We start from the raw sequence: 42,561 nt of genomic DNA on the forward strand, positions 1-42,561 counted from the left end.
GCCGAACAGGCCGAACAATCGAAAAACCCACACCTGTCTCAGACAGGTTGACAACTTCCGTGCGACGTGTGCATATGACTCAAGCGTGTGCATGTGTAGAAATTCTCAGATTTCTCTAGTTGAGCGGAACAGACTCAACTCTTTGTGCGTTACACCTTCTGAACGGGCACAATGAGGCCCGTACCTACTTGTTCTAGACCCAGAAGGAAGGTGCACGAGTGGACAGTTTCAACCCCACCACCAAGTCGCAGGCGGCTTTGTCGTCGGCGATCCAAGCGGCGGCCGCAGCCGGTAACCCGGACGTTCGGCCTGCTCACGTACTCGTCGCGCTGCTCGATCAATCTGACGGGATCGCTTCGCCGCTGCTCAAGGCGGTCGGCGTTGATCCTGCTCAGACCCGTGCAGCAGCGCAACAGCTCGTCGATCGGATGCCCAAGGCGTCCGGTGCGAGCTCGACCCCGCAGCTCAGTCGGGAGTCGATCACGGCGATCTCCGCAGCGCAGCAACTGGCCGGTGAACTCGACGACGAGTTCGTCTCGACCGAGCATCTCGTTGTCGGTCTGGCGACCGGCGACTCCGACGTCGCGAAGTTGTTGGCTGATGTCGGTGCTACTCCCCAGGCCCTGCGGGAGGCGTTCGTCGCCGTCCGCGGTAGCGCTCGCGTGACCTCGGCCGACCCGGAGAACACCTATCAGGCGTTGGAGAAGTACTCCACCGACCTGACCGCTGCCGCCCGCGAAGGCAAGCTCGATCCGGTCATCGGCCGCGACACCGAGATCCGTCGCGTCGTCCAGGTGCTCAGTCGTCGAACGAAGAACAACCCGGTGCTCATCGGTGAGCCCGGCGTCGGCAAGACCGCCATCGTCGAAGGGCTGGCCCAGCGGATCATCGCGGGCGATGTCCCCGAGAGCCTGCGCGGAAAGACCGTCGTCTCCCTCGACATGGGATCGATGGTCGCCGGTGCGAAGTACCGCGGTGAGTTCGAGGAGCGGCTCAAGGCCGTCCTCGAGGAGATCAAAGGCTCTGCCGGGCAGGTCATCACGTTCATCGACGAGCTGCACACCATCGTGGGTGCCGGCGCGACCGGTGATTCGGCGATGGATGCCGGCAACATGATCAAGCCGATGCTCGCCCGTGGTGAGCTGCGGCTGGTCGGTGCCACGACCCTCAGTGAGTATCGCCAGTACATCGAGAAGGATGCGGCTCTCGAACGTCGGTTCCAGCAGGTGTACGTCGGTGAGCCGTCGGTCGAAGACGCTGTCGGGATCCTGCGTGGCCTCAAGGATCGTTACGAGGTCCATCACGGCGTCCGCATCACGGACTCCGCGCTGGTGGCTGCCGCGACCCTGAGTGACCGTTACATCACGTCTCGGTTCCTCCCTGACAAGGCCATCGACCTGGTCGATGAGGCCGCGTCGCGGCTCCGTATGGAGATCGATTCGCGTCCAGTCGAAGTCGACGAGGTCGAACGTATCGTTCGCCGACTCGAGGTCGAAGAGGTCGCCTTGGAAAAGGAGACCGACGAGGCATCGAAGGTCCGCCTCGACAAGCTCCGCTCGGAGCTCGCCGACCAGCGAGAGAAGCTGAACGAGCTCTCGGCTCGCTGGCAGTCCGAGAAGAACGCCATCAACTCGGTGCGCGACCTCAAGGAACGTCTGGAACACCTCCGTGGTGAGTCCGAACGCGCAGAACGCGACGGTGATCTCGGTCGTGCCGCCGAGTTGCGTTACGGCCAGATCCCCACGCTGGAAAAGGAACTCGAGGTGGCTGCGGCCAAGTCGGGTGCCACCGGTGGCGGCGATGTGATGCTGCAGGAAGAGGTCGGACCCGACGACGTGGCCCAGGTGGTCTCGTCGTGGACCGGCATTCCATCGGGACGCATGCTCGAGGGTGAAACCGCGAAGCTGCTCCGGATGGAAGACGAACTCGGCTCCCGCGTCATCGGTCAAAAGCTAGCCGTGCAAGCGGTGTCGGATGCGGTGCGTCGCGCCCGGGCCGGTGTTGCCGACCCGAACCGGCCACTGGGATCGTTCCTGTTCCTCGGCCCGACCGGTGTCGGTAAGACGGAGCTGGCCAAGGCTCTTGCAGAGTTCTTGTTCGACGACGAGCACGCCATGGTTCGCATCGACATGAGCGAGTACGGCGAGAAGCACAGCGTCGCACGGCTCGTGGGTGCACCTCCGGGCTACGTCGGATACGAATCCGGCGGCCAGCTGACCGAGGCCGTACGGCGTCGCCCTTACACGGTGGTGCTGTTCGACGAGGTCGAGAAGGCACACCCGGACGTCTTCGACATCCTGCTCCAGGTCCTCGACGAGGGTCGGCTGACCGATGGTCAGGGCCGGACGGTGGACTTCCGTAACACCATCCTGATCCTCACCTCCAACCTCGGTGCCGGAGGTGACAAGGACCAGGTCATGAACGCGGTCCGGATGGCCTTCAAGCCGGAGTTCATCAACCGCCTCGACGATGTCGTGGTGTTCGATGCGCTCACTCCGGACGAGCTGGTGTCGATCGTCGACATCCAGATCGGTCAGCTGGGCAAGCGCCTCGCGCAGCGTCGACTGACTCTCGATGTGTCCGACGACGCCAAGAAGTGGCTCGCCACACGTGGTTTCGACGCGCTGTATGGCGCCCGGCCATTGCGGCGCCTCGTCCAGCAGGCCATCGGCGACCAGCTCGCCCGAGCTCTGCTGGCAGGCAAGATCACCGACGGCGACACGGTCGCGGTGACCACGAGCGACGACGGCGAAACACTTGTCGTTGGATAACTGCTGAGAAATAACTGCTGAAACAAGAACCCCGGCACCTCATCGGTGCCGGGGTTCTTGCTGCGCGGGTGAAGTCGCTCAACCTTTGATGAGTCCGACAGCCACCATTGAATTGACGACGCTCGCCGCGACAGTCCGAGCGACCGCGACACCGACAGCATCGGCGCCCCATTCGCCACGCTCGAGTTCCTTGCCACGCGTGTACACATCACCCGACCACGGGATGTCGCGATAGAAGGTGGGGAGCGTGCCGCTCGCCGACAGCAATGCTCCGAGCGCTGCGATCCGGGGCTGCGGGCTCACTCCATCGACAAAGACCGCCCGAACCTGCGCCAACAAGTCACTGCGTCGTCTCCCGTCGCCCTCGCGCAACGACGTTGTGGTGAACAGCCGCAACCTCTTCTTGCGTTCGGCAACGATGTACCCGCGTTCGACCAACCGGTCGAGGACGATCGGTCGCAGCGTCGGACCGATGGACGCCAGGAGGGTCTGCGGGTCCCGCGGCTTCTCCGCGATTCGGTTCCACGCCGACCTGAGCAGCGGGTCTGTCGGAGGGGTGTCCTCGACAGCGCTGACGAGACTCCCACGCAGGCCACCCCGGTTCTCGATGGCGATCTGATTGGTGAAGGCGAGTTCGGTCAGAACCGCACCACCGAGAACATAGAACAGGGTGCCTTCGCCGGCGATCGTCCCGGATCGGGGGTCGAACAGCAGCAACAGGAGGTCTTCGGCGATCAGCGGATCCTTGGACGAATTCGGCGTGCTCATCAAGCGTTCGGCGCTTGGTTGTATTCGTCATCGGTGACCGGGGACAGCCACTCGACAGCGGCGTTGTCGTCGTCGGCCTCGTTGATGGCCAGGTGCACCATCAGCCTCGTCGGTGCGGCGCCATGCCAATGCTCTTCGTCGGCCTCGAACAACACCCGGTCACCGGGCCTGATGACCTCGACGGGTCCACCCCGGCGCTGGCACAACCCGACTCCTTCTGTCACGAACACGGATTGACTGAGCGCGTGACGGTGCCAATGTGTGCGGGCGCCGGGCATGAAGTGAACGAGATTGGCTGACACCCGTGACGGCGCCGGAGCGGCTGCCACCGCGTCGATGTACACGTCCCCGGTGAACCAGTCCTGCGGGCCTTTGGCGGTGTCGATCGAGCTGCGAACTATGTGCATGCTCTCCATTGTCCTCGCGTTCGAGGGTGTTCAACGCACGAAGTCGACCTGCACCTCGGTGACCCAGTCCGCCTGATCGTCGGACATCTCCAGATAGATCTCCCGGGCCTGACCGTTCAGGGCGAAACCTTGCTCGGACACCCAGCGGTTGAGCTCCTGATACGTCGAGTCGATGGAGTCCATCGAACCCCGATGGATCATCGATGCGACCTCACCGCCGGGGATGTCGAAGGTGTCGAGCCCGGTCACCGGTCCGGACGCCACGGGGAAGGTCGCATGCACCCAGACCGCGTCCTCGGATTGCTCGGGTGCGGGGGAGTAGAAGGCCACGCTGGGGCCGACCGGGGTGACTGCGGTGGCCCCGAAGGCGGCCATGATCTGCGGGTAGAGCGACTGGATGACGGGTCCGATGTCGTCGCTGGTCTGGCTGGAAGCAAGGGCTCGTAGCCCGACGTTCTTGATCGGGTCGACGGTTTTCGTCAGAACGGTGGGTGCGGACATGTCTGTCTCCATTTCGATGAGTCGGAGTCTCGCTTCCACCTGGGCGAGCCGGTACTGGTCGTGGCGGATCTGGGACTGGATCTCCGCGTGGCGCAGGCGCAACATCGCTCGCAGATCTGACCCGGTGAGTTCGTCGTCTACGATCCGCCGCACCTCTTCGAGGCGCAGGCCCAGGTCTTTGAGTGCGACGACGCGGTTGAGCCGCTGCAGCTGGGACACCTCGTAGTACCGGTAACCCGTATGAGGGTCCGTGCGCTGGGGTGTCAGCAGTCCGATCGAGTCATAGTGCCGCAACATCCGGACCGATACCCGGCCCAGTTTGGCGAAATCTCCGATGGTGATCATTGCGCTCTCTATGTTGCGGTCTCACACAGTGTCAGGGTCAAGCGTGCCGCATCCGAATGTGGTCGACAAGGGCACGCTCGACCGAAACAAAGGCCCGGTCAACGGCTTTAAGAGCCCGGTCGGCGTCTGGAAGGGCACGGTCGGCGGGGTAGGGCCGGGAGCGCCAAAAACCGGGCCGCACCATCAAGGTGCGACCCGGTTCTCCGGCCGAAATGATCAGGCAGCTACATGGGCTGCGTTCTGGGTTTCGTCACCGAGTGCGTGACGATTCATCCGGATCATGAACACGGTGACCGCCAGGGCCAGGGCCATGAAGCCGGCGCCCCAGTAGAACGCCACGTCGTAGCTGTGGATACTGGCCGCCATGAACGCCGCGGGATCGGCCGGTACCGGCGTGCCGTCCGCACCTGCGGTCATCGCACTACCCGAGCTGTTCGAGAAGACCTGCGCGACAATCGTGCTCAGCAGCGCAACACCCACCGAGCCGCCGACCTGCTGTGCGGTGTTGACCAGCGCGCTGGCGACTCCGGAGTCCTTCTCGTCGATCTGGTGCAGAGCGACTGCCTGCATGGAGACGAACACCAGACCCATGCCGAGGGCGATCAGGAGTTCACTGGGCAAGACGTGGGCGAGCCACGTCGAATCCGAATCCAGTTGTGCGAGGTACAGATATCCGAGGACGCCAGAAATGGTGCCGGCAATCATCAGGGGTCGCGGACCGAAGCGCGGCAGGAGTGAACTGGCCGACGCGGCTGAGACGATCAGCGCAATGGGGAACGGCAGGAACAGGATTCCGGCCCGTAGCGGCGTCTCGCCCAGGGTGTTCTGGAAGTAGTAGCTCAGGAACAGGAACATCGCGAACATGGCGGTCGGGATGATGAAGGCCACCAGGTAGGCGCCACCGCGGTTCAGCTCACCGGGTATCCGCAATGGGAGAAGTGGGTGCGTGGTTCGCAGCTCGATCGCGACGAATGCTGCCAGTAGTGTTGCGCCGGCAACGAACAGCATGATGGTCGATGCCGCGCCCCAACCTGATTCGGCGGCTTTGGTGAAGGCATAGACAATGCTGATCAGGCCCAGCGTGACGGTGACGGCGCCGGGGATGTCGTAACCGCCGGTTCGTTTGGTCGGTATGTCCTTGATCACGAGCCACAGGCCACCGATGGCAGCGATGATCGCGATCGGGGTGTTGACCAGCAGGGTCCAACGCCAGGACATGTACTCGGTGAGCGCGCCGCCGGCGATCAATCCGATCGCCGCGCCGCCACCCGAAACTGCTGCGTAGACGGCAAAGGCGCGCGCCCGCTCACGATGCTCGGTGAACGTGACGGTGATCAGGGAGAGCGCGGCAGGCGCGAGCATCGCTGCGAACACGCCTTGGAGAGCGCGACCTGCGAAGAACGACATCTGGTCCCAGGCGAACCCGGCCATGGCGGAGGACGCCGCGAAGCCGGCGAGGCCGATCAGGAACATGCGGCGCCGGCCCAGGTAGTCGGCCATGCGTCCACCGAGAAGCAGTAGCCCGCCGAACAGCAGCGTGTAGGCGGTGAGCGCCCACTGCCTGTTGGCGTCGGAGATGTCCAGGTCGACCTGGGCGTAAGGAAGGGCGATGGTGATGATGCTGGCGTCGAGAACCACCATGAGCTGGGCGAGGGCGATGATCCCCAGTGCCCACCAACGGCGTGAGTCGCCGGTCGATGTCGGTGCGGTGTCGCGATCAGGTGAGTCCTGCGCGATGACGGTTTGGGGTGAAGCCACGAGATCCTCAAATCTGGAAGAGGGTGGATAACGAATCGATCTGTCACCGATAGTGGCAGAGTCAGACAGAAGTCGTCAAGCGACAAAATGCTGATTCGGACATTTGGCGCAGAGGGCAGCTATTTGGTCGAAGCGGAGTTATCATGTGGACGTGAGCATCGCGGAAATCGGAACAGGCCAGGTCAAGGCAGGTCTCCGTGAACGGAAGAAGCTTCAGACGCGCGACCGGCTGATCGCCGCCGCGCTGGAGCTGTGTGACCAGCAAGGCTTCGACGCAACGACCGTCGAGCAGATCTCGGATGCCGCCGACATCTCTCCGCGAACGTTCAATCGCTACTTCGCCACCAAAGAGGACGTCGTTCTCGCCCCGATCGAGGACATGATCGCCTCGATGGCGAACTCCCTCGAGGCGCAGCCGCACACCGACAACCACATCGAGGCGCTGGTCAATGCCCAAGTCCAGATCTTCGGTGGCCGGTGTCCGACCGGAAGTGTCGATCTCACCCGATTCGAGACGATGAATCGCATCATCCAGAATGCCCCGTCGGTGAATGCCCGCAGTATCGAATTGGGCGACAAGAAAATGCGGAGCATCACCGACCTGGTAGCCAAGCGGATGGGCGAGTCCGCAGACGACCCGGCGGTGCGGGTGACGGTCTCGGTCTACATGGCCCTGATGCACATCTCGATGGATACGTGGCGATGTGACCAGGACGGGTCGGTCCCCGCCGACACCGCCGTTGCCGCCGACACCCTCAGGGCGACGTACGAGACATTCCGCGAGATCGCCAAGACCGTCTGAGGTCGCAGTTCAGTTGTTGTCGTCGTACTTGTTCTTGGAGTTCGTTCGCCAGTCGGAGAACTTGCGGTTGACGCTCTCTGCCACATCCGAGGCAGCTTGACCGACGCCGTCGACCACCCCTCCGAGCCCGTCGCGGATCCCCTTGATCAACGGATCTTCGGACTCGTCGAAGTTGTCGCGGTACGCCTTTCGCGCCGCGCCGATATCGTCGGCGACCTTGGCGCTGTCGTCGTCCTCACGCCGCGGGTAGAGGCCGGCTACGATCTTTCCGTAACCACCGCGATCCACCCAGCGGTTGAGCTCTGCAGCTCGTAGCACCGAGAACGGGTGCGATTGCATCTCCAGGTTCAGCAACTTGAGGACGCCGTCGCGCAGGTCGCCGGTCCGCTCGTACTCCTTCGCCTGGGCGATGAACGCCTGGGTGTCCATCTGGTCGAGGTGTTTGCCGCCCGCCAGTTTCAGTTCCACGCGCAGTGCCACATCGAGGTCTTGGCTGCAGAGCAGTCCGGCGCGGTCGCCCGACAGCTCGGACTTGCGTTGCCACTCCATCAGTGCGGCGACGATCGCTCGCAACGCCCATCCGCCGAGCGGGATGAACCCGATCGACGCGGCGATCCGGGTCAGGTGCATCAACATCGTTCGGTACACCGCGTGCCCCGACAGTGCGTGTCCGAGTTCGTGCCCGATGACAAAGCGCAGCTCGTCGTGGTCCATCAGTTCGTACATGCCGGAGGTGACGACGATGAAGGGCTTGTCCATCCCGATGCAGACGGCGTTCACCAGCGGCGATTGGGAGATGTAGAGCTCAGGCTTGACCGGCGCGTCGAGGGTTCTCACGCACTCGTCGAGCAGAGCGTCGAGATCGGCGAATTGCCTGGGGCCCACCCGCGCAGAACTGGCGAGGTACAGCAGCCGGTGCTGACGTTCGCGGAGCAGCCCCGACAACGTCTTGAGGACCTGGTCGAAACCCTTGAGTCTGCGCAGGGCGGTCAGCGCGGTGCGATCGGCGGGGTGTTCCCACGCCCGCGAACTTATGCCCGGAAACGGGGCGCGCACGGATACGGGTACCTGGGTCATCGTCGCTGGTCCTCCCTGTGCCGGATGAGACTGGTGCCCGGCAACCCGATCAACCGTAGCGAAACCCGCGTTCACAGACCGCGAATGTAGTTCTTTCAGACGACCGAGCCGACGCCACCGACAGGCGTCCCCCTGGCCGGTGGGAGGTGTCGGTTCCCTGGGTTAGTTTAGGACCGTGGGGACACAGCGATGGCGGGCCGATCAGGTGTTGGCGCTGGCACCTGATGCGGGGTCCCAGGCAGCTGGTCGCAAGCTGGCCATCCCGACGCCGTGGTCGTCGACAGGCGCCGCGGACAACGTGGTGTGGGGACTGTGTACGGGCAGCGGCAGGAACCCTTATCAAACGATCGTCGACCTCAGCGGCCCCGCGTACAGGTGTTCGTGCCCGTCTCGGAAGTTCCCGTGCAAGCACGCACTCGGTCTGCTTCTGCTCTGGGCGGCCGGCGGCGTACCCGATGCCCCGGCAATCGCCGATTTCGCGAGGCCGTGGATCGACGAGCGCGCCGCGAAGGCTGCGGCTGCCCCGGTCGCCACCGAACGCGCCGAACCCAAGGATCCCGAGCGCGCGGCCCGAACCGCGGAGCAACGGGCGGTTCGGGTCGCAGGCGGACTCGACGAGTTCGAGATGTGGCTCTCCGACCAGGTTCGCGGCGGACTCGCAGGTGCGGAGGCCGACCCTTATCGCCGATTCGACCCGGTGGCCGCGCGACTCGTCGACGCCCAGGTGCCCGGGCTGGCCCGCCGGGTCCGGGAACTTCCCGCGCTGGTCACCGGAGCCCGGTGGCCGCAGCGGCTCCTCCGCGAACTGGCGATGCTCAGGCTGCTCGCTCGCGCACATCGGCGTATCGACGAACTCGACCCGGCGATGGCCGCCAATGTCCGCAGGCATCTGGGGTATCCGGTAGCGAAGGCCGATGTGCTGGCAACCGAGCCGGTGCTCGACACCTGGCAGATCGTCGCGGTGCGCGATCGCGACGACGAACAGCTGATCACCCGCCGGGTCTGGTTGTGGGGTCACACCACGGGCAGATGCGCGGTGGTGCTGTCGTTCTCGCCCAACGTTGCCGGCCTCGACGGCCGTTTGATCGCCGGGATGTCGTTTGCCGGGCCGGTGCACTTCTACCCGGGCACGCCCCCACTGCGTGCACTCGTACCCGACGGCGATCTGGGATTGCGAGCGGCGTCACCGGGAGCTGTGGCCGGGACAACGGTGCAGGCTGCTCTGGGCCGGCGTGCCGAAGCGATCGCCGAAGACCCTTGGCTGCTGAGCTTCCCGGTCGTCATCGCCGGTAGGCCGGCACTGGCACAGGGGCGCCGACTGCTCGTCGACGACGACGGTGTGTCGATCGACCTCGACACCACCGACGACCGCTGGTTCGCACTGCTGGCCGTATCGGGCGGACGTCGGGTGAAGGTGTTCGGTGAGCTCGGAACCGAGGGGTTGGACCCGGTTGCCACCGAAGCTCCCCAGGCGCAACGGATCGACGCAGCGTGAGCGGCTGGGACGAACTGGTCTCCGCTGCGACCGTCGGCGTCGGGGGCAAGGCCATCGATGTCCATGACCTCGACCCTGCGATCGCCGCTGCGGCCTCCCTGGTCGACCCCAAAGACCCAGTGGCAGCGGTTCTTTCGATCGCTGCGCTGGACACCATCGCCACGCGCGCGGGCGTGTTGGCCGGCCCAACGGCCCAGGTTCTGCCTCCCGCGCCGGACGATTTTGGCCGCGTAATGAGCGACCGCCTCACCGGGTTACTCGGGCAGGCGCTCGACTCCGGTGACGAGATGGCCACATGGGCGATAGAGGCGATGGCGGCCCGAGACCTGCGAGTTCCGGCGGAACTGATTCCGATGCTGTTGCAGCGCACCAAGCGTCAGGTCAGGATCCGGCCCGCCGTGGCGGTTCTGGTGGGCGCGCGGGGTCGGTGGCTCGTCGAGGTCAGCGACATCGCAGCAGTGTTGCCGCCCAAAGATCTCGGCATGCAACCCGAGGACGTCGATGCCGACGAGATCTGGTCATACGGCAGCACGCCCGCCCGCGTACAGGTGCTTCGTCGATGGCGATCTGAAGATGGCGCTGGAGCTCTGCAACGCCTGCAAGCGGTCTGGGCGACCGAACCCGGCGACGTACGGGCCGCACTGCTGGGGGCACTCGAGGTCGGACCGTCGCCGGCCGACGAGGCGTTCCTCGACCAGGCCCTCGACGATCGCAAAGGGTCGGTACGCGCCGCGGCAGCGCGACTGCTCAGCGACATCCCTGACTCCGGACTGCAGCAACGGATGATCGAACGGGCGCGGCATGTCCTGATCGCCTCCGGTCGCGGACGGCGACGTCGCCTGTCGCTGGTGTTGCCGGAGCGGGCTGACGAATCCGCTCGACGCGACGGCATCGATCCGACACCCCCGCGGGGCACCGGGCCGGGTGCATGGCTCGCCCGCCAGATCCTGCAGAACACGCCTCTGACGCTGTGGGAGAGCATGTTCGGTGAGCCGGCACAGATGCTGGTCGAGGCGGTGTCCGAGGATGATGCGGACACCGTGCTGGGTGCCTGGGGCGATGCCGCCGTCGCGCAGCGCAACGCGACGTGGGCAGGCGCCCTGTATCGGGCGCCGGGAGCCGATCCCGCGCTGATCGGAATCTTGGCTGAACCGAAGAGAAGCGAGGCGACGGTGTGGTGGCTCCGCAACCGTCGGCCGCCCGGAAACGTGTTGGCTCATGTTTCGGCGCCCTGGACCGATGAGGTGGCCGCGACAGCACTGAATGCGGTGTTACGCGAGTCGATCTCGCCGTCGTCGACCCCGCTCTGGAACTGGCGTGCCCTGGTCGATCAGCTACGCCTCGGGCTGCCCGTCGGGCCCGGGTATCGCTGGATCGAACAGATCGAGACGGTGCGTGACCGGATGAAAGGTGGCTGGCCGCAGTTGCTCGAACCACTCAAGTGGGCGCTGATCCTGCGCACCGCGATCACCGAGGAGATGCATGACGAATCCTGAACCGGACATCCTGCGCCCACATGCGGAGCAGCTGTACGCAGGTGAACTGGCAGCGCTCGCCGCAACAGACGACCGGTCCCGGCCGCAGCAGTGGAACCTGTCTCCGTCAGCGGTGGTGACGTACCTCCTCGGCGGGACGTTGAGCGATGGAACGGTCATCTCTCCCAAGTACATCGGTCCGAGGCGGCTGATGGAGGTCGCGGTCGCCACTCTCGCCACGGACCGGGCATTGCTGCTACTCGGCGTCCCCGGTACCGCGAAGACGTGGGTGTCCGAGCACCTCAGCGCGGCGATCAGCGGCCGCTCGACCCTGCTGATCCAGGGCACCGCGGGTACTCCTGAAGAGGCGATCCGCTATGGCTGGAACTACGCCCGGCTCCTCTCCGAGGGTCCGAGCGAGCAGGCGCTGGTGCCCTCTCCGGTGATGACCGCGATGAGCGAGGGCAAGATCGCCCGGATCGAAGAACTCACCCGCATCCCCTCCGACGTCCAGGACGCGCTGATCACGGTGCTGTCGGAGAAATCGCTGCCGATCCCCGAACTGGGCACCGAAGTGCAGGCCGCCAAGGGGTTCTCGGTGATCGCCACGGCGAACAATCGCGACCGCGGTGTCAACGAACTGTCGTCGGCATTGCGCCGGCGTTTCAACACCGTGGTGCTGCCGTTGCCGGCCACCGCCGACGAAGAGGTCTCGATCGTCACCCAGCGGGTGCAGGCACTCGGCCAGACGTTGGATCTGCCCGAGATCCCGAGCGCGTCGGAGGAGATCCGCCGCGTGGTCACGGTGTTCCGCGAATTGCGCTCGGGACTCACCGCCGACGGCCGCACCCGTGTGAAACAACCGTCGGGCACCTTGTCGACCGCTGAGGCGATCTCGGTGGTCACGCACGGGGTGGTGATGTCTGCGCACTTCGGTGACGGAGTCCTTCGGCCGTCCGACACCGCCGCGGGCATTCTCGGTGCCGTGGTCAAGGATCCGATCGCGGACGCCGTGGTGTGGACCGAATACCTGGAAGCGGTTGTGCGCGAGCGTAAGGACTGGGCCGACTTCTACCGGGCGTGCCGCGAGGTGGAACATTGACGGAGGTGTCCGTCCTGGGCGTACGGCATCACGGTCCGGGTTCGGCTCGCGGCGTCCTCGCCGAACTGGACCGGATCGATCCCGACATCATCCTGATCGAGGGTCCGGCGGATGCAGATCCGCTCGTCGGATTCGTGGGTGCAGCGGACATGACGCCGCCGGTCGCGATCCTCGCGTATGCCGTCGATCGTCCGGCTGTCGCAGCATTTTGGCCGTTCGCGGCCTTCTCTCCGGAGTGGCAGGCCATGCGATGGGCAAACGAATCGGATGTACCGGTGCGATTCTGCGATCTGCCCGCCGCCATGGTGCTCGCCCATGGTCTTCGCGGCGACCAGGATGCGACGGAGACCTCGGACGAGGACCCGACCCTCGACCTCGCCGAGCCCGACGGACTCGATGCGAGCGCACCTGTGCGGACCGATCCCATCGGCGTGCTCGCCGATGCCGCCGGCTATGACGATCCCGAACGCTGGTGGGACGATGTCATCGAAACTCGTTCCGACGGGGGAGGGTTCGAGGCCATCGCGGAGGCCATGGCCGCCCTGCGAGACGAGCTGCCACCGGTAGGTGATCAGGGCGATCGGCTCCACGAGCAGCGCCGCGAAGCGCAGATGCGGCAGGTGCTCCGAAAGGCGATCAAAGAACCCGGCGTGGAGCGGGTCGTGGTGGTCTGTGGCGCCTGGCATGCGCCGGCGCTGATGGGCAAGCTGCCGCCTGCGACGGGTGATGCCAAGCTACTGCGCGGCACACCCAAGGTCCGGGTGAAGCTTGCCTGGGTGCCGTGGACCCATTCGCGGCTGGCGTTCGCATCCGGATACGGCGCGGGGGTCCTCTCGCCAGGCTGGTACCACCATCTGTTCACGCAGCCGCAGGAGGTGATCACCCGTTGGCTGATCAAGGTTGCGCGCCTGTTGCGGGACAAAGACATTGCGATCTCCTCGGCGCACGTCATCGAGAGCGCGCGGTTGGCCGAAGCGCTCGCGACGTTGCGGCACCGTCCGCTGCCCGGGCTCGCCGAGGTCACCGAGGCCACCGAGGCGGTGATGTGCGACGGCGACGACTCCGTCATGGCGCTGATCAACGACGAGCTGGTGATCGGCGAACTACTCGGGTCCACGCCCGCCGACGCCCCGACAGTTCCACTCGAGGCAGATCTACGGGCAAGTGCGCGTTCGGCGCGGCTGAAGATCGACCCCATGGTCCGGCAACTCGTCCTGGATCTCCGCAAGCCCTCAGATCTGTCGAAATCAGTGCTGCTGCACCGCCTCGCATCGCTCGACATCGACTGGGGTGTGCCGGAGGATGTCACCGGGTCGGGCACCTTCAAGGAGGGCTGGCGTCTCGCGTGGAAGCCGGACTTCGCGATAGACATCGTCGTCGCGGCGGTGTGGGGCACCACCGTCGAGGCCGCAGCGACCAGCAGACTGATCGACCGCGCGACGACGGCAACGCGGCTGGCCCAGGTGACTGCGGTCCTCGAACAGGCACTGCTGGCCGACCTTCCGGACGCCGTCAGCCGGGTGCTCGGCGCTTTGCGCGATCGCGCGGCCATCGACCGCGACGTCGAGCACCTGATGAACGCGTTGCCTGCACTGTCGCGGGCGTTGCGCTACGGCGATGTTCGCGGCACCGATACCCGGGCGCTGGCCGAGGTCACCACGTCCCTGCTCGTCCGGGTGTGCGCCGGACTGCCCGCTGCCGTGACCGGGCTGGGCGCTGAGGCTGCCGCGGAGTTCCGGAAGCTGATCGATCAGGTGCAGGAGGTGACCGACCTCCTCGAGCAGGTCGGGATCGCCGGGGAGGAAGCAGCGACCTGGCGTGAAGTGCTGCGCGCACTGGCCGACCGGAGGGATCTGCACGGCGCCCTGGTCGGCCGAATCGTCCGCATCCTGCTGGACTCGCGCGAGATCGACGCCGATGATGCCGCCACCAGGTTGCACCGGGCGCTGTCGGTCGGCGCGGTCCCCGCCGACAAGGCGGCGTGGATCGACGGCTTCATCGGCGGGGGTGGGCTGCTGCTGGTCCACGACCGATCACTGCTCGCCGTCATCGACCACTGGCTCGCAGGTCTACCCGACGAGCAGTTCACCGAGTTGGTCCCGCTGTTGCGCCGCACCTTCAGCTTGTTCGAGGCGGGCATCCGCCGCAATATCGCGGAGTCGGTGAAGGGGATCGGAGGCGGGGTGATCGCGGTGGCAGCGCCTTCGCAGATCGATGCAGAACGCGCCGCGCCGGCCGTCGCCGTGGTCGCGAGTCTGCTCGGACTGCTGCCCGCAGCGGAGGGGAGTGCTGATGCCTGAACAACCCGAACCGGACCCGGTGGAGGACGCGCGGCTGCGACGGTGGCGGATGGTCGTCGGGACGCAGGCCGACGATGCGCTCGGCAGACCCGGCGGCGGGCAGATGCAGGAGATGGACCGCTCACTCGCTGCGCTGTACGAGGCGCCCAGTGGTCGCCGGGGCGGGCTGGGTGGCTCGGCGCCGTCGGTGGCCCGGTGGCTCGGCGACATCCGAAAGTATTTCCCGTCCAACGTCGTCCAGGTGATGCAACGCGACGCCGTGGACCGCCTGGGGATCGCCGCACTGCTCGCCGAACCCGAGCTGATGGACACCGTCGAGGCGAACATCGACATGGTCAGCACCCTGATCAGTCTGGGCAAGGCGATCCCCGAGACCTCACGAGCATCGGCCCGGACTCTCGTTCGCAAGGTCGTCGACGACGTGGAACGCCGGATCGCCGATCAGACCAGGGCGGCAATCACCGGCGCCCTCAATCGTGCCGCGACAACCCATCGGCCCAGACCTGCCGACATCGACTGGAATCGGACGATCGCCAAGAATCTCAAACACTATCTGCCCGAATACCGGACGATCGTCCCGCAGCAGCTGGTGGGGCACGGTCGTCGCTCGCAGCAGCTGGGTCGCGACGTCGTGGTGGCGATCGACCAGTCCGGGTCGATGGCGGCGTCGATCGTCTACGCCTCCATCTTCGGTTCGGTACTGGCCTCGATGCGCTCCATCCGCACGTCCCTGGTGCTCTTCGACACCGAAGTCGTCGATCTGACAGATGAATTGGACGATCCGGTGGACGTCCTGTTCGGTGCGACGCTCGGCGGTGGCACGGATATCAACCAGGCGATCGCCTACTGCCAGGGCCTGATCACCCGGCCGACCGAGTCGATCTTCGTCCTGATCTCCGACCTCTACGAAGGTGGTCTCCGCGACAAGATGCTGGCGCGGGTCGCCGCGATGACCGATGCCGGTATCACCGTCGTGGTGCTGCTGGCGTTGTCCGACGAGGGAGCGCCCGCCTTCGACCGTGATATCGCACTGGCGTTGGCCGACATGGGTATACCGGCGTTCGCCTGTACGCCCGACGCCTTTCCGGAACTGCTGGCGGTGGCGATCGGGCGCGGCGACATCACGGCCTGGGCGGCCTCGAAAGAACTCGAACAGCGCGGGATGTGAACGTCAGGCGGGGATCTTCTCGGCCGCCGGCGCGATGAGGTCCAGCGCGAAAGGCACCGACAGAACCGTCGGGTTACTCAGCGCCGAGGCGTTGTTGTTGTTCACGAACACGGTGGCGCCACTCTTGACGGCGGTACGGTTCGCCCAGCCCGGCAGGGCGTCGAAAGCCGCCGGATCGCCGCCGAGTGGCCACAGCACCAACAGATCCGAGTCCAGCAGATCGGTACGCTCAGCTGAGACCAGAACTCGACTCTGTCCTTCCGCCACTTCCTTGATCTTGGGATCGAGCACAAACCCCATGGAAGTCATCAGCTTGGTGGTCGGGTCGTTCTCGTCCGCGATCAGACCGATCTGACCTTCTGCGTTCAACTGCCCGAACGAGAATGTCTTGCCCTGCGCGTTCGGGTGCGCAGTCTTGAAGTCGGTGAGCTGTTGCTCGGCGTCGTCGACCAGAGACTGTGCCTGATCCTGCTTCCCGAAGATCTTTCCTGCTGTCAGGGTCACGTCCTGCCACGAATCCATGACCGCGTCCTTCTGCATGACCGGGATCACCGGCGCAACCTGGCGCAGGCGCTTGTATTCGTCTTCGCTGCCCAGATATCCGGCCAGAATGATGTCCGGCTCGATGGCCGCGAGCTGGGGAACACTGATCGATTCGGCGCCCAGGTACGGGATGACCTCGGACTCGTGAGCCGGTGTCCACTCGAACTTGTTGTTCTCTCCCGAGTAGCCCTCGGTGACATATTCGGCCTTGATCGGCACGTCCAGGGCAACCAGTGCATCGGTCCAGCTGCCCAGCATGGTGACCACCACCTTCGGCTCGGAGTCGATGGTGGTGGAACCGAACTCGTGCTCGATGGTGATCGACTCGAAGCCACTGCTGTCGGACTTGTCGTCGTCCGGGGAGCTGCAGCCCGCGACCACGAGCGCCATCGCCACCAACGCGGTTCCCGCCGTACCGAACCGGCGTGAAAACTTTCCCAATGCCTTACCCCTTCGTGCGTACCGCGTCGTTGCGGTTAGGGCAGCCTAACCAATGAGGCGGTGGAGGTAAAGCTGGGTCTGTCCCCACCTACGTGGTGGCGCTGCTCTCTGACGCTGCGGGTGAGGCGTCGGTGTTCCCGTACTTCTTCTGGCGCCAGACGCCGATGCCGACAATGACCACGGCGGAGATGGTCGACAGCAGAATTGCGTCTTGCTGATTCGAGTCGAAGGCCATCAGGACCAGGACCGCGATGATGAAGACGATCACCGCAACCGTGAGGAAGGGGAACAGCCACATCGTGACCGCAGGCGTCTCTTTGCGCGCTCGCATAGACCGGCCGAGGACGAATTGGCTCACGGCGATCGAGAGATAGACGAACAATGCGACGGCGCCGCTCGTCGCGAGCAGGTAGCCAAAGATCTTGTCCGGCAGGACGTAGTTGCCGATGACCGCGAGGAACCCCAGAGCCATCGACGCGATGACCGACACCCACGGCACGCCGTTCGCGGTCAGCTTCTTGACTGCCGCCGGAGCCTCGCCGCGGTCGCCGAGCGAGAACAGCATCCGGGAGGCGGTGTAGAGCGCGGAATTCAGGCACGACGCGACCGCGGTGAGCACCACGATGTCCATGATCTGCGCCGAGGCCGGAATGCCGATGGCCTCCAACACTGTTTGGTACGAGCCATCGTCGAGCTGGTTGTACGGAACCAGGGCCACGATGACGAAGATCGAGCCGATGTAGAAGATGCTGATGCGCCAGATCACCGAGTTGACTGCCTTGCGAATCCCTTTCTCGGGGTCGGGCGACTCCGCTGCGGCGATGGTGACGATCTCGGTGCCCATGAACGAGAACATCGTCACCAGCATGGCGGAGATGATCGCGGCGTACCCGTTGGCGAAGAATCCGTCGGGTTCCCACAGGTGACTCACGCCGCTGGTCTCCGACCCCGGGAACAAACCGAGGATGGCGAGCACGCCGATCGTGATGAAGGCAACGATGGCAACGACTTTGATGAGGGCGAACCAGAATTCGAACTCGCCGTAGTTCCCGACGCTGACGAGATTGGTGGCGGTCAGGAGCAGGGTCACCGCGAGGGCCCAGATCCATTGGTCGCCGCCGATCAGTTTGCTGAAGATCTCTGCGGCCGCCGTGGCCTCCACCGGGATCACGAGGACCCAGAACCACCAATAGAGCCAGCCGACGGAGAATCCCGCCCAGCGTCCGAGCGCGCGGTGCGAATAGACGGAGAACGATCCGGTGTCCGGATTGGCGGTCGCCATCTCGCCGAGCATGCGCATCACCAGGATCACCAGGGTGCCCGCGAGCGCGTACGAGATGAGGACGGCGGGGCCGGCTTCTTCGATGGCGTTGGCGGAACCGACGAACAGCCCGGCGCCGATCACTCCGGCGATGGAGATCATGGTGATGTGCCGCGGTTTGAGTGAGGTCCCGAGCTGTCCCGGCGCCCCGCTCGTGCTGCCGGCTTGCTGATCTTCGGTTGTCATGGTCCGACCTCCGGTTTGTTCCCTGCAAGGTTGTCCCCGGCGAGGCGGGGAATCAAACAACGGACATTAGCTCATCTAGAACAATTTGTTGCGCTATGCGAACATCAACGCATGGACAGCAACATCCTGTCTCTGGTTCCGGAGCCCGAGACTCCTGGCGCAACGACCGGCATAGGTATGGTCTGCCCCTTCGACATGGCTCTGGACAGGGAGCTCTGGCGCTGGATGCCGTGGTCGGTGTCGCTGTATTTCACCCGCACCCCGATGCCGTCATCGTCGGTGGTGGATGTGGACATGGTCAGTGCACTCGGCGAACACTCGCAGATTCGGGAGGCCGTCCGCAGCGTCCTCGGGGTGCGGCCTGCAGCCGTGGGGTACGCCTGCGCATCGGGAAGTTTCGTGCACGGTCTCGCGGGTGCGGCGGCGCTGTCGGACTGCATGCGCGACGCGGGCGCCCCGGCGGCGATCACGACGTCCGAGGCGCTGCTGCGGGCCCTGGACGTGCTCGATCTCGGGCGCATCGCCGTCGCGACCCCGTATGTGGCGTCACTGACCGATCTGCTCTGCGACTTCCTCGCCGAAGCGGGCCGCACCGTGGTCTCGCAGGCGGGCCTGGGGTACGACCACGACATCTGGACGATCCCCTACAGCGCCACCGCGGACCTGATCCGCGCCTCCGACAGCCCGGACGCCGACGCGATCTTCGTATCCTGCACCAACCTGCCGACCTACGACATCCTCTCCACGCTCGAGGCCGAACTCGGCAAGCCGGTGCTGTCGGCGAACCAGGTGACTGCGTGGGCGACGTTGCAGGAGGCCGGCGTCGTCGACCACGCCGCCGAACCCTGCGCGGTGCAGTCGCTCTTCGGCCGCGTCGCGTGAGTAGTGTTCAGCCCATGACCGCACCGTTTGGGCAGGCCGGAACTGCGAAGTACGTGCAACTCACCACGTTCCGAAAGGACGGCACCCCGGTTGCGACACCGCTGTGGGCGGCCTTGGACGGTGACAAGCTGTTGATGTGGACGGTGACGGACTCCTGGAAGGTCAAGCGGATCCGCCGAAACCCGGAGGTGCTGGTTCAGGCCTGCGATGCGCGTGGCAAGAAGGCCTTCGGTGACGTCGTCAGGGGCACTGCCGAGATCCAGGACGCTGACGGCACCGCCCACACGCGAAAGGCCATTGCGAAGAAGTACGGGATCCTGGGCTGGATCACCGTCAAGGGCAGTCAATTGCGACGTGGCGATGGCGGCACCGTCGGCCTCTCGATCACCGCAACCGGGTAGTCAGCCTCGGAAGACAGTGCCCAAGATGTCGCTCCGGATGGGTGTACCGGCGAGCTTCAGTCCGTACCAGACCGTCACCTGATTGGCGGTCAGCACCGGCTTGCCCAGAGCGTCCTCGAGCTCGGGGAGCCAGGCGATGGTGTGCAGTGCCGTGTCAGGGATCAGGACGGCTTGCGCGTCGGGAGAGTCGTTGCTCTTGGCCAGCTCCAGCACCGCATCATGGTCGAGGCGGCCTGCCATCGCCGCAGTGGGGATGTCGTGGGACACCAGTTCGGTGACCGTGATCCCTGCCTTACCGAGGAAGGCCGCGAAGTGCGACGAGACGACCTCGGGATACGTCGCGGCGACCGCCACCCGATCCAAGGCCAGTTCCTGGCAGGCGGCGGCGAACGCGATCGACGTCGAAGCGGCCGGTATACCCACTTCGTCGGTGATCTCGGCAACCTGCTGGTGGGCACCATCCCATCCGAAGACGAAGCTGCCGGACGTGCAGGCCCACATCACCACGTCCGGGGAGAACGCGGCGACTTCGCGGGCGCCTTCGATCAGCCGGTCGCTGCTGCCCAGGTCGAGCAGGGCGCCCACCTCATGCGCGTCGACGCCGACGGTCGTGAGTATGACGGGCAGCGAAACCTCTTGGCCCAGTATTCGTTCCATGAGCGGGTAGTCGTCTTCGGCGGCGCTGCCCGGGTACAGGATCCCAATGGTGACCGACATCGTCGTCCTCTCTGCTCGGTCCTCGACCTGCCGTCGGATCTGGACAGGGCTGGTCTGTCCACTTCGAGACCGGTACATTACGGTAAATTGTCAACAATCTACCAAGAGGTTCGCCGGATGCGGAGGTGAGGACGGACGTGGAATCGCGACAGAACTGGGGCATTCGCAGCCACGGCGCCTCCGAACTGACCACGCACTACCGCAGCGGTGAGCTCTCGCCGCTGACCGTTGTCGAGGAAACACTTGACGCAATTGTTCGGTACAACCCGGACCTGAACGCATTTACGCAGGTCCACGGTGATTCCGCGAGGCGAGAGGCACTCGAATCGCAGGAGCGGTACCGGAGGGGGGCGCCGCTCAGTGCGCTCGACGGCGTACCGGTCACCATCAAGGACCTCCTGCTGACGGCGGGCAGGCCGACACTGCGCGGATCCGAATTGATCGATCCGGATCAGCCGTGGCCAGAGGATTCTCCGGCTGTCGCGCGCCTGCACGAAGCGGGTGCGGTGACGCTCGGGAAGGTCACCACCCCGGAGTTCGGCTGGAAGGGCGTCACCGACAGCCCGGCGTTCGGCGTGACCCGCAATCCGTGGAACACCGAGCGCACATCGGGTGGCTCGAGCGGCGGCAGTGCCGCCGCCGTCGCTGCGGGTCTAGGGGTGCTGTCCGTCGGCACCGACGGTGGCGGGTCCATCCGTATCCCCGCCGCTTTCTGCGGGATCGTGGGCTTCAAGCCCACCTACGGTCGCGTGCCGATCTATCCGGCCAGCCCTTTCGGGACGCTTGCGCACGTGGGCCCGATGGGACGCAGCGTTGCCGACGTCGCAGCGCTGCTCGACGTGATCAGCGGATTCGACGCCAGGGACTGGTCAGCGCTCGCACCTGTTCCGCCGGTGGACCTCGGTACCGGATCGTTGGACGGCCTGCGGATCGCCTTCAGTCCGGACCTCGGGTACGGCACCAACAACCCTGCAGTCGAGCAGAAGGTCAGGGACACGCTGGAGGTGTTCACGGGACTCGGCGCACACGTCGAGGAGATCGACCTGGCGCTGAGCGACCCGGTCTGGGCCTACCACGTGCTGTGGTTTGCCGGGGCAGCCGTGGTCGTCGCCGCACATGGTCCGGGGGCGGCAGCAAAGGTTGATCCCGGACTCATCCGGGCGCTGGACCGGCACAGCGACTTCTCGGCCGGTGATTTCATCGACGCCACCACCCTGCGCATGGACCTCGGACGGCGAATGGGCCTGCTGCACCAGGAGTACGACCTGCTCATCACGCCCGCGATGCCCGATGTCGCGTTTGAGGCGGGCGTCGATGTGCCCGCGGGCTCAGGCGATCCGGACTGGACGAGTTGGACCCCGTACAGCTATCCCTTCAACCTGACCCAACAGCCGACGATCACGGTGCCATGCGGATTCGTCGAAGGGTTGCCCGTCGGCGTCCAGATCGTCGGACCTCGACATGCTGACGAGCGAGTCCTGCAGGCAGCACATGCATTTGAACGTCACGCCGCTGTGAACTCGAGTGCACCGAAAGGTGGGGGACATGAGTAGATATCTACGGATCACCCTGGAGAAGCGTTCGGTGACCGCAGTGGCCCGGTTGCTCGACGACGAGGCGCCGCGTACTGCGGAGGCGGTGTGGCAGGCCTTGCCGCAGGGCGGGCAGGTGTATCACGGGAAGTTCGCGCGCAACGAAATCTACACACTGGTCCCGGCTTTCGCCGGCACCGAGCCGGGACCGGAGAACACCACCGTCACCCCGATCCCGGGAGACCTGTGCTACTTCACGTTCGACGGAACTCTCGAAAACACCGCCTACGGGTACGAAAATGATAGTGCGGCAAGGGATCACACTTTGTTGATCGATCTCGCGGTGTTTTACGGCCGGAACAATTTGCTCATCAACGGTGACGTGGGGTGGGTGCCTGGCAACGTCTTCGCGACGATCGAGGAGGGCCTGGGGGAGTTCGCCGCAGCCTGCAACGATGTGTGGATGGGCGGGGCGCGCGGTGAGACGCTCACGTATCAGAGGGTGGAGTGAGCAGTGACCGAACCGATGAAGGCTCATGACACCGCACGAAAACGCGCGGCGAGGTCCAGGGTCCTCGAACCACTCGTGCAGGAGTCGACGCCGGCGATCATCGCGAGGCAGCTACGCGCGGCCATCGCCGGAGGCGACTTCGCTCCGGGGTCGCAGCTCACCGAATCGGGACTGGCGGCCGATCTCGGGGTCAGTCGGGGCCCCCTGCGGGAGGCCATGCAGCGCCTGACCCAGGAGGGATTGCTGGTCAGCTACCGGAATCGCGGCCTGTTCGTCATCACGATGGACGACGACGACATCCGGGACATGTATGTCGCCCGAACAGCAATCGAGCGCGCGGCACTCGAGCAGGTGATCCTGCGCAGCCCGGACGAGGCAGTGGATGTGCTCGGCGGGTGTGTCGAGGAGATGGAACGGTACGCCGATGAACCGAACGGTCCACAGATAGCCGACGCTGACATGGGCTTTCATCATGCGCTCGTCGAATTGGCGGGAAGTCCGCGTCTCTCGCGGTTGCACGAGACGATCCTGGTGGAGACCCGCATGTGCCTCGGTGCGATGCGCGGGACGTATGCTTCCTCGGAGGAACGCATCGGGGAACATCGACGACTGGTCGAAGCGATCGCAGTACGCGACATCAAAGCCGCGGATGAGATCATGATCGACCACATGCGCGATGGCTTGCGCCGCATCATCGCGGAACCGGGGGCGGTATCGCAATTCGCCGGTGCGGCGATGGCTCCGAGCTCTAACGTACCCATAAACCGTCCGGCAGCGGACTCGAAGCGCACCGGACCGAAAACCTGACCTGCAGCATCCGCGGGCCGCGTACCACCTAGGAGGCAGCAACACAGAACCGAATGGCAACGCCTGCTCTCGAGCATCCGGGAGCAATCGCATTTTGTGGGCCTCGAAGACACCGAGATCGATTGAATGTCTTCAGTTCTGAGGAGGTATCGATGAGCCCAGATATAAAGAAGTCAAGTTCTGCAGTACCACCGGGATTCCCGGATCCGGAATCCCCGGAGGGCAAGAAACTATTACGCAAGGCGATCGGCGCATCCGCCATCGGCAACGCGACGGAGTGGTACGACTATGGCGTCTACGCCGCCACCACCACCTATCTGACCCAGGCATTCTTCCCTGGCGACCTCGGGACCATCGGCACCATGCTCGGCTTTGCGATCTCGTTCGTCCTCCGTCCGATCGGAGGCATGGTCTGGGGTCCGATCGGTGACCGCATCGGTCGAAAAGCTGTGCTCGCCATGACAATCCTGCTGATCTCCGGTGCCACTGCGCTCATCGGTGTCCTTCCGACCGAGGCCGTCGTCGGGGTCTGGGCACCGGTCCTGCTGATCACCTTGCGCGTGGTCCAGGGCTTTTCCACCGGCGGGGAGTACGGTGGCGCGGCCACCTTCATGGCGGAATACGCACCGGACAACAAGCGAGGCAAATACGGGAGCTTCCTCGAATTCGGCACTCTCGCCGGCTTCGTCATGGGCACCGCGTTCGTGCTGGTGCTGGAGCTTTTCCTGACCGATGACCAGATGCAGCAATGGGGTTGGCGTATCCCGTTCCTGTTCGCTCTGCCGTTGGGTCTGATCGGTCTGTATCTGCGGAATCAGATGAACGACACCCCCGTCTTCACCGAGATGGAGCAGAAGGACGAGATCGAGGGATCGGCCTGGCAGGCGTTCAAGGCCCTGCTGACCATGTATTGGCAGCCGATCCTGGTGATGTTCGGACTGGTGATCGCGCTCAACGTCGCCAACTACACGCTGCTGGCGTATCAGCCGACGTATCTCAAGACCACCATCGGGATGACCGAAACCACTGGCACGATGGTGATCCTGATCGGTGAGCTCGCAATGATGGCCTGTATCCCGTTCTTCGGGGCGTGGTCGGACAGGATCGGGCGAAAACCCATGTGGTGGGGCTCGTTGATCGGACTGTTCGTGTTCGCGTTGCCGATGTACTGGCTGATGGGTCAGGGACTGGCGTGGGCGATCGTCGGCTTCGTGGTGCTGGGCTTGCTGTATATCCCACAGCTGTCCACGATTTCAGCGACGTTCCCGGCAATGTTCCCGACACAGGTGCGGTATGCGGGCTTTGCGATCTCGTACAACGTCGCGACTGCGGCGTTCGGTGGCACCGCGCCGTTGATCAACGACGCGGTGACAGCGAACGAGGGCTGGGAGCTGTTCCCGGCCGGCTACATGATGCTGGCGTGTGCCGTCGGCATGATCGCGCTGCCGTTCTTGCGTGAGACGGCGGGCTGTTCGATCCGCGGGACCGAGGTCCCCGGTGAGGAGACAGAAGCCGAGAAGAAGTTGATCAACAGTTAGCTCGATGATGGTTGAAGGGCCCGGTCGCAGTGCGGCCGGGCCCTTTGCCGTCGTCCCGAAACCGGAGGATCTGATACTTCCTCCGACTTCGGTAGGTGCCGCTCGAGTTCTTCCAGTGGATACGGGGCAAGATAGACAAGTGAGCGTTGCGCCGCAGCGCATAGCGAACCGACTGATCGGGAGATTCAATGGAGCCGGCCGTCACGTACGAAATCTTCGACGATGGGCGTATCGCCCGAGTGTCCCTCAATCGCCCCAGGGCGCGGAACGCGCAGAATCGTCGGCTTCTCGTCGAACTCGACGAAGCACTGCGCAAAGCCGAGGCCGACGACACCGTGCGGGTGATCGTCCTGGCCGCCAACGGCCCTAGCTTCTCGGCCGGCCACGACATGGGGTCGGAAGAAGCAGTAGCCGAAGTGACGCCGGGGCCGGACCAACATCCGACGTTTCGCATCGACGGTGGAACACGCGAAGGTGTCGTCGAGAACAGGGCAATTCAGGAGTGGCACTACTACTTCGAGAACACCAAGCGCTGGCGCGAGCTGCGCAAGATCACGATCGCGCAAGTGCACGGGAACGTGATCTCTGCAGGTCTGATGCTCATGTGGGCGTGCGACCTCATCGTCGCGGCCGACGACACGGTGTTCTCCGACGTCGTCGCCGCACGGCTGGGGATGCCCGGTGTCGAATATGTGGCACATCCGTGGGAGTTCGGGCCCCGTAAGGCGAAAGAGTTACTGCTGACGGGTGATTCGATCGACGCAGAGGAAGGTTACCGACTCGGAATGGTGTCGAAGATCTTTCCCCGAGACGAACTGCCAGACAAAACGCTCGAATTCGCGAGGCGTATCGCGTCACGACCCACATTCGCCGCGCTGTTGGTCAAAGACACGATAAACGGCGCCGTCGATGCCATGGGATTTCAAGAATCCCTCAAGCATTCGTACTACATTCATCAGCTTGGCCACGCGCATTGGTCAGCGTTGCACGACGACCGTCTCCCGGTTGCGAAACCGGGCCCCGACATCGATGACTGGCGCACCGCCGGACCGCCGAAGTCGTCGGACAAGTACACGCCCTGAGAATTTTTGGCACGGTCGAAGGAATTTTGGCCCGCTGGAATCGTGCCGATCCGACCGTCGACCGTGCCCGTGCGATTCATGCAGCAGCGCAACCAATTACCCGTGCAAACAACTGGTCGCTCTGTCAGTGGTCGCTGATAACCTTGAATCGAAGGCACTGTGCCCGAGTCGAGTCGGTGCGTGATGCCCCGGATTCTATTGGCTGCCAGTAGCATTCATCCGTTCGGGCCACTTGCGAACATCTGTTCGAACAGTTAGGTTGGTGTTAGTCGATCGACCTGGGGAGGGGTTCGATGAACATCCGCACCACTACTGAAGACATGATCGGGCTGGTGGTACCAGACGATCCCGGTGACCTGGCGTCACTGACGAAAGACCTGATCACCCTGCGCAATGCGACCGAGTCGCAGCTGTCGGTCTGCGCGGCGATGATCGACCGGCTCGGGTTCGCGAAGAAGGCCGGCACCACACCGTCGAAGTGGCTGCAAGACAACGGCGCCGCCCCAGCATCAGCATCGCGCTGGCTACGTATCGGCGCCGGCGTCGCGACGCTCGATCGCACCGCCGGGTACTTCCGGGATGGATTCCTCTCCACCGAGCATGTCGACGCCGTGGTCAAAGGGATCAAGCAGATCAACAACAGGTCGGACGTCGGGATCACCAACGAGGAACGAGTCGTCTTCGAAGGAAAATTGCTGAGTCACGCCATCTCCGGAGCGCGACCCACCGAGATCGAGAAGGTCGCCCAAGGTCTGGGAAACCAGGTCGCCCACGACACCGGCGGACCCACCCCGGCTGAGGATCCCTCACTCAACAAACTCGACTACGCGTTCAGTGAGGGACGGTTGGTGGGTCGGTTCGATGTGGATGCGCAGATCGGGGAGAAGTTCTACGCCGCGCTGGACCTGTGGAGCCGGCCACGCCCAGAGCCTGATGGATCTGATGATGCCCGCGGTGACACCCAGCGCCGCGCTGATGCGTTGCATCAGTTGCTCGATTGCGGCGGTGGCGGCGGCGATGGATTCGTGTCGGCGCCGCGGACCGAGGTGAACGTGTCTGTCCCCGCCGACCACCCCGAGCGGGCGACGCTGGAGTGGATGGGACCGATCACCGAGCACCTCGCGAAATTGCTGGCGTGCGATTCCTCGATGGCATCGGTCATCCTCGACCAGCACGGGGTGCCGATCGACGTCGGACCTTCGAAACGCCTGTTCACCGGCGCTGTCCGCAAAGCGATCATCATCCGCGACCCATTCTGGGTCAAGTGTGGGGCGCTCGTGAGCGCAGGATGGGCCGCGCGGGATGCAGTGAGGAACGAGGGAGCGCAGCGACTGAGAGACGAGGGAAGAGTGCGCATGAAGGCCCATCCCCAGCGAACAATTGATACAGCCTGGGAGATCAGTATGGGGTCCGATGGGCATCCGTGGCTGATTCCGCCGGCCGATATCGACCCGCAACGAAGACCCTTACCCGCCTACAACAGGCGAACCATGACACTCGCAGCCTGATCTACTTTCTGACAACAACTCTCAGACCGCTCGACCCCCCGCGCACCCTAGAACGCTTCGGGACCGCGCACGCAGATTGACAATTCCACAGTGTGAAACGCAAGGTGCTGCCGCCCGGATGGGCCGGGCGGCAGCACCACGGTCTCCGCCCTGTATTCGGACGAACCGCACGAGATACGTCTCGAGTGAGCTGGTCAGGGGCTTCGCTACTCCGTCGGCGCTGGAGCGAATATTCTTGGGAACCCCGGTATTAAGAGCACGGTCAACGCACGGAAGGGCCCGCTCACGGTTTCAACGCACGCCGGCGTTCGGATTGGCACGGTGGGCGGCGTTGATGGCACGGTCGGCGGCATCTTTGGCAGTCAGAGCAGTCGTAAGGCCAAGAGTGCGTACGCCTTCGCGGCGGTGACCAACTCCGCGATCGAGACGGACTCGTCAGGACGATGGGCCTGATCGTTCAGACCGCCCGGGCCGAGAACGATCGCGGGTATGCCGAGATCGCGGTTGATGAATCCGCCGTCGCAGGCTGCTGTCCAGCCGGTGATGGAGGTTGCACCGCCGGCGTCGACCACAGCGGCGGCGGCCCCGGCGGCAAGGGGGTGATCGGGGGCTGTCTCGAAACCGGGCATGGCCATCGTGACCTCGATGTCGACGGTGATGCCGTCGGAGTCGACCCCTGCTTCGGTGATGGCGCCGCGCAACCACCGAGCAACCTCGAACGCGTCTTCGCCGGGCATGAGCCGGCGATCGAAACTGACTGTGGCGGTGGGAGCCACGACAGAGATGCCCTGTCCGCCCTCGATGAGGCCGGTGTTCCAGGTGCCGGTACCCAGCAGACGATCGGGCGTCTCGAGCATGCTGCGCTGGTCCGCACGGACCAGGTCGATGATCGCCGCCGCAGCATCGATGGCGTTGCGACCGTCGGCGGGACGGCCCGAATGAGCTGCACGACCGGTGATCCGAACCTCGATGTACGACGCGCCACGGCAGGCGATGACCGTCTCGAGATCGGTGGGCTCGGCGACCACGCAGCCGGCGAAACGGTGCGACGACGAGCGCGTCACGAAGTCCCGGATACCGATCCCGAGGTCTTCTTCATCGACCGTGCAGGCGAGTTGCACGGGACCGGGCAACTGCACACCGGACCGCGACAATGCGGCCATGGCGATCACAGCCGACGCCAGGCCACCCTTCATGTCGGTGGCGCCGCGACCGTAGATCCGGCCGTCCGACACACTCGCCTCGAACGGGCGCCGGGTCCAGCCGTCACCGGCCGGCACCACGTCAGAGTGTCCGAGAATCATCAGCCCGGGCTCGTCGCCTCCCGGCAATGTGGCCGTGAGGTTCGGCCGGCCCGGGGCGACGTCCCAGGTCTCGACGGTGAAACCCAGAGCCTGGCAGGCCCGGTCGAGCACGGCCACGGTCTGACCTTCGGTGCCGCCGGGGTTCTCGCCGCCGGCGTCGATCAGGGACCGCGTCAGCGAGACCAGATCGGCCTCGTCGACAAGGTCGAGCACGGCAGTTTCGTCCACGACCGTCTCGGTCACGAGGCAGCTAGGGCCAGATCCAGAGCACTCTTGAGGCGGCGGACGCCCTCGTCGATCCGTTCCGGGGTACTGGAGGCGAAGCACAGACGCAGGGCGTTGCGGAAGTGACCGCCGGGCGAGAGCGCTGGGCCGGGGATGAACGCCACCCCCTGCGCGAGGGCGATCTCGAACAGTTCCCGGGTGTCGAGACCTTCGTACTTGCCCTGCAACGTGACCCAGAGGAAGAATCCGCCGTCGGGGTTGGTGCTGGTGTAGTCGTCGCCCAGGTGCGTCTGCAGTGACGTGAGCATTGCATCACGCCGGATCCGGTAGAGCTCGCGGATCGACACCAGGTGGTCGTCGAGTCCGCCGCGGGAGATGTATTCGGCGACGATGTGCTGGTTGGGCACGTTGGTGCAGGTGTCCATGGCCTGCTTGCCGTTGATCAGCAGCTGGCGCAGAGCGGGGTCGGCGTCGATCCAGCCGACGCGCCATCCGGGCGCCAGGATCTTGGAGAAGGTGCGTACCGAGAACAGGAGGGGATCGTCAGGACTCAGTGTCCGGAACGTCGGGATCTCCTCACCCGAGAAGCGCAGCAACGCATAGGGATCGTCGTCGATGATCACCGCGCCCCACTTGTGGGCCAACTCCAACAGCGCTTTCCGGCGCTCCAGGGACAGCGTCACACCGGACGGGTTCTGGAAATTGGGGATGGTGTAGATCGCCTTGGGGGTGCGATGGGTACGCGCCACCAGATCAGGCAGCTGATCCACCATCATGCCCTCGTCGTCGACGGGGACTTCGAGCAGCTGCGCACCGTAGGAGAGCGCCGTGGCGCTGCCGTTGGTGTAGGTGGGGGACTCGGTGATCACCAGGTCGCCCGGGTCGACGAAGAGTTTGCAGGCGAGGTCGAGACCCTGCATGCCGCCGGTGGTGATGACGAGGCGGTCTTCGCTGGCCGGGTCAGGCGTGCCGGCAAGGTATTTGACCAGCAGATCCAGCAGACGCGGCTCGCCCTCCGATGCGCCGTAGGTGAAGGACGTGTGGTCGAGGATGCTGCCGGCGATCTCGCGGAACTCGTCGGCGGGCACGGCCTCATCGGCCGGCGAGCCCATCGCAAATCGCACGATGTCGTGTTTCTGCGCTGCGAGCAGAGAGGTGGACGAGTCGATCATCGAACCGACGAGGTCCTTGGCCCGCCCGGCCAGAGGGAAGGTAGGGGCGTGGTGGGAAAGTTCGGTTGCGGTCATGCGTCGCTCACTTTCTGATCAGGTCGCGGGGGAAGCTGGTGAAGGTCTCGACTCCGGTGGCACTCACCCGAACCGACTCTGACAACTCGAAGCCGTAGCCGTCCATCCACATTCCGCAGACGATGTGGAACGTCATGTTCTCCTCGAGGATCGACTCGTCTTCGGTGCGGATGCTGATGGTGCGCTCACCCCAGTCCGGCGGGTAACCGATTCCGATCGAATAGCCGAGACGCGAATGCTTCTCGAGTCCGTACTTGGCCAGGGTCCAATTCCAGGTAGAGGCGAGTTCACGGGTCGGGACACCGGGGGCGATGGCCTCGAGCACGTTGTTGAGCCCCTCTGCGGTCGCACCGGCGACGTAGTCGACATCCTTGTTCACCGGGCCCAGCGCCACGGTGCGGGCGAGTGGGCAGTGATAGCGATTGTGGGCGCCCGTCAATTCGACGACCACTGCCTCGCCGCTGATGAAGGTGCCCTGGTGCCAGGTCAGATGCGGGGTGTCGGCTGCGGCGCCGGTGGGCATCATCGGGACGATGGCCGGATAGTCACCACCGAACTTGTCGGTGCCGGTGATCTGCGCCTGCGAGATCGCTGCTGCCGCATCACATTGCCGGACCCCGATGTCGATGGTGTCGATGGCCGCGCGCATGGCTTCCGAGCACACCATGCCTGCCTGACGCATCAGCTGGATCTCGGCGTCGGACTTCACCGATCGCACCCAGTTGACCAGCTCGAAGCAGTCGACCAGCTTCCACTCGGGGATGGCGTTGAACAGCGCGCGGTAGGCCTTGGGGGAGAAGAAGTGTGAGTCCATCTCCATCCCGACGGAACCGCCGCGCGATGCCGGCGCGATGAGGTGACGCTGACGCAACGCGAACGCCACCCAGTCGAAAGGGTGTACGTGCGGACGGTGCACGTAGCTCTCCGGGTAACCGACGATCTGCTCGGCCGGCAACCATGTGGTGCGGTGCGCACCGTGCGCGTCCATCTCCCGTGCGAAGAACACCATCTCGCCGTCCATCGGGACGAACAGCATCTGAGGGGTGTAGAACGACCAGGCGTTGTAGCCGATGAGATAGAAGATGTTGGCCGGATCCGTCACGATGATCGCGGACAGGCCCTGCCGATCCATCATCGTCCGGACCTTCGCCAGCCGGGTCTCGTATTCGGCATCGGTGAACAGCTGTGAGCCGAGGTACATGGCTTCTTCACACCTCCTTAGGTCGTATTCGCTTCTGGTACTGGCTTCTAAGTACGGGGGATTGCCAGATACTTCACTTCGAGGAACTCGTCGATGCCGATCTTGCCGCCCTCTCGGCCAAGGCCGGATTGCTTGACGCCACCGAACGGGGCCGCCGGATTGGACACCAGGCCGGTGTTGAGTCCGACCATGCCCACCTCGAGCGCCGACGAGACCCGGAGTCCGCGATCGATGTCCTGGGTGAAGAGATAACCCACCAGGCCCCACGGGGTGTCGTTTGCCAGAGCGATCACCTCGTCTTCATCGTCGAACGGGATGATCGGAGCGACCGGACCGAAGATCTCGGTACCCATCAGATCGGAGTTCGGGTCCACGCCCGACAACACCGTCGGCTGATAGAAGTATCCGGCGTCAAAGGTCGTGTCGCCACCGCAGATCACCGTTGCCCCGCGATCAACCGCATCGGCCACCAACGACTTCACCTTGTCGACGGCCTTCTGCTCGACGAGAGGGCCGACATCGGTTCCGTCGACGGCGCCATCACCGACGTTGAGGGCCTTCATCTTCTCGGCGAGCTTGGCGGCGAACTCACCTGCGACGCTGCGGTGTACGAAGATCCGGTTGGCGGCGGTACAGGCCTCGCCCATGTTGCGCATCTTCGCGACCATGGCCCCGGCGACGGCCTTGTCGATATCGGCGTCGTCGAAGACGAGGAACGGGGCATTGCCACCGAGTTCCATCGAGGTGCGCATCACCGACCGGGACGCCTGCTCGAGCAGGAGTTTGCCGACCTGGGTGGATCCGGTGAAGCTGATCTTGCGGGCCAGGCCGCTGTCCATCCAGGTCTCCACGACCGAGCCGGGATCGTCGGTGGTGACGATGTTGAGGACACCGGGTGGAAGGCCGGCCTCCGTGAGGATGTCTGCCAGCGCGAGAATCGTGAGCGGCGTGAGCTCCGCCGGCTTGAACACCATGGTGCACCCGGCCGCGATCGCGGGCCCGATCTTGCGGGTGCCCATGGCGAGTGGGAAGTTCCATGGCGTGATCAGGATGCAGGGACCGACAGCCTCTTTGGTGACGAGGATGCGGTTCTTACCGTCACCGGTGGTGGTGTGATCGCCGCCGATCCGGACAGCTTCTTCCGAGAACCAGCGGAAGAACTCGGCGGCGTACGCGACCTCGCCCTTGGCTTCGGCCAGCGGCTTGCCCATCTCGGTGGTCATGATGAGCGCGAGGTCGTCCTGGCGTTCCAACAGGAGTTCGTAGGCGCGACGCAGGATCTCACTGCGCTCCCGGGGAGGGGTCGCCGCCCAGTTCTTCTGGTGTGCAGCCGCGGATTCGATCGCTGCGGTGGCGTCGGCCTGACCACCCTTCGCGACGGTGGCGATGACCTCACCGGTCGCCGGATTCTCGACGTCGAACGTCGCGCCGTCTGCTGCCGGGGCCCATTCCCCGTTGATGTAGAGCCCGGTGGGCAGCGCGCCGATGAGGTCGGCGGCCCGGCCCTTGCGATCGGTGACGGTTGACGCTGTCATATCGAACCTCCTTGTGAAGCGGGATCGAGCAGTTCGGCCAGATGGACGGACTGCACATCGGGAATGTTGTCGTCGGTGGCGGTGAGGTGCTGTACCGCCATGGCGCAGCTGAAACCGTCGGTGAGGACGGGGGTGTCGTCGCCGTGCTTGCGCAGCGCGGGGGCCAACGCCTGTTCGGAGACGTCCATGCTGACGTCGTAGTGACCTTTTTCGAATCCGAAATTACCTGCGACACCGCAGCATCCGTCCGCCTGGTGTACAGCGGTGGCGCCGAGTCGCTTCAGGACCGCAGGCTGGGTGGTCGGACCGAACGAGGCGTATTCGTGACAGTGGGTCTGCACCGTGACCTCGGCGGGCAACGGTACGGGGGGCGTCCAGCCGTCGTCGAGGAGATGTCCGACCTCGACGGCGAAGCTACGGACCCGCGCCGCGACCCGGCGGGCGGCATCGGTGTGCACGAGTTCGGGCAGGTCCTTGCGCAGGGCGGCGGCACAGCTGGGCTCGGGCACCACGATCGGGCGGTCGGTGCCGTCGTCGAGGGCAGCAGCCGTTCGGGCCAGCACCTTTCGGGCGTGCCCGAGTTGTCCCGTGGAGATCCAGGTGAGTCCACAGCACTGGTCGGCCTCGCAGCTGATCGTGCGCCCGGCGCTGCCGAGGACGTTGGCGGTGGCGGCTGCGACGTGCGGGCGGAACGCCTTGGTGAAGGAGTCGACGAAGAGCACGGTGTCGGCGGATGGGTCGGCATGCAGTCCGGCCATTCCGGCGCGGACCTGTTTGCGGCGGGCGAACGCGGGCATGGTGCGTCGCGGGTCGATCCCCCCGGCCTTGGCGGCCAGCGTCGACAATCTGCTGGACAACGTCTTGTTGATCAGCGGGGCCAGAGTGCCTGCGACGCTGAGCCAGGCGGGCATCCAGCCCAGCGAGTAGTGCGAGAGCGGGCGGAACCGGCCGCGGTAGTAGTTGGAGAAGAACTCCGACTTGTAGGTGGCCATGTCGACGCCCACCGGGCAATCGGTCGAACAGGCCTTACACGACAGGCACAGGTCGAGGGCTTCGCGCGAATCCTCGTCACGCCAGCCGGATTTGATGTCGGGTGCCGTGCGGACCATCTCCTGCAGCACGCGAGCGCGTCCACGGGTGGAGTCCTTTTCGTCCCGGGTCGCGCGATAGCTCGGGCACATGACCCCGCCGGCGTCGGAACGGCAACGTCCGACACCGATGCAGCCCTGCACGGCGTGGATGAAGGGGTCGAGGCCCGGTTGTCCATCGACGCCTATCCCTGGTGTTCCGAGGTCGAAGCTCGTCTGCCACTGCCGGTTCGGCACGTCCGCGAGCACCAGGTTCTCGTCCAGCGGATCGGGGTCGACGATGCTGCCCGGGTTGAGGATGCCGGCCGGGTCCCAGATCTTCTTGAAATCACCGAAGGCCGAGATCATTTGCGGTGAGTACATCATCGGTAACAACTCCGACCGCGCGCGACCGTCGCCGTGCTCGCCCGACAACGAACCGCCGTGTTTGACCACCAGCGCGGCAGCGTCGGTGCAGAACCGGCGCATCACCGCCCGCCCTGCCGCGCTGCGCAGGTCGAATGTGATGCGCACGTGCATGCAGCCGGCACCGAAGTGGCCGTACATGACCCCGGTCAAGCCGTGCTGCTCGAGGAGTTCGGTGAAGCCTTCGAGGTAGTCGGCGAGGTTCTCCGGCGCGACCGCCGAGTCCTCCCAGCCGGGCCACGACTCGTAGGTGCCGCCGTGTCCGCCTTCTTCGGGTCTGATCTCTTCAGAGCTGACGAGTCGCGACGACAGCCCCGCCCCGTCTTCACGGACGCGCCACAGCGATACCCGTTGGGTGGGATCGGCAACGGTCCGCCCGTCGACGAGGCGGCCATTGGCACGGAGCTTTTCGAGGAGTTGTTCAGCTGCGAGTGCGGGATCGGCAGCACTCTCCTCGTCGAGGTCGATGTAGAGCCAGGCGTTGCCCTCGGGCAGACCAGCGACTGAATCATCGCCGCGCCGGGCTCGCATGGTCTGTACGATCCGTTCGTCGATGCCCTCGATGGCGGACGGGGCGAACTCCAGCAGGGTGGGGACGTCGCGCGCGGCGTCGACGACGTTGCGGTACCCGAGGCAGAGCAGCAAGGCACGGGTGGGGGCGGTGACGAGTCGGACCCTGGCGGAGACCACGATCGCGCAGGTGCCCTCGGTGCCCACCAGCGCACGGGCGACGTCGAAGCCGTTTTCGGGCAACAGCTTTTCGAGATGATATCCGGACACCTGACGCGGGATCTGCTCCATCTCGGTGCGCAGTGCGCCCATGTTCGCCGACGTGAGCCGGCGCATCGCCGCAGTCAGCTCTTCGGCCCGCGCGACGGCAGCACCGTCGGTCGGATCCGTGGCCACGAGTCCATCGCGGAGTGCGGTCAACCGCAGGCCTTCGGCGGTGACCAGATCGAGCGACTCGATGTGATCGGTGGTGCGGCCGTAGCGCACGGAGTGGTTGCCGCACGCGTCGTTGCCGATGGCGCCACCGAGGGTGGCGCGCGACTGACTCGAAGGGTCGGGTGCGAAGGTCAGCGCCCCACCGGTGGCGGCCCGCACCTGGCGCTGCAGTGTCGTCAAGACGATGCCCGACTGGGCCACTGCGGTTCCGCCCTCGGCATCGACCTCGAGCACTTTGTCCATGTATCGCGAGAAATCCAGCACGACCCCGGTGCCGATCGCGTTGCCACCCATACCGGTACCGCCGCCGCGGGCGGTCACGGTGAGACCGTTGCGGTGGCAGTAGGCGACGGCCGATGCCACGTCCTCATCGGTGCGCGGAAACACCACCACCAAGGGTGACAATCGGTAATTCGATGCGTCGTAAGAGTATTCGGTGAGGCGACGCGTCGAGGCGTCGGCGCTCAGTCCGAGCGCCTGAAGATCTGCGCTGATGCGAGTCCCGGTAGGTGCGGGGTCCATGACCCCCGCTATCCGAGGGCCGCGGTCAACGCTGCTTCGAACCTGTTCAGTCCGGTGGCCATCTCTTCTTCGGTGACAACCAGCGCCGGGATGAGTCGCACGACGTTACCCATCGGACCGCACGTGAGGGTGAGCAGCTTCTCCGGGATTGCCGCCTGCTGAACGGCCGCTGCTGCAACCGCATCGGGCTTGCCATCTCCGTCGACGAATTCGATGCCCGCCATCAGACCGAGGCCGCGGACGTTGCCGATCTGCGGGAACTTCGGTGCCAGTTCGGACAATCCGCGCAGCATCTGATCACCGCGGACCTGTGCGTTGTCGACGAGATTCTCTTCTTCGATGACCTTGAGGGTGGCGACACCGGCCGCAGCTGCGACCGCGTTGCCGCCGTATGTGCCGCCCTGGGATCCGGGCCAGGCCTTGGCCATCAACGAGGTCGGCGCGGCGATGGCGGAGATGGGAAAGCCTGAGGCGATGCCCTTGGCCGTGATGAGGATGTCGGGGATCAAGCCCTCGGAATGCTGGTGTCCCCAGAACTTGCCGGTGCGCCCGACGCCCGCCTGCACCTCGTCGAGGATGAGGATGATGCCGTACTTGTCGGCACGCTCCCGGAGGCCCGCGAGGAACGCAGGGGGCGCGGGGATGTAGCCACCGTCGCCGAGCACCGGCTCGATCAGGAAGGCTGCGGTGTCGTTCGGCGCGACGCGGGAGGCGAACAGGTAGTCCAGCTCACGCAGCGCGAACTCGACCGCGGTCGCCTCGTCCCAGCCGTAGCGGTACGCATATGGGAACGGCGCCATGTGGACGCCACCCATGAGGGGCGAGAAGCCTGCCGAGAACTTGGTGCCTGCGGTCGTCAGGGTCGCAGCGGCGACGGTCCGGCCGTGGAACCCGCCCTGGAAGACGACGATGTTGGGGCGCTCGGTGGCCATCCGGGCGAGACGAACCGACGCTTCGACGGCCTCGGATCCCGAGTTGGCGTAGAACACCGAGTCGAGGCCGGTCGGCAGATGCTCGCCGAGTTTGTCCGTGAGTTCGAGCAGCGGCTTGTGCATCACCGTCGTGTACTGCGCGTGGATGATCTTTCCGCACTGCTCCTGCGCGGCTGCGACCACCTTGGGATGGCAGTGGCCGGTGCTGGTGACACCGATACCGGTGGTGAAGTCGAGGTAGTCGACGCCATCGGTGCCATGGATCCACGATCCTTTGGCGTGATCGACCACCACCGGAGTGGCTTGTTTGAGGACAGGGCTCAGGGTGGCGGAACTCATGGGTACACCGTGACTGCCGATTGCACGATTGTCAACAATTAGACAGTCGCCGCGGGATGGTCAGGGCGGCTGCCCTACCGTGGGGCGCATGGGAACTGCGAACACGAAGCCGAATGTGGTGATCCTGGGGCGCGACGGGCTCGAGAACCCAGGCAATCTGGAGCAGATCAGGGAGGTGGCGAACGTCCGGCTCGCCACCACCGCCGACCTCGGCGACGCGTTGGGAGCAGCAGGCGGCGCCGACGTCCTGATGCTGTGGGACTTCTTCTCCGCAGCGCTGCGGGACAACTGGGCGCAGGCGCAGGGGCTGCGGTGGGTGCATGTGTGCGCCGCCGGTGTCGACGCCATGATGTTCGACGAACTGCGGGCGTCACAGATCACGATCACCAATGCCCACGGGGTCTTCGACGGGCCGATCGCGGAGTTCGTCCTCGGCTCGATCATCGCCCAGGACAAACAGTTCCACCTGTCGAAGAGGTACCAGCAGATCAAGCACTGGGAACGGCGCGACACGATCCGCACCGCGGGACGCAGTGCCCTCGTGATCGGGACCGGTGGGATCGGCAGGGCGGTCGCGCGTCTGCTCAGGGCCGCGGGGCTCGAGGTCACCGGCGCGGGCCGGATCGCGCGGACCGAGGACCCGGACTTCGGAACAGTCCTGCGGACCGACGAGTTGGCCGGGTACGCAGGCGACTTCGACAACATCGTGACCATCGCGCCCCTGACCGAACAGACGGCGCAGATGATCGATGCAGACGTGCTGACGGCGATGAAGCCGTCGGCCCACCTGATCAACGTCGGCCGCGGGCAGCTGATCGACGAGAAGGCGCTGATCGTCGCATTGCGCGAGGGCCAGATCGCGGCGGCGAGCCTCGACGTCTTCGAGACAGAACCCCTGGCGGCCGACAACCCCTTGTGGGACATGGAGAACGTGCACATCTCTGCCCATATGAGTGGCGACGTGGTGGGCTGGCGTGATGAACTTGCGCAGCTGTTTCTGACAAACCTGCAGCGCTACGCGGCGTCCGAGCCGCTCGCCAACGAGGTGGACAAAGAAGCGGGCTACGTAAGGGTGAGGCCCGCCCAGCACTGAAAACGCGGGTGGTGACGCACCCGTGAACCCGGGTCACGCCCCGATGAACTGAGGTCGCGATGGGCACGCCAGACAGGGTGCTCGTCGCCGCCACATCCTCGATGGCCCTGCTCGTGCTGGACTCGAGCATCGTCGGGGTGATGCTGCCCAGCATGCGGCACGACCTGTCGTTCGGGACCGCGACCGCGAACTGGGTGGTGTCGTCGTACCTCTTGACGCTCGCTGTACTGCTCCCGGTCGGCGGTCGGATCTCCGACTCCATCGGAGCGCCACGGGCATTCATGGCCGGGGCCGGTGGTTTCGCCCTGGCGTCCCTGCTGATCGGGGTGTCGCAGGGACCGATCGAACTGCTGGTGGGGCGCGCGGCGGCCGGCGCCGCGGCCGCGGTGATGATGCCCGCCACCCTTGCGCTGATCTTCGACGCGTATCCCGAGGACGGTCGGGCCAAGGCGATGTCGATCTACGCAGGTGCAGGTCAGGCGTTCGCGACCGTGGGACCGGCTTTCGGTGGCCTGTGCGCGGAGTTCGCCTCCTGGAGAGTGGGATTTCTGGTGAACGTACCGATCGGGGTCCTGGCCATCGCGCTGTTGCTCTCGGCTACGCGGTCGAGCTCTGTCTCCAGCACACCGTCGATGGCGCAAAGCCGTTCGACAACAGTCGATCTCTACGGACTGCTGACCCTGACCGCGGGTTTGTTCGGCATCTCCTTCGGCCTGATGCAACTGCCGGCCTGGGGTGCGGGATCGGCAGCGGTACTGCATGCGCTGCTCCTGGGGGTGGTGAGTGCGGGGCTGTTCGTCCGGCACTGCTGGACCCGCGCCGACGGCCTTCTGGACCTGCGACTCTTTTCGGACCGTGTCTTCGGTGGCAGCACCGTCGTCCTCGCCGCCCTCGGTTTCGCGATGACCGTCACCACGATCTACACAGCGGTGGTCCTGCAAACCACGCTCGACCTCTCACCCGCGGCGGCCGGGATCGCACTCCTGCCGCTGGTGGTCCCGCTGCTGATCGCAACCCGATGGGCCGGCACCAGGTACAACGAGGTCGGACCACGGGCCCTGGGTGTCGCGGGGTCGGCCGCACTGGGCGTCGGCAGTCTGGTGATCGCGCTGGGTCTGGGAACGTCGACGCTCTGGGTGTTGTGCCTCGGATTGATTCCCTCCGGCGTCGGCATCGGGCTGCTGATGAGCCCGATGACCACGTCCGCCCTCGCGACCGTCCCTGCATCGCTGCGTGGTCAGGGTTCGGGCATCACCTCGACGTCGCGTCAGCTCGGCGGCATCCTCGGTATCGCCGTGTTCGGGATCGCCGCATCGGCTTTCTCCCATCACGACAGCACACATACGGCGAACGCCGCGGGATTCGTGCTGACGGCCGCGCTGATGGCCGCCGCCGCCGTGGTCGCGGCATTCACCCTGGGGCCGAAATTGACCGTCTAGATCACGGCGACTGCCGAGTCGGTCAGCATGTCCGGTCCGGGCCCGCGGCTATTCACAGACGTATCTCAGACTTGGCTTCTATGTTCGGACTCGTGTCTGAATCTCAACCGCGTTCGACGAGGGTCGTGACGTTGTTGTGTGTCGCCGGACTGGCCGTGGCCGGCGTGGCTCTCGGTTACTGCATTCATCTGGGAGCGCAGCGCAGCGACTCCGACCGGGCGTCGACCCAGATCCAATACGTGAGCCCGACCGAGGTGGCTCCGAACAAGGCGGGCCTGTCCGCAGTCGGGCCGTCGGACGAGGCGGTACCGGAAGACCTCGACACCGAGCGGTCGAAGGTGGTGTTGTGCACCATCGACAAGATCGACCCCGGCTCGCTGTCGGTGCACACCGCGGACGGACGCAAACACCACTTGATCCTCAGCCCCGACACCCATGTGCAGTCCACCCGGGGCGACACGGTCGATGTTCTCGACGTCGGTGACCTGGTGGTCGTGAGGGTGGTCAAATCGAACGGCGAAACAACCGCTGACCTCATCGTCGACGGCAGAGTCTCTGGCTCGATCCCGGAGAATTAGCTCCTCTGCCAGCAACGCTTTCAGACTGAGCGCGCGTCGCTCGAACAGGCGAAGCGTCGGCCGATCGATTCCGATTCGGACGTCCCACGGTAAGCTGACCGGTGATGACTGCCGTCTACTTCCTGATCGCCACTGTTGCGCTGGCCGGCGCCGTGGCGCTGCTCCTGCTCGATCGCAGGCGCACCACCGGCGTGCGCCGTGAGCGCGCCGTCTGGGGAGATCAACACGGGTTCAAGTACCGCGAGACCGATCCCGAACTGAAGTCGGAGTTCGGCCGCGCTGCGATGGACGTACCGGACCATGTTGCCGTGCAGGATCTGGCGTATGGCTCGTATTACGGCGAAGAGACGCTGGTCTTCGACCTCGCCGACACCGCGACCGTTGTCGCCATCCGCCGCACCACAGAGTCGAACGTGACGATCGATGTGCGGCACGAGAAGACCCTTGCCCCTTCTGAGGACGACGTCGAACTGCTCGGCGCGATGGGCAGACGCGTGATGTTCTCCAGTCATCTCGATGTGGCGCGGCGGGTGTGCGATCGACGCATGGTGGCGCTCGCGACGAACGCCCCCGACTACATCCAGATCCTGTGGAACGAGGGCGCCTGGTCGCTGGGGTCGATGCCGATCACCAATGATCCCGAACGCCTCGACACCGCCCTCGAAACCGTCCGGCGCTTCACCGATCTGCTCCGGGTGCTGCCGCCTGTCGTCGACCCGCAGAGCGCCCCTGATCCCCGCGATCCGTCGAGCCCGACAGGTCGCTCCCGGCGTGGTCTCGCCGAGCCCCGCACCGAGAACATCCGGCGTGAGGACCTACCGCAACGCGCGGCGCGGCCGGCCCCGCGGGACTCCGGCGCACACTCCCGTACTTCCGGTCCGATCCAGCGCAGCCCGGTGCCGCCGGTCGGTGGATCAGGACCGATTCCACGCCAGCCCGGTCCCCCGGGATCACGCCGAGCAGGAGGCCCTCAGTGAGCGATCGTGACCGGTTGTCGGACTTGGTCAAAGAGCTCGCGGTGGTCCACGGGAAAGTCACCCTGTCGTCGGGCGCCGAGGCCGACTATTACGTCGACCTGCGTCGCGCGACCCTGCACCACGAGGCGTCGCCGCTGATCGGCCGGCTGCTGCGTGAGCTCACCGCCGACTGGGACTTCGAAGCGGTCGGTGGACTGACGTTGGGCGCCGACCCGGTGGCGACCGCGATCATGCATTCGCCCGGGCGCCCGATCAACTCGTTCGTGGTGCGCAAAGCAGCGAAAGCGCATGGGATGCAACGCCAGATCGAGGGCCCCGACATCGTGGGCAAACGAGTGCTGGTTGTCGAGGACACCACCACGACCGGTAATTCACCGCTGACCGCGGTGCGTGCGCTCCGCGATGCCGGCGCCATCGTGGTCGGGGTCGCGACCGTCGTGGACCGGGCCACCGGTGCGGACGCCGTCATCGGTGCCGAGGGTGTCGAGTACCGATCGCTCCTGGGGCTGAGCGACATCGGCCTGAGCTGAGTGAGCGACGAGGCCGGTCCCACCGAATGGGGTGAGCCGCTGGTCGGCGTCGGTCCGTGGACCGAGGAGCGCCAGGGGGAGGTCCCTGAGGACCCGCGTTACGATCCGCACCTGTTGGCCGAGGGTGATCGTCGTAATGTCGTCGACCCGTACCGCTATTGGACGCGGGAAGCCATTGTCGCCGACCTCGACACCCGGCGTCATCCGTTCCACGTGGCCATCGAGAATTTCGGCCATGACGGCAACATCGGCACTGTCGTCCGCACTGCCAACGCTTTCCTGGCGGAGGCGGTGCACATCGTCGGCAGGCGGCGCTGGAACCGGCGCGGGGCGATGGTGACCGACCGCTATCAACACGTGCTGCATCATGGTTCGGTGGAGTCGCTGATGGTGTGGGCGCGCGAGAAGGGACTGGCCGTCGTCGCGGTGGACAACACCCCGGGGTCGGTGCCGCTCGAAACCGCCGACCTGCCACGGGCATGTGTGCTGTTGTTCGGGCAGGAGGGACCCGGGATCAGTCCGGATGCGCAGAAGCAGGCCGACCTGACCGTCTCCATTGCACAGTTCGGGTCGACCCGCTCCATCAACGCCGGTGTCGCCGCAGGAATTGCCATGCACGCCTGGATCCGCCAGCACGCCGACGTCGGTCAGGCGTGGTGAAAGCCCACTGACCCACCCGTTTTCGCAGTACCCACCCGTTATTCGGAAGTTGTCAACCTGTCTGAGACAGGTGTGGGTTTTTCGATTGTTCGGCCTGTTCGGC

At 65.2% G+C, this 42,561-nt stretch carries 35 protein-coding genes; 21 read left to right on the forward strand and 14 right to left on the reverse strand.

Features of this window, described 5'->3' with window-relative positions; all coding sequences use genetic code 11:
- The first annotated feature begins 218 nt into the window (after positions 1-218).
- Entirely contained in the window at positions 219-2,771 is a 2,553-nt protein-coding gene (gene clpB / locus BH683_RS01525; protein WP_084834506.1) for an ATP-dependent chaperone ClpB, read from the forward strand.
- 78 nt (positions 2,772-2,849) lie between these two features.
- Here the strand turns inward: clpB and BH683_RS01530 are convergent, their stop codons facing one another.
- The 4 genes from BH683_RS01530 to BH683_RS01545 all read right to left on the reverse strand — a co-directional run bounded on the left by BH683_RS01530 (position 2,850) and on the right by BH683_RS01545 (position 6,550).
- Positions 2,850-3,539, reverse strand: a complete 690-nt coding sequence (locus tag BH683_RS01530) for a GPP34 family phosphoprotein (RefSeq protein WP_084834507.1) — start codon at positions 3,537-3,539, stop codon at positions 2,850-2,852.
- Complete coding sequence (locus BH683_RS01535) at positions 3,539-3,946, reverse strand: cupin domain-containing protein (RefSeq protein WP_084834536.1); 408 nt, start codon at positions 3,944-3,946, stop codon at positions 3,539-3,541. Before BH683_RS01535 ends, BH683_RS01530 begins: the two co-directional genes overlap by 1 nt.
- 30 nt (positions 3,947-3,976) lie before the next feature.
- Complete coding sequence (locus tag BH683_RS01540; RefSeq protein WP_168186940.1) at positions 3,977-4,792, reverse strand: MerR family transcriptional regulator; 816 nt, start codon at positions 4,790-4,792, stop codon at positions 3,977-3,979.
- Between the two features lie 216 nt (positions 4,793-5,008).
- A complete protein-coding gene (locus tag BH683_RS01545) occupies positions 5,009-6,550 on the reverse strand; it encodes an MFS transporter (protein ID WP_084834509.1) in 1,542 nt (513 codons plus the stop codon).
- A 151-nt stretch (positions 6,551-6,701) separates the two neighbouring features.
- Between BH683_RS01545 and BH683_RS01550 the strand changes: the two genes are divergently transcribed.
- Positions 6,702-7,352 carry a TetR family transcriptional regulator gene (locus BH683_RS01550; RefSeq protein ID WP_307796781.1) on the forward strand — a complete coding sequence of 217 codons (651 nt, stop codon included), beginning with the start codon at positions 6,702-6,704 and terminating at the stop codon, positions 7,350-7,352.
- A gap of 9 nt (positions 7,353-7,361) precedes the next feature.
- Here BH683_RS01550 and BH683_RS01555 read toward each other — a convergent pair whose 3' ends face one another.
- Positions 7,362-8,429: a M48 family metallopeptidase gene (locus tag BH683_RS01555; protein ID WP_084834511.1), complete on the reverse strand. Its 1,068-nt coding sequence runs from the start codon at positions 8,427-8,429 to the stop codon at positions 7,362-7,364.
- 175 nt (positions 8,430-8,604) lie between these two features.
- Here BH683_RS01555 and BH683_RS01560 point away from each other — a divergent pair, with 175 nt between their 5' ends.
- Genes BH683_RS01560 through BH683_RS01580 form a run of 5 tightly spaced genes read left to right on the forward strand, consistent with a single transcriptional unit; the run spans position 8,605 to position 15,969 of the window.
- The gene (locus tag BH683_RS01560; protein WP_084834512.1) at positions 8,605-9,924 is read left to right on the forward strand and encodes an SWIM zinc finger family protein; all 1,320 of its coding nucleotides are present in this window, start codon (positions 8,605-8,607) and stop codon (positions 9,922-9,924) included.
- On the forward strand, positions 9,921-11,420 hold the full coding sequence (locus tag BH683_RS01565; protein ID WP_084834513.1) for a DUF5691 domain-containing protein: 1,500 nt from the start codon (positions 9,921-9,923) through the stop codon (positions 11,418-11,420). Before BH683_RS01560 ends, BH683_RS01565 begins: the two co-directional genes overlap by 4 nt.
- Complete coding sequence (locus tag BH683_RS01570; RefSeq protein WP_084834514.1) at positions 11,407-12,501, forward strand: AAA family ATPase; 1,095 nt, start codon at positions 11,407-11,409, stop codon at positions 12,499-12,501. Before BH683_RS01565 ends, BH683_RS01570 begins: the two co-directional genes overlap by 14 nt.
- Positions 12,498-14,801, forward strand: coding sequence for a DUF5682 family protein (locus BH683_RS01575; protein ID WP_246833136.1), 2,304 nt, complete (start codon positions 12,498-12,500; stop codon positions 14,799-14,801). Before BH683_RS01570 ends, BH683_RS01575 begins: the two co-directional genes overlap by 4 nt.
- Positions 14,794-15,969: a VWA domain-containing protein gene (locus tag BH683_RS01580; RefSeq protein ID WP_084834516.1), complete on the forward strand. Its 1,176-nt coding sequence runs from the start codon at positions 14,794-14,796 to the stop codon at positions 15,967-15,969. Before BH683_RS01575 ends, BH683_RS01580 begins: the two co-directional genes overlap by 8 nt.
- Positions 15,970-15,972: 3 nt before the next feature.
- On the opposite strand, the gene BH683_RS01585 is transcribed toward BH683_RS01580, so the two are convergent.
- Together BH683_RS01585 and BH683_RS01590 are read right to left on the reverse strand one after the other, a co-directional pair.
- Positions 15,973-16,953, reverse strand: a complete 981-nt coding sequence (locus BH683_RS01585) for an ABC transporter substrate-binding protein (RefSeq protein WP_246833137.1) — start codon at positions 16,951-16,953, stop codon at positions 15,973-15,975.
- Between the two features lie 88 nt (positions 16,954-17,041).
- Entirely contained in the window at positions 17,042-18,460 is a 1,419-nt protein-coding gene (locus BH683_RS01590; protein ID WP_084834518.1) for an amino acid permease, read from the reverse strand.
- Between the two features lie 111 nt (positions 18,461-18,571).
- On the opposite strand from BH683_RS01590, the gene BH683_RS01595 reads away from it, so the two are divergent.
- A complete protein-coding gene (locus BH683_RS01595) occupies positions 18,572-19,342 on the forward strand; it encodes an Asp/Glu/hydantoin racemase (protein ID WP_084834519.1) in 771 nt (256 codons plus the stop codon).
- Between the two features lie 14 nt (positions 19,343-19,356).
- Entirely contained in the window at positions 19,357-19,743 is a 387-nt protein-coding gene (locus BH683_RS01600) for a PPOX class F420-dependent oxidoreductase (protein ID WP_084834520.1), read from the forward strand.
- Here BH683_RS01600 and BH683_RS01605 read toward each other — a convergent pair whose 3' ends face one another.
- Positions 19,744-20,460 carry an aspartate/glutamate racemase family protein gene (locus BH683_RS01605; RefSeq protein ID WP_084834537.1) on the reverse strand — a complete coding sequence of 239 codons (717 nt, stop codon included), beginning with the start codon at positions 20,458-20,460 and terminating at the stop codon, positions 19,744-19,746.
- A 137-nt stretch (positions 20,461-20,597) separates the two neighbouring features.
- Here BH683_RS01605 and BH683_RS01610 point away from each other — a divergent pair, with 137 nt between their 5' ends.
- From BH683_RS01610 to BH683_RS01635, 6 genes are all read left to right on the forward strand, one after another.
- On the forward strand, positions 20,598-22,013 hold the full coding sequence (locus tag BH683_RS01610) for an amidase (protein ID WP_084834521.1): 1,416 nt from the start codon (positions 20,598-20,600) through the stop codon (positions 22,011-22,013).
- Entirely contained in the window at positions 22,006-22,503 is a 498-nt protein-coding gene (locus tag BH683_RS01615) for a DUF3830 family protein (protein ID WP_084834538.1), read from the forward strand. Before BH683_RS01610 ends, BH683_RS01615 begins: the two co-directional genes overlap by 8 nt.
- Positions 22,504-22,518: 15 nt before the next feature.
- Positions 22,519-23,310 (forward strand): GntR family transcriptional regulator, encoded by a 792-nt coding sequence (locus BH683_RS01620; protein WP_084834539.1) that lies wholly within the window; start codon positions 22,519-22,521, stop codon positions 23,308-23,310.
- Between the two features lie 152 nt (positions 23,311-23,462).
- On the forward strand, positions 23,463-24,848 hold the full coding sequence (locus BH683_RS01625; protein WP_084834522.1) for an MFS transporter: 1,386 nt from the start codon (positions 23,463-23,465) through the stop codon (positions 24,846-24,848).
- 188 nt (positions 24,849-25,036) lie between these two features.
- On the forward strand, positions 25,037-25,930 hold the full coding sequence (locus BH683_RS01630) for an enoyl-CoA hydratase (protein WP_084834523.1): 894 nt from the start codon (positions 25,037-25,039) through the stop codon (positions 25,928-25,930).
- Between the two features lie 293 nt (positions 25,931-26,223).
- A complete protein-coding gene (locus tag BH683_RS01635; protein ID WP_084834524.1) occupies positions 26,224-27,438 on the forward strand; it encodes a DUF222 domain-containing protein in 1,215 nt (404 codons plus the stop codon).
- Between the two features lie 362 nt (positions 27,439-27,800).
- Here BH683_RS01635 and BH683_RS01640 read toward each other — a convergent pair whose 3' ends face one another.
- The 6 genes from BH683_RS01640 to BH683_RS01665 are packed head-to-tail and all read right to left on the reverse strand — an operon-like array spanning position 27,801 to position 37,181.
- Positions 27,801-28,970: a M20 family metallopeptidase gene (locus tag BH683_RS01640; RefSeq protein WP_084834540.1), complete on the reverse strand. Its 1,170-nt coding sequence runs from the start codon at positions 28,968-28,970 to the stop codon at positions 27,801-27,803.
- 11 nt (positions 28,971-28,981) lie between these two features.
- Positions 28,982-30,214: a PLP-dependent aminotransferase family protein gene (locus BH683_RS01645; RefSeq protein WP_084834525.1), complete on the reverse strand. Its 1,233-nt coding sequence runs from the start codon at positions 30,212-30,214 to the stop codon at positions 28,982-28,984.
- A gap of 7 nt (positions 30,215-30,221) precedes the next feature.
- Entirely contained in the window at positions 30,222-31,415 is a 1,194-nt protein-coding gene (locus BH683_RS01650) for a M24 family metallopeptidase (RefSeq protein ID WP_084834526.1), read from the reverse strand.
- A 47-nt stretch (positions 31,416-31,462) separates the two neighbouring features.
- Complete coding sequence (locus tag BH683_RS01655) at positions 31,463-32,950, reverse strand: NAD-dependent succinate-semialdehyde dehydrogenase (protein ID WP_084834527.1); 1,488 nt, start codon at positions 32,948-32,950, stop codon at positions 31,463-31,465.
- Positions 32,947-35,910 carry an FAD-binding and (Fe-S)-binding domain-containing protein gene (locus BH683_RS01660; protein WP_084834528.1) on the reverse strand — a complete coding sequence of 988 codons (2,964 nt, stop codon included), beginning with the start codon at positions 35,908-35,910 and terminating at the stop codon, positions 32,947-32,949. The genes BH683_RS01655 and BH683_RS01660 overlap by 4 nt, the downstream gene beginning before the upstream one ends.
- A gap of 8 nt (positions 35,911-35,918) precedes the next feature.
- Positions 35,919-37,181, reverse strand: coding sequence for an aminotransferase class III-fold pyridoxal phosphate-dependent enzyme (locus BH683_RS01665; RefSeq protein WP_084834529.1), 1,263 nt, complete (start codon positions 37,179-37,181; stop codon positions 35,919-35,921).
- Between the two features lie 88 nt (positions 37,182-37,269).
- On the opposite strand from BH683_RS01665, the gene BH683_RS01670 reads away from it, so the two are divergent.
- The 6 genes from BH683_RS01670 (at position 37,270) to BH683_RS01695 (ending at position 42,458) form a co-directional block, all read left to right on the forward strand.
- A complete protein-coding gene (locus BH683_RS01670; RefSeq protein ID WP_084834530.1) occupies positions 37,270-38,274 on the forward strand; it encodes a D-2-hydroxyacid dehydrogenase in 1,005 nt (334 codons plus the stop codon).
- A 59-nt stretch (positions 38,275-38,333) separates the two neighbouring features.
- On the forward strand, positions 38,334-39,713 hold the full coding sequence (locus tag BH683_RS01675; RefSeq protein WP_084834531.1) for an MFS transporter: 1,380 nt from the start codon (positions 38,334-38,336) through the stop codon (positions 39,711-39,713).
- Positions 39,714-39,805: 92 nt separating this feature from the next.
- On the forward strand, positions 39,806-40,291 hold the full coding sequence (locus BH683_RS01680) for a hypothetical protein (RefSeq protein WP_143695951.1): 486 nt from the start codon (positions 39,806-39,808) through the stop codon (positions 40,289-40,291).
- Between the two features lie 104 nt (positions 40,292-40,395).
- Positions 40,396-41,268, forward strand: a complete 873-nt coding sequence (locus BH683_RS01685) for a hypothetical protein (protein ID WP_084834533.1) — start codon at positions 40,396-40,398, stop codon at positions 41,266-41,268.
- Positions 41,265-41,798, forward strand: coding sequence for an orotate phosphoribosyltransferase (gene pyrE, locus BH683_RS01690; RefSeq protein WP_084834534.1), 534 nt, complete (start codon positions 41,265-41,267; stop codon positions 41,796-41,798). Before BH683_RS01685 ends, pyrE begins: the two co-directional genes overlap by 4 nt.
- Complete coding sequence (locus BH683_RS01695) at positions 41,799-42,458, forward strand: RNA methyltransferase (protein WP_084834535.1); 660 nt, start codon at positions 41,799-41,801, stop codon at positions 42,456-42,458.
- Positions 42,459-42,561 lie beyond the last annotated feature (103 nt).

Source organism: Williamsia sp. 1138 (genome assembly GCF_002095435.2).
GTDB lineage: Bacteria > Actinomycetota > Actinomycetes > Mycobacteriales > Mycobacteriaceae > Williamsia.

Excerpts from the sequence above, each read along its gene's own strand:
- BH683_RS01600 (WP_084834520.1), top strand. The coding sequence starts at position 19,357 with ATGACCGCACCGTTTGGGCAGGCCGGAACTGCGAAGTACGTGCAACTC.
- BH683_RS01580 (WP_084834516.1), top strand. The coding sequence starts at position 14,794 with ATGCCTGAACAACCCGAACCGGACCCGGTGGAGGACGCGCGGCTGCGA.
- BH683_RS01630 (WP_084834523.1), top strand. The coding sequence starts at position 25,037 with ATGGAGCCGGCCGTCACGTACGAAATCTTCGACGATGGGCGTATCGCC.
- BH683_RS01665 (WP_084834529.1), bottom strand. The coding sequence starts at position 37,181 with ATGAGTTCCGCCACCCTGAGCCCTGTCCTCAAACAAGCCACTCCGGTG.
- BH683_RS01625 (WP_084834522.1), top strand. The coding sequence starts at position 23,463 with ATGAGCCCAGATATAAAGAAGTCAAGTTCTGCAGTACCACCGGGATTC.
- BH683_RS01675 (WP_084834531.1), top strand. The coding sequence starts at position 38,334 with ATGGGCACGCCAGACAGGGTGCTCGTCGCCGCCACATCCTCGATGGCC.
- BH683_RS01540 (WP_168186940.1), bottom strand. The coding sequence starts at position 4,792 with ATGATCACCATCGGAGATTTCGCCAAACTGGGCCGGGTATCGGTCCGG.
- BH683_RS01590 (WP_084834518.1), bottom strand. The coding sequence starts at position 18,460 with ATGACAACCGAAGATCAGCAAGCCGGCAGCACGAGCGGGGCGCCGGGA.
- BH683_RS01635 (WP_084834524.1), top strand. The coding sequence starts at position 26,224 with ATGAACATCCGCACCACTACTGAAGACATGATCGGGCTGGTGGTACCA.
- BH683_RS01530 (WP_084834507.1), bottom strand. The coding sequence starts at position 3,539 with ATGAGCACGCCGAATTCGTCCAAGGATCCGCTGATCGCCGAAGACCTC.
- BH683_RS01615 (WP_084834538.1), top strand. The coding sequence starts at position 22,006 with ATGAGTAGATATCTACGGATCACCCTGGAGAAGCGTTCGGTGACCGCA.
- BH683_RS01535 (WP_084834536.1), bottom strand. The coding sequence starts at position 3,946 with ATGCACATAGTTCGCAGCTCGATCGACACCGCCAAAGGCCCGCAGGAC.
- BH683_RS01650 (WP_084834526.1), bottom strand. The coding sequence starts at position 31,415 with ATGTACCTCGGCTCACAGCTGTTCACCGATGCCGAATACGAGACCCGG.
- BH683_RS01570 (WP_084834514.1), top strand. The coding sequence starts at position 11,407 with ATGACGAATCCTGAACCGGACATCCTGCGCCCACATGCGGAGCAGCTG.
- BH683_RS01660 (WP_084834528.1), bottom strand. The coding sequence starts at position 35,910 with ATGGACCCCGCACCTACCGGGACTCGCATCAGCGCAGATCTTCAGGCG.
- BH683_RS01620 (WP_084834539.1), top strand. The coding sequence starts at position 22,519 with ATGAAGGCTCATGACACCGCACGAAAACGCGCGGCGAGGTCCAGGGTC.
- BH683_RS01655 (WP_084834527.1), bottom strand. The coding sequence starts at position 32,950 with ATGACAGCGTCAACCGTCACCGATCGCAAGGGCCGGGCCGCCGACCTC.
- BH683_RS01645 (WP_084834525.1), bottom strand. The coding sequence starts at position 30,214 with ATGACCGCAACCGAACTTTCCCACCACGCCCCTACCTTCCCTCTGGCC.
- BH683_RS01670 (WP_084834530.1), top strand. The coding sequence starts at position 37,270 with ATGGGAACTGCGAACACGAAGCCGAATGTGGTGATCCTGGGGCGCGAC.
- BH683_RS01605 (WP_084834537.1), bottom strand. The coding sequence starts at position 20,460 with ATGTCGGTCACCATTGGGATCCTGTACCCGGGCAGCGCCGCCGAAGAC.
- BH683_RS01685 (WP_084834533.1), top strand. The coding sequence starts at position 40,396 with ATGACTGCCGTCTACTTCCTGATCGCCACTGTTGCGCTGGCCGGCGCC.
- BH683_RS01595 (WP_084834519.1), top strand. The coding sequence starts at position 18,572 with ATGGACAGCAACATCCTGTCTCTGGTTCCGGAGCCCGAGACTCCTGGC.
- BH683_RS01555 (WP_084834511.1), bottom strand. The coding sequence starts at position 8,429 with ATGACCCAGGTACCCGTATCCGTGCGCGCCCCGTTTCCGGGCATAAGT.